This window comes from Halanaerobium saccharolyticum, from assembly GCF_004362045.1.
In the GTDB taxonomy this organism is placed as follows: Bacteria; Bacillota; Halanaerobiia; order Halanaerobiales; family Halanaerobiaceae; genus Halanaerobium; species Halanaerobium saccharolyticum_C.
This window is the reverse complement of sequence record NZ_SNWX01000020.1, coordinates 1-54,368: the sequence shown is the minus strand read 5'-3', so window position 1 is coordinate 54,368 and position 54,368 is coordinate 1. Positions and strand designations below refer to the sequence as shown.

Annotated in this window: 46 protein-coding genes and 1 riboswitch; of the genes, 15 read left to right on the top strand and 31 right to left on the bottom strand. The window is 35.7% G+C overall.

Annotated elements, in window-relative coordinates; all coding sequences use genetic code 11:
- Positions 1-697: 697 nt before the first annotated feature.
- The 15 genes from DFR79_RS11415 to DFR79_RS11350 all read right to left on the bottom strand — a co-directional run bounded on the left by DFR79_RS11415 (position 698) and on the right by DFR79_RS11350 (position 21,386).
- Positions 698-1,681 (bottom strand): aldo/keto reductase, encoded by a 984-nt coding sequence (locus tag DFR79_RS11415; RefSeq protein ID WP_133515611.1) that lies wholly within the window; start codon positions 1,679-1,681, stop codon positions 698-700.
- A gap of 220 nt (positions 1,682-1,901) precedes the next feature.
- Entirely contained in the window at positions 1,902-2,027 is a 126-nt protein-coding gene (locus DFR79_RS16435) for a hypothetical protein (RefSeq protein WP_279512887.1), read from the bottom strand.
- A gap of 194 nt (positions 2,028-2,221) precedes the next feature.
- Positions 2,222-4,000 carry an ABC transporter ATP-binding protein gene (locus tag DFR79_RS11410; protein ID WP_133515610.1) on the bottom strand — a complete coding sequence of 593 codons (1,779 nt, stop codon included), beginning with the start codon at positions 3,998-4,000 and terminating at the stop codon, positions 2,222-2,224.
- Positions 4,001-5,758 (bottom strand): ABC transporter ATP-binding protein, encoded by a 1,758-nt coding sequence (locus DFR79_RS11405; protein ID WP_133515609.1) that lies wholly within the window; start codon positions 5,756-5,758, stop codon positions 4,001-4,003.
- A 52-nt stretch (positions 5,759-5,810) separates the two neighbouring features.
- A complete protein-coding gene (locus DFR79_RS11400) occupies positions 5,811-6,770 on the bottom strand; it encodes an acetylxylan esterase (protein ID WP_133515608.1) in 960 nt (319 codons plus the stop codon).
- A gap of 259 nt (positions 6,771-7,029) precedes the next feature.
- Complete coding sequence (locus DFR79_RS11395) at positions 7,030-8,235, bottom strand: glycoside hydrolase family 130 protein (protein WP_133515607.1); 1,206 nt, start codon at positions 8,233-8,235, stop codon at positions 7,030-7,032.
- 23 nt (positions 8,236-8,258) lie between these two features.
- On the bottom strand, positions 8,259-9,458 hold the full coding sequence (locus DFR79_RS11390; RefSeq protein WP_133515606.1) for an AGE family epimerase/isomerase: 1,200 nt from the start codon (positions 9,456-9,458) through the stop codon (positions 8,259-8,261).
- 154 nt (positions 9,459-9,612) lie between these two features.
- A complete protein-coding gene (locus DFR79_RS11385) occupies positions 9,613-12,096 on the bottom strand; it encodes a beta-mannosidase (RefSeq protein ID WP_133515605.1) in 2,484 nt (827 codons plus the stop codon).
- 65 nt (positions 12,097-12,161) lie between these two features.
- Entirely contained in the window at positions 12,162-14,252 is a 2,091-nt protein-coding gene (locus DFR79_RS11380; RefSeq protein ID WP_133515604.1) for a methyl-accepting chemotaxis protein, read from the bottom strand.
- Positions 14,253-14,425: 173 nt separating this feature from the next.
- The gene (locus tag DFR79_RS11375; protein ID WP_133515603.1) at positions 14,426-15,778 is read right to left on the bottom strand and encodes a GH1 family beta-glucosidase; all 1,353 of its coding nucleotides are present in this window, start codon (positions 15,776-15,778) and stop codon (positions 14,426-14,428) included.
- 84 nt (positions 15,779-15,862) lie between these two features.
- Positions 15,863-16,786, bottom strand: a complete 924-nt coding sequence (locus DFR79_RS11370; protein WP_133515602.1) for an ABC transporter ATP-binding protein — start codon at positions 16,784-16,786, stop codon at positions 15,863-15,865.
- Positions 16,773-17,765, bottom strand: coding sequence for an ABC transporter ATP-binding protein (locus DFR79_RS11365; protein ID WP_133515601.1), 993 nt, complete (start codon positions 17,763-17,765; stop codon positions 16,773-16,775). Before DFR79_RS11365 ends, DFR79_RS11370 begins: the two co-directional genes overlap by 14 nt.
- A 3-nt stretch (positions 17,766-17,768) precedes the next feature.
- Positions 17,769-18,632 (bottom strand): ABC transporter permease, encoded by an 864-nt coding sequence (locus tag DFR79_RS11360; RefSeq protein WP_133515600.1) that lies wholly within the window; start codon positions 18,630-18,632, stop codon positions 17,769-17,771.
- A gap of 3 nt (positions 18,633-18,635) precedes the next feature.
- A complete protein-coding gene (locus DFR79_RS11355) occupies positions 18,636-19,625 on the bottom strand; it encodes an ABC transporter permease (protein ID WP_133515599.1) in 990 nt (329 codons plus the stop codon).
- An 81-nt stretch (positions 19,626-19,706) separates the two neighbouring features.
- Positions 19,707-21,386 carry an ABC transporter substrate-binding protein gene (locus tag DFR79_RS11350; protein WP_133515598.1) on the bottom strand — a complete coding sequence of 560 codons (1,680 nt, stop codon included), beginning with the start codon at positions 21,384-21,386 and terminating at the stop codon, positions 19,707-19,709.
- A 490-nt stretch (positions 21,387-21,876) separates the two neighbouring features.
- Here DFR79_RS11350 and DFR79_RS11345 point away from each other — a divergent pair, with 490 nt between their 5' ends.
- The 14 genes from DFR79_RS11345 (at position 21,877) to DFR79_RS11280 (ending at position 33,967) form a co-directional block, all read left to right on the top strand.
- Positions 21,877-22,887, top strand: coding sequence for a LacI family DNA-binding transcriptional regulator (locus DFR79_RS11345; RefSeq protein WP_133515597.1), 1,011 nt, complete (start codon positions 21,877-21,879; stop codon positions 22,885-22,887).
- A 284-nt stretch (positions 22,888-23,171) separates the two neighbouring features.
- The gene (locus DFR79_RS11340) at positions 23,172-23,666 is read left to right on the top strand and encodes a Na+/H+ antiporter subunit E (RefSeq protein ID WP_133515596.1); all 495 of its coding nucleotides are present in this window, start codon (positions 23,172-23,174) and stop codon (positions 23,664-23,666) included.
- Positions 23,666-23,914, top strand: a complete 249-nt coding sequence (locus tag DFR79_RS11335) for a monovalent cation/H+ antiporter complex subunit F (protein WP_133515595.1) — start codon at positions 23,666-23,668, stop codon at positions 23,912-23,914. Before DFR79_RS11340 ends, DFR79_RS11335 begins: the two co-directional genes overlap by 1 nt.
- 2 nt (positions 23,915-23,916) lie before the next feature.
- Complete coding sequence (mnhG, locus tag DFR79_RS11330; protein WP_208107539.1) at positions 23,917-24,285, top strand: monovalent cation/H(+) antiporter subunit G; 369 nt, start codon at positions 23,917-23,919, stop codon at positions 24,283-24,285.
- Positions 24,269-24,511, top strand: a complete 243-nt coding sequence (locus tag DFR79_RS11325; RefSeq protein WP_133515594.1) for a hydrogenase subunit MbhD domain-containing protein — start codon at positions 24,269-24,271, stop codon at positions 24,509-24,511. The genes mnhG and DFR79_RS11325 overlap by 17 nt, the downstream gene beginning before the upstream one ends.
- The gene (gene mbhE, locus DFR79_RS11320) at positions 24,508-25,269 is read left to right on the top strand and encodes a hydrogen gas-evolving membrane-bound hydrogenase subunit E (protein WP_133515593.1); all 762 of its coding nucleotides are present in this window, start codon (positions 24,508-24,510) and stop codon (positions 25,267-25,269) included. Before DFR79_RS11325 ends, mbhE begins: the two co-directional genes overlap by 4 nt.
- A gap of 162 nt (positions 25,270-25,431) precedes the next feature.
- Positions 25,432-25,707, top strand: a complete 276-nt coding sequence (locus DFR79_RS11315) for a sodium:proton antiporter (protein ID WP_243727785.1) — start codon at positions 25,432-25,434, stop codon at positions 25,705-25,707.
- Positions 25,701-27,152: a proton-conducting transporter membrane subunit gene (locus DFR79_RS11310; protein ID WP_133515592.1), complete on the top strand. Its 1,452-nt coding sequence runs from the start codon at positions 25,701-25,703 to the stop codon at positions 27,150-27,152. The genes DFR79_RS11315 and DFR79_RS11310 overlap by 7 nt, the downstream gene beginning before the upstream one ends.
- Entirely contained in the window at positions 27,153-29,018 is a 1,866-nt protein-coding gene (locus tag DFR79_RS11305) for a proton-conducting transporter membrane subunit (protein WP_133515591.1), read from the top strand. It abuts the gene before it with no gap.
- On the top strand, positions 29,015-29,911 hold the full coding sequence (locus DFR79_RS11300; protein ID WP_133515590.1) for a respiratory chain complex I subunit 1 family protein: 897 nt from the start codon (positions 29,015-29,017) through the stop codon (positions 29,909-29,911). Before DFR79_RS11305 ends, DFR79_RS11300 begins: the two co-directional genes overlap by 4 nt.
- Before the next feature lie 17 nt (positions 29,912-29,928).
- Positions 29,929-30,462 (top strand): NuoB/complex I 20 kDa subunit family protein, encoded by a 534-nt coding sequence (locus DFR79_RS11295; RefSeq protein ID WP_133515589.1) that lies wholly within the window; start codon positions 29,929-29,931, stop codon positions 30,460-30,462.
- On the top strand, positions 30,459-30,956 hold the full coding sequence (locus DFR79_RS11290) for an NADH-quinone oxidoreductase subunit C (RefSeq protein ID WP_166638039.1): 498 nt from the start codon (positions 30,459-30,461) through the stop codon (positions 30,954-30,956). Before DFR79_RS11295 ends, DFR79_RS11290 begins: the two co-directional genes overlap by 4 nt.
- A complete protein-coding gene (locus DFR79_RS11285) occupies positions 30,934-32,043 on the top strand; it encodes an NADH-quinone oxidoreductase subunit D (RefSeq protein WP_133515587.1) in 1,110 nt (369 codons plus the stop codon). The genes DFR79_RS11290 and DFR79_RS11285 overlap by 23 nt, the downstream gene beginning before the upstream one ends.
- 118 nt (positions 32,044-32,161) lie before the next feature.
- Positions 32,162-33,967 carry an FAD-dependent oxidoreductase gene (locus DFR79_RS11280; RefSeq protein ID WP_133515586.1) on the top strand — a complete coding sequence of 602 codons (1,806 nt, stop codon included), beginning with the start codon at positions 32,162-32,164 and terminating at the stop codon, positions 33,965-33,967.
- Between the two features lie 122 nt (positions 33,968-34,089).
- Here the strand turns inward: DFR79_RS11280 and metA are convergent, their stop codons facing one another.
- From metA to DFR79_RS11200, 16 genes are all read right to left on the bottom strand, one after another.
- Positions 34,090-35,007, bottom strand: coding sequence for a homoserine O-acetyltransferase MetA (gene metA / locus DFR79_RS11275; RefSeq protein WP_133515585.1), 918 nt, complete (start codon positions 35,005-35,007; stop codon positions 34,090-34,092).
- A gap of 20 nt (positions 35,008-35,027) precedes the next feature.
- Positions 35,028-36,305 carry an O-acetylhomoserine aminocarboxypropyltransferase/cysteine synthase family protein gene (locus DFR79_RS11270; RefSeq protein WP_133515584.1) on the bottom strand — a complete coding sequence of 426 codons (1,278 nt, stop codon included), beginning with the start codon at positions 36,303-36,305 and terminating at the stop codon, positions 35,028-35,030.
- A 164-nt stretch (positions 36,306-36,469) separates the two neighbouring features.
- A riboswitch (SAM riboswitch) is annotated at positions 36,470-36,574 on the bottom strand.
- A gap of 57 nt (positions 36,575-36,631) precedes the next feature.
- Positions 36,632-38,212 carry a beta-N-acetylhexosaminidase gene (gene nagZ, locus DFR79_RS11265; protein WP_166638038.1) on the bottom strand — a complete coding sequence of 527 codons (1,581 nt, stop codon included), beginning with the start codon at positions 38,210-38,212 and terminating at the stop codon, positions 36,632-36,634.
- A 148-nt stretch (positions 38,213-38,360) separates the two neighbouring features.
- Positions 38,361-39,215, bottom strand: a complete 855-nt coding sequence (locus tag DFR79_RS11260; protein ID WP_133515582.1) for a MurR/RpiR family transcriptional regulator — start codon at positions 39,213-39,215, stop codon at positions 38,361-38,363.
- A 2-nt stretch (positions 39,216-39,217) separates the two neighbouring features.
- Positions 39,218-40,261, bottom strand: coding sequence for a MupG family TIM beta-alpha barrel fold protein (locus tag DFR79_RS11255; protein ID WP_133515581.1), 1,044 nt, complete (start codon positions 40,259-40,261; stop codon positions 39,218-39,220).
- Positions 40,262-40,335: 74 nt separating this feature from the next.
- On the bottom strand, positions 40,336-41,760 hold the full coding sequence (locus DFR79_RS11250; protein WP_133515580.1) for a PTS transporter subunit EIIC: 1,425 nt from the start codon (positions 41,758-41,760) through the stop codon (positions 40,336-40,338).
- 61 nt (positions 41,761-41,821) lie between these two features.
- Entirely contained in the window at positions 41,822-42,727 is a 906-nt protein-coding gene (murQ, locus tag DFR79_RS11245; RefSeq protein WP_133515579.1) for an N-acetylmuramic acid 6-phosphate etherase, read from the bottom strand.
- A 257-nt stretch (positions 42,728-42,984) separates the two neighbouring features.
- Positions 42,985-43,209: a ferredoxin gene (locus tag DFR79_RS11240; RefSeq protein ID WP_133515578.1), complete on the bottom strand. Its 225-nt coding sequence runs from the start codon at positions 43,207-43,209 to the stop codon at positions 42,985-42,987.
- Positions 43,210-43,284: 75 nt separating this feature from the next.
- Positions 43,285-45,339 carry a beta-galactosidase gene (locus DFR79_RS11235; protein ID WP_133515577.1) on the bottom strand — a complete coding sequence of 685 codons (2,055 nt, stop codon included), beginning with the start codon at positions 45,337-45,339 and terminating at the stop codon, positions 43,285-43,287.
- 92 nt (positions 45,340-45,431) lie between these two features.
- The gene (locus DFR79_RS11230; protein WP_133515576.1) at positions 45,432-46,244 is read right to left on the bottom strand and encodes a carbohydrate ABC transporter permease; all 813 of its coding nucleotides are present in this window, start codon (positions 46,242-46,244) and stop codon (positions 45,432-45,434) included.
- On the bottom strand, positions 46,241-47,155 hold the full coding sequence (locus tag DFR79_RS11225) for a carbohydrate ABC transporter permease (RefSeq protein ID WP_133515575.1): 915 nt from the start codon (positions 47,153-47,155) through the stop codon (positions 46,241-46,243). Before DFR79_RS11225 ends, DFR79_RS11230 begins: the two co-directional genes overlap by 4 nt.
- Positions 47,156-47,216: 61 nt before the next feature.
- Positions 47,217-48,488 (bottom strand): ABC transporter substrate-binding protein, encoded by a 1,272-nt coding sequence (locus DFR79_RS11220; protein ID WP_133515574.1) that lies wholly within the window; start codon positions 48,486-48,488, stop codon positions 47,217-47,219.
- A 216-nt stretch (positions 48,489-48,704) separates the two neighbouring features.
- Positions 48,705-49,706: a LacI family DNA-binding transcriptional regulator gene (locus tag DFR79_RS11215; RefSeq protein WP_133515573.1), complete on the bottom strand. Its 1,002-nt coding sequence runs from the start codon at positions 49,704-49,706 to the stop codon at positions 48,705-48,707.
- Between the two features lie 174 nt (positions 49,707-49,880).
- Positions 49,881-51,041 (bottom strand): galactokinase, encoded by a 1,161-nt coding sequence (locus DFR79_RS11210; protein WP_133515572.1) that lies wholly within the window; start codon positions 51,039-51,041, stop codon positions 49,881-49,883.
- A 105-nt stretch (positions 51,042-51,146) separates the two neighbouring features.
- A complete protein-coding gene (galE, locus tag DFR79_RS11205) occupies positions 51,147-52,133 on the bottom strand; it encodes a UDP-glucose 4-epimerase GalE (protein WP_133515571.1) in 987 nt (328 codons plus the stop codon).
- Between the two features lie 29 nt (positions 52,134-52,162).
- A complete protein-coding gene (locus DFR79_RS11200) occupies positions 52,163-53,311 on the bottom strand; it encodes an ROK family transcriptional regulator (protein ID WP_133515570.1) in 1,149 nt (382 codons plus the stop codon).
- A gap of 188 nt (positions 53,312-53,499) precedes the next feature.
- Between DFR79_RS11200 and DFR79_RS11195 the strand changes: the two genes are divergently transcribed.
- Complete coding sequence (locus DFR79_RS11195) at positions 53,500-54,216, top strand: putative metalloprotease CJM1_0395 family protein (protein ID WP_133515569.1); 717 nt, start codon at positions 53,500-53,502, stop codon at positions 54,214-54,216.
- Positions 54,217-54,368 lie beyond the last annotated feature (152 nt).

The following is a 54,368-nucleotide window of genomic DNA, read 5'->3' as shown; positions in this document are numbered from 1 at the left end:
TTTTTATCCTAAAAACATTTTATCAAAAAGGGAGTCTTCTTTCTAATTTTCTAGATAATTTCAAAATGAATCTCCAAAACTTATTTTACACTATGGCCATAACTACGAAAAACCACCCGGGGAGGGTGGTTTTATTATCATTATATTTAAGGGTTATATAATTATTTGCTTATTAGTTTTAGTTATTTTTTAGCTTTAATTGTTATTTTAGCCTGCTCGGCTTTTATAAATAGCTTAGTAGTTACCTAAGTTTTTAAATGCATTTAGCTTTGCTTGATTCTCATTTGATTCAAGTTTAGCCTCTTTTATGAATTTAAACATACTGTTAAACATCTGCAATCATCCTTTCTTATAAAGTTATTGTAGTTATAATATGATTGACTTATATTTCTATTATTGTCTTTTAAATAAAACGATTTCTAGTACTGATTCAAATTTGTAAAAGAATCATGCTCAATCTGTTTTTGTTTTACAGATTGGATATTACTTTCGATTCTTCTGCCCTCAGCATTAGCACTCTTAATGAATGTAAATAATGAATTTAACATTATTAAATCACCCTTTCTTATAGTCTTATTGTTGTTAATTAGTTATTAGTGATTTTCTTATATAACTTATCTTAACTTCATTATACATCTTTTAATCTTCTTGTCAAGGATTTTATTAAAGTCTAAATTTACAGACTTTTACTTACTTTTTACCAGAGGTGATGGACACTATCTCTGATATATTCATCATAGATTTCGTCAACTCTTGCCATTACTTCATCGGAGAGGTCATCTGCTTCAGATGCTGCTGCATTATCTTTTACCTGCCACGGTTTTTTACCACCAGGAATTACACAGCTGACTGCATCATTCATCAGGATCCATTTAAGAGCAAACTGAGCCATTGTTAAGCCCTCAGGTTTAATTTTTTCCAGCTCATCTACAGCTTTCAGGCCAAGTTCAAAATCTACACCGGAGAAAGTTTCTCCTTTATCAAAAGCTTCTCCATCCCGATTATAATTACGGTGGTCATCTTCAGCAAAAGTGGAGTCTTTAGAAAACTTACCTGTTAATAATCCACTTGCCAGAGGCACTCTACAGATAATACCTACCCCTTTTTCTTTTGCTTTATCTAAAAATTCGTCTCCTGGCTTATGGCGGAACATATTATAAATAATCTGAACAGTTGCCAGATTTTCATATTCTAAAGCTTTCATCGCTTCTTCTACCTTTTCTACACTAACACCGTAGTTCTCAATTTTACCTGCCTTAACCATTTCTTCTAAGGCCTCAAATACTTCCTCCTGCTCATAAACTTCAGTTGGAGGACAGTGCAGCTGCAGCAGATCAATTGTTTCTACATCTAAATTTTTAAGACTGCGGTCCACAAACTTATTTAAATTTTCCTTATTATAACCCTCAGCTACATGAGGATCAAGCCTTCTACCTGCTTTAGTGGCTATATGTATCTTTTTATCGGTCTCATTTCTCAACTTAGCCATTAAACGCTCACTGCGACCATCTCCATAAACATCAGCAGTGTCAAAAAAATTGATCCCCTGCTTTACAGCCTCTCTTAAAGCTGCCATTGACTGCTCATCTTCTACATCTCCCCAGGAACCGCCAATTGCCCAACCGCCAAAAGAAACTTCTGATACTTCGAAACCTGTTTTACCTAATTTCCTATATTTCATTTCTTCTACCTCCTTGAATTTTGAAATATTATAAATAAAAATGGTTTTAAGTTATTTTAAGTTGTAAATTATCTAAATTTATTATATCACTTTAACAGTCATATTAAAAGATAATGAGCTAAAATAAAAAAAGAACACCCTTGATAATAAAGGAAGTGTTCTTTTTAAGTCTCATAATGTTTATTGTTTTTAATTGTAGTATTCATTATAGTCTTATTTCCTAAAACTGCATGTAACTGCTGTTTTCATTATTACGATATTGATCTTTGACTTCTCTAAGGTTGTTTTCTATTCTCTGTCCCTCAGAATTTACCTCATTAAAAAATCTTTTTACTTTTTCAAACATTATTAATCACCCTTTCTTATAGTCTTTTTTACTTATAAGTGATTTTCTTATAATTGTTATACTGTTATTATACAGAAATAATATTCATTGTCAAGAATAATTACTGTTTTTTATTAAATTGTATTTTGTTTTACACAGGCATTCCTGGATCCTGCTGATAATTTATAATAAATGCTCTTTTGCTTTATCATTTTTTAAATTACTCTATTATACTGGGCCATATATAAATCGTGATAGTGTCCCTCTCTGGCCATTAATTCCTCATGGCTTCCAGTTTCAATAATTTCGCCTTCCTCCAGGACCATAATCCGGTCTGCATTTCTAATAGTGGAAAGTCTGTGAGCTATCACAAAAGAAGTCCTTCCTTCTAAAACTGCCTGAGTTGCTTTCTGAATTAAAATCTCAGTCTGAGTATCAATACTGGAGGTGGCCTCATCTAAAATCAAAATTTTAGGATCAGAAAGAATTGTTCTCGCAAATGAGATCAGCTGCCTCTGTCCAACTGATAATCTGGAACCACGCTCATTAACCTCAGTATCATAACCATTTTCCATTTCTCTAATAAATCCATCTGCATATACCATCTCCGCCGCTTTTTCTATATCTTTCCTGCTGGCTTCCAAATTACCATAACGGATATTGTCAGCAATAGAGCCAGAGAAAATAAAGGTATCCTGCATCATAACCCCAATTTGTTTTCTCAGAGACTCAATTTTAACATCCTGAATATCAGATCCATCAATTAAAATATCACCCTGGTCGATATCATAAAAACGGGTCATTAAATTAATGATAGTACTTTTCCCGGCTCCTGTTGCACCAACAAAAGCAATAGTCTCACCAGGTTGAACTTCAAAATTCATATCTTTAAGAATAACTTCTCCACCTTCCTCATAACTGAAGGTTACATCTTCAAATTCTACCCTGCCCTTAATTTCGGGCATTTCTACAGCATCTGGCTGATCTACAATCTCCGGATCTGTATCCAAGACATCAAAAATTCTTTCGGCAGCTGAATTTGCTACTAAAACCTGGTTATAAAAATTACTGATATTAATAATTGGCTGCCATAGACGCCAGATATACTGCAGTAATGCAATAAGAGTACCGATAGTCACCAGACCGGCATTTAAATCTCTGATACCAACTAAGTACATGATAATTACACTGGTAGTGTTAATTAATAGTACAATTGGGAAAATACCGTGAGAGAGCATTACTGTTTTCATCCAGTTGCTGACATAATCATCCTGGAGATCTTTAAAAATACTGCTGTTCTTTTCTTCCCTTACAAAAGCCTGAGTAATCTGCATTCCGGTTAAACTTTCGTGAATATAGGCATTCATATTGGATCTCTTTTTTTGAACTCGGCGCCAGCCAATTCTAATCTTCTTTTTTAGTAGAAAGATTGAAAAGATGAGAACCGGCATGACTGTAATAGAAATCAAGGTTAAACGCAGATCAAGATTGAGCATAATTATCAAAATTGCCAGAAAGCGAAAGGTATCAGTAATAATGTTGATCAAACCGTTTTCTAATAAATTCTGGAGTGAGTTGACATTATTCATTACTCTAACAATGATTTTCCCGGCAGGAATTGAATCAAAATAACTGAAAGATAATTTTTGAATATGCTGAAAAAGATCCTGTCTGATATTTCTTACAACCTTGTGTCCAACCTTACTCATAATTAGCACCCGAAAACGAACTGCAATTCCATTGACAGCAAGTAGAGCCAGATATATAAGAGAAATCATAGTCAGGCCCCTAAAATCTCCGGCTGAAATATAATTATCTATTGCTATTTTGGTTAAATATGGTCCTAAAAGATCAGCAAAGGCGGCCATGGCCATTAAAAATAGCGAAAATGCTACCCTGTATTTATAGGGCTTTAGATAAGCAAGAACTCTTTTGATATTGTTTGGATCTAGATTTTCCATTTTTTCATCTTCAAAATATCTATTATAGGCCATTTAATTCACCCACCTTTCTTCGATCTCTTCTTCATCAATAACTTCTCTGTACTGTTCCTTAAACATTGTATAATAATGTCCCTTATTTTTTATCAGCTGCTCGTGGGTTCCCCGCTCGATAATTTTCCCATGGTCCAAAATTAAAATCTGATCTGCATTTCTGACTGAAGAAATACGATGAGCTATTAAAAAGAGTGTGCTTCTCTGATCCATTCCTTCTAAAGCCTGCTGAATCTGATGTTCAGTCTCCATATCTACCGCAGATGTTGCATCATCAAGGATTAAAATTGGACTTTCTTCTACAATAGCCCGGGCCAGCGAAACTCTCTGTTTCTGTCCCCCGGAAAGTCCCATTCCCCGCTCACCTACAACCTCCTGGAAACCATCTTCCATTTCTTCAATAAAATGACGGGCACTGCTTATTTCGGCCGCTCTTTTAATTTTTTCTAAATCAAGTCCTGGTCTTCCATAGGCAATATTATTGGTTATTGTCTCCGAAAAAAGAAATACATCCTGCATTACTATCGAAATCTGTGATCTTAAATTCTGCAGATCATAATTCCTATTATCAACGCCATCAATTAAAACCTGTCCTTCTGTAACTTCATAATAGCGCGGAATTAGATTAATCAAGGAAGATTTACCGCTGCCAGTTGCTCCCATAATAGCAACTACTTCTCCAGGCCTGGCATGAAAAGAAATATTTTTTAAGATTTCTTCTCCCCCATAATTTAAAGATACATTTTTAAATTCAACTTCTCCCTTAATCCTATCAGTCTTAAGAGCATTTTCTCTGTTTTTGATTTCCGGCTCAGTTTCTAAAATATTAAAAATTCTTTCTGCAGAAGCACTGGTCCGGGAAAACATATTTACAATATGTCCAATCATCCGCATCGGCATAATTAGCATCCAGAGATAAGAGTTAAACTGCATCCAGATTCCAAGTGTTATTTCTCCCTGAATTACCAGACGCCCGCCATAAAAGAGCAGCAGAACTGTACTTGTACCTCCCAGAAATTCCATTATCGGAAAATACTTTGACCAAATTTTTGCCGCACTATAGTTTTTAGTAAAATAATTATTATTTTCCTCGTCAAATTTTTCCATCTCATAAGACTGCTGGTGGAAGGCTTTAACTATTCTAATCCCAGATATATTTTCCTGGACAGTTGAGTTCAGATCAGAATACTGCCTTCTTACCTGACGAAAAACTGGTTTAATCCTGACTCCAAGTCTGTAGGCGAAAAAACCAATTAAGGGACTTAAAGCCAGTGAGACTAATGAGAGCTTGAGGCTCTCGGGAATCAAAACGGCCATTACAAATACTACATAAAAAATTGCTCTTGTAAACTGAATCATTCCATCAGCAAAAAGCATTCTTACCGCTTCCATATCACCTGTCATTCTGGACATTAATTCTCCAGTTCGATTATTATTAAAAAAGTTAAAAGAAAGCTTCTGCAGGTGATCATAGAGATCCTGTTTTAAATCTCGCAGCATATTTTGAGATAAACTTTCGGTAAAAAATCGCTGAACCATAATTGAAGCTGCTCTGAGCAGATTCGCCACAATATAAGCAGCCAAAAAACCAGCCAGCAGTTCCATTTGCTGGCCATTAATTACATCATCGATGATTCTTCGATTTAAATAACCGGGAATCATCGAAAATAATACATTTAAGATAATAAAAAAGAGAGCTCCGAAAAAAAATAATTTATATTTTCTTAAATAAAGCCATAATTTCTTTAATTCTGCCATTTATATCTCTCCTAAAGAAAAAAGTTGGAACAATAATTATAAATCACTAAAATTATAAATCATTAAAAAATCTATAATGTCTATCTCTAATCCCCGGTAAATCTTCATGCCCATAATCAGGATAAATTACCATCTCTTTTTTGCTTTTTATTTTATTATAAACAGCAAATTGGGTTGAAGGGGGGCAGATTGGATCTGAAATAGCTGTAGTCATTAAAACTTCTGCCTTTATTTTATCTGCTAGATTTTGAATATCAATATAAGATAATTTATTAAAAATTTCTGCTTCCTTTAGATGGAGGGGGTCATATTTTCTGAAGAATTCCCTGATTTCTGCATAGGCACTATTCTCAATGTCAAGCTGAGTTACCCGTTTATAATCACTTAAAAACGGATAAACCGGAGCTGCTTTTTTTATCCGTGGTTCCAGGGCCGCACAGGCGATTGTTAGAGCACCACCCTGAGAATAACCATAAACGCCAACCCTCTTCTGATCAATACTATCCAGCTCCATTACAATTCCGGCTAATTGGGCCGTATCTAAAAATACATTGCGGTAGTAAAGTTTATCCGAATCATCTGCCAGACCTCTAATAATATGTCCATTTTTAGTATTACCCTTAACTCCGCCAACATCTTCAGAAAAACCCGCATTCTGACCGCGGCAGTTCATTCCAAAATAAGAATAACCACGGGCCGCAAACTGTAATTTATCTGCCCAATCTTCAATTCTACTGCCATAACCATGAAACTCAATTACTGCGGGATGTTTTTTCTCAATCATTTTAGGTTTTATGTATTTAACATGGATTCTGGCATCTCTAACACCGGTGAAATATAGATCATAGCATTCTGCAAAATCAGTCTGAAAAGCAGAATGTTTAATTTCAATATCAGGATCAACTGTCTTCATTTCAGCCAGGGCTTTTTCCCAGTACTGATCAAAATCATCAGCTTTGCGGCTGGAACCCTTATATTCTTTCATTTCTTCTACTGACATTTCAAATAGCATTTTTTATCTCTCCTTTTTAATTTATATTAAAATAATTTATAAATAACTAAATATTTACCTAAATTTTTTTATTATTTAAACAGTTAAATTAATTCTCACCATTAAAGTTATCACTTTAAAATTAAACTTGCAAGTATATTTTAAAATTAATTATTTTTTACAATATTTAAATATATCATCTTTAATAAAGTACAAAAATGGACACACCTGATTAAGTGTGTCCACTGCAATTTATTCTTGATATTTTAACCTGAAAACACTATTTATTTTTAATAATCTCCAGATTCTTTTCAATTAACTCTTTTCTTGTCTGGACTGAAGCAGCAGAACGAAGCTTATCGGTAGGCGTATTTTTAACATAGTCTACCAATCGACTAACTGATGATTCTGCCACATGAATCCTGGTATCAGAGGAAGCATAATAGATTAATACTCTACCATTATCTTCTTTAATTACACCATTAACAAAAACTACATTGGAGACATCTCCCACTCGCTCTTCTCCATGAGGGGCTATTAAATAACCACCTGGATTGTAGATAACTTTAGTTGGATCATCTAAATCTGTCATAAAAGCATAAATCACATAACGCAGACCGGCAGCGGTATTACGAACACCATGAGCAAGATGCAGCCAGCCAGCTTCAGTTTTTATAGGGGCATCTCCCTGACCATTTTTAACTTCCTTGATTGTATGATAAAACTTTTTGTCAATTATCTCTTCAGCTGCAATTTTGGGATTTTCAATATCTTCTGCTAAACCCCAGCCGATCCCACCTCCAGAACCGGTAGTAATAAAGCTATCCTGAGGTCTGGTATAAAATGCATACTTACCATCTACAAACTCTGGATGTAAAACTACATTTCTCTGCTGAGCAGAAGGGGTTTCTAGATCAGGCAGACGCTCCCAACTTTTAAGATCTTTTGTCCTTACTATACCCGCCTGAGCTTCTGCAGAAGTTGTATCTCCAGGCTCAGCTTCTGGATCTTTTCTTTCAGTACAAAAAATACCATAGATCCAGCCATCTTCATGCTGAACAAGCCGCATATCATAAACATTAATATCCGGTCTTTCTGTTTCGGGTATTTCTAGAGGATAATCCCAGAATTCAAAATTGTCAATTCCATTATCACTCTCTACGATAGAGAAAAAAGATTTGCGGTCCTTACCTTCTGTTCTGACAACTAAATAATATTTACCATTTAATTTAATGGCTCCAGGATTAAAAGTAGCATTAATCCCCTGTCTTTCCATTAAATAAGGATTGCTTTCATAATCTAAATCATAACGCCAGAAAATTGGAGTGTGCTCTGCTGTTAAAACAGGATATTTATAACGATAAAAAATTCCATTTCCAGGTTTGACTCTTACATTTTCTCTTTCAACTAAATTCTGTCTCTCTTTTTTTAAAAGGCGAAGACGTGTCTGAAATTCATCTTTATCTGGTTTTTTTATTAAATCCATTTTTATCACCTCAAATAAATTTTTTAAGCAAGTATCTGCTCTATTCTGTTTATGATTTCATAACAGGCACGACTGCTGTGATAGGGGGACTTCCAGTCATTAATTTTAGCTTTTGAAGAAGATTTCCCCTGATCATTTACCAGCCAGTACCAGCCGCCATTGTCCTGATCAACTATATTTTTTGTGATATAATCCCAGCCTTTAGCAGCAGCCTGAATAAAATCTTCTTCTCCACTTAACTGATAAGCATTAATAAAACCAACCACTGCTTCTGCCTGAGGCCACCAGTGGTGATCTCTATCCAGCTCACCGGCTTCAGACTCATAATAAATACTTCCATCTTCTGCTGTACCTTTTTCGAGCACCCGGGCCGCCATTTTTAGAACATAATCTTCTACAAAATCAAGGACTACTTGTTCTCCCAGGACTTCTGCAGCCTCATAAAGAAGCCAGCTCCCTTCAATATCATGACCGTAGGAAATAATATCAGATTTTGATGTCCAGTCCTGATCAAAAAAGAGCTTAAACCTATACTGCTCCTGATCAACTATATTATTTATTAAAACTTCGATTAATTCTTTTAGCTTTGCTTCTAAACCTGGATCAGGCCAGACCAGATATAAATTAGTATAAGCCTCTAAAATATGAAGGTGGGTATTCATAGATTTGGCAGCATTCATATCTTTTTCACTTAAACTCATGTCATCAGCCGCTGACCAGTCTCTATTGTAAGCTTCAAAATAACCTCTGTAGTCTGGATCATAACTTTCACTTTCCAGAATTGCAAATAAATCAACTGCTTTTTTTAATGCAGCTTCATTATCAGTTGCTCGATAATATTCGCTAAAGGCATAGATGCAGAAAGCCTGTCCATAAATCTGCTTTTTGTTCTCTTTAACTTCTCCTCTATAATCAAGTAACCAGTAAAAACCACCGTATTTTTTATCTTCAAAATTAGCTAGAAGATAATCATAAGCTCGATCTGCCATCTTTAAATAATCTGGATTTTTATCCTCGCGGTAGGCATTAGCAAAACTCCAGAGAATACGGCTGTTTAAAATTAAAGCCTTATCAGCTTCAGTTTGAGGTTTATTAGAAACTGAGACTTCTCCATAAAATCCTCCATAATGTTTATCTATAGAATTATTCAGCCAGAACTCCAGCAAGTTTTCTTTTTCCTGATAAACTGAATCAGCAAATTCCTGCAGTAAATTTTTTTTCATCTTATCCTCCCCTAGATTTTAAAAAGGTTGAATTACTAAGTTTTATTAATCCTCAATAATTCAACCCTTATTTTTACTGAATTTATTTCATTAATTAAGAGAATTATTTAATATGAATTAATATTTCTCTCCAGTAATTATTATATTCCATTTTTTAATAAGTATCAATTAATGATCTAATAATTAATTTATTTTCAAATTCATCAACTCTAAGATCTTTATCAATTTCTGCTATAACTTTTATTTCTCTTCCAGGATAAAGATGAAAGAAGTTTTTACTTAATTTCATATCCAGATTTTGCAGTTCCAGCCAGGTCCAGAGTGCTGTTTTATCTGTACTTAAACTGATCCAGTATTTTCCAGCCTCCAGACGCTTAATTTCGGTTTTAATTTCTGGCTGCTCAAGCTGCATGTGTTTTGGTTTGGCGAAAGAAACAAAGTTATCAGCAATAGTTTCTCCCTCAATTTCCAGCTCCAGCCAGAGCATTAAATCTCTGATTCCATATTCTTCAACATATTCTTCTAAATTAATGGTTTTTACATGCTGGTTACTCTGCCGCTTAATTTCTGTTTCAAAATTATCTTCCTTTATTATATTACCTGCAACATCTCGCAGCTTCCATTTTACTTTTCCTTTTTTATTTTCAAGCCGATCACTGGTGACATGTAGTTCTACAGTTGAATCTTCATTATTTTCTATCCCACTAATAATTATTGGTGCATAAAACTTTTTAGCCATATAGTGCAGAGCTTTCCAGCGGCCGTGATAATCTAGGGAAGACCAGCTGGCAACAGGCCAGTTATCATTTAACTGCCAGTAAAGAGTTCCCATTCCGCGAGGCATATTTCTTCTCCAGTTTTCTACAGCATATTTAATGCCAAGTCCCTGCAGAATCTGGCTGGCCCAGATTACATTATCAAATCCTTCTGGCAGCTTAAACCAGTCAAGCATATACTGCATAATTGTAGTATTTCCGATACCGCTGCGCTGATGATGTTCCATCACATAAGAGGTTATATTACGATCCTCTGGCTCGGTATATCCATAAACTGTTTTTGGTTCAGGAAATGACTGAAATCCAAATTCACTATTAAAGCGGTGTTCACAGGTGCGGTACCATTCAAAAGGTTTTTTACCATGCCAGACATCCCAGAGATGAGCATCTCCCCAATCAGGGTTATTAAAATCATTACGATCACCCCTGGGACTGTGTGGACTACCGGGCCAGTAATCAGTCTGTGGATCAAGATCCGCTACTACCTCAGGTAAGAGTTCGTCAAATAATTTTTGATAGTCATCCCAGGGCATTGTTATTTTTTCACTATTCCACTCCTGTGCTGCAATCCCCTGTTCAATTTCGTTATTACCACACCAGAGAGCAAGAGAAGCATGGTGTCTAATTCTTTTAACATTTTCTTCAGCTTCAATTTTAACATTTTCCATAAAATCATCATCAAAGCTGGGATAAGTTCCACAGGCAAAAATAAAATCCTGCCAGACAGTCAGCCCCAGTTCATCACAGATTTCATAAAAATCATCCTGCTCATAAAGTCCACCACCCCAGACCCGCAGCATATTCATGTTTGCATCTGCTGCTGATTCTAAAAGCCGGCGATAATCATTTCTTTTTACTCTGGAGACAAAAGCATCTGCGGGTATCCAGTTGGCACCTTTAGCAAAAAATTCTTTTCCATTGGCTGCAAATTTAAAAGATTGGCCCCACTGATCATCTTCTGTAATTAATTCCAGCTCTCTTAAGCCAATTTTTTTCTGAACTGAATCTAATTTATGTCCTCCACTGTCAAAAATGGTAATTTCAAGATCATAAAGCGGCTGTTCACCCAGTCCATTAGGCCACCAGAGCTCAGGATTTTCTACTTCAAATTCTATTTTTGCCTTTTCACCTTCAATTTCAAAATTGTTTTGATAAATTGATTCTCCAGACTGAGTAAAATCAATCTGCACCTTTAATTTTTTTGCAGCAATTTTTTCAGTTATCAGATCAATATCTACTTCAACACTGCCAGTTTCTAGATGATTCTGTTCAACCCTAACTTCATCAATTCTGGCGGTATCTAAAGCAATTAAATCAATGTCTTTCCAGATTCCCATAGTAACCAGCATCGGGCCCCAGTCCCAGCCAAAGTTACTCGGCTGTTTGCGCAGCCAGCCACCACCATGTAAACGGTGATCACCTACACTCCAGGCAGGGATATGAAACTCCTCATCTTTTTTTCTTAAATATGGTAAAGGAGAATTAAAATGGACTTTAATTTCATTTTCTCCCTCTCTTAAATAATCCTGTACTTCAAATTCCCACCTGCGATACATGTTATTAGTGGAAGCAACTTGTTCACCATTAATATATATCTCTGCCAGAGTATCTAAACCCTGAGCACTTAAAATAATCTTCTTAGAATTAATAAATTCTGAACCCAGACTAAATTTACGGCTGTAATCCCAGTCACTTTCTCCAATCCACATAACTTTTTCCTCATTATTTCTATAAAACGGATCATCAATTTCTCCAGTTCTAATTAAATCTGTGTGTACACATCCGGGTACTTCGGCATTAATAAATTGTTCTTGCTCAGTTTGATTTAACTGCCACTTACCATTTAAAGATAATTTCTCCATTTTTTTCACCTCAATTAGATTTTTTCAGCCACAATCATTTAACTTACTTTTATTAAATCATAAAATTATTCCACTTTAAAATCATTAATATTTGCAATTAACTCCTCTGACATCGATTTTAATTCAACTGCTGTGGTCAGTATTTCATCTGTGGAAGCAGTTTGTTCTTCTGTAGAAGCAGAAATCTGTTGAGAACTGGAAGCAAAATCCCTGGTCACCTTTGCAATATCATTAATTGCATTTTCTACATTTTCACTTTCTCCCCGCATGGAGCTAATTCGAGCCACCACATTGTCTATTGAAATACCCAGATTTTTAGATACTTTTCTGATTTCTTTGAAAATATTATCTGTATCTTCAATACTTTCTACACTGGCATCTACCAGCTCTTCATTTTGATCCATGGAGTTTACTGCTTTATCTACTCCCACCTGAATTTTTTCTATTAATTTAGATATTTTTTCGGTAGCTCCAGCTGATTCCTCGGCTAAAGAACGGATTTCATCAGCAACAACAGAAAAACCACGGCCTGCCTCTCCGGCTCTTGCTGCCTCTATAGCAGCATTTAAGGCTAAAAGATTAGTCTGGCTAGAAATATCATTGATTAAAACAACTATATCACCAATTTCTTCGGACATTGTACCCAGATTTTGAATTAATTCTGCAACCTCTTTTGTTTCCTGACTCAAATTATTGATATTATTAAGGGAACTGCTGACACTCTGATTACCCTTTTCAATTCTTCCCAGTACTTCGTCTGCTCCATTAGCAATTTCTTCTGCATTTTTATCAACTTCTTTGATTTCCCGATTTAAACTCTGCACATTATTATTGCTTTCTTCAATTTGAGCCAGCTGTTCTTCTGAACCTGCTGAAAGATTTTCTACAGCTAAACCAACTTCTTCCGCTCCTTTATTAACTTCCCTGCTGTTGCGATCCATTTTTTCGGCGGAAGTATTTAAATTTTGGGCCTGATTATTGATATCGATAACCAGATTGTTAAGTTCCTCCAGCATTTCGTTAAAAATACCGGCCATGATACCAATTTCATCTTTCCGATTTAAATCTTTTTCCTTCATCTTAACCTGGTTTCGAAGATCACCATTTTTCATTTTTCTAAATGATTCCATAAAAGAAGAAAGAGGTTTAAGCTGCCAGCTGATAAATAAGAAGGTTATCAGCAGGGCCAGAGCTAAAAAGATTCCTGAAACAGTCCAGATTGTTTTCCCCAGTCTGTTTACAGGTGCCAGCATCTGTTCTGTTGGAATTTCTACTGCCAGAGCCAGATTTTCTGTTATCTGATTTTTTAAAAGATAATTCCCACCAACTACTTCTGAACTAACTGCATTTTTCGCTGTAGTTTCATTTACAAACCAGCTATTATCTATTGGAGTTGCAAAAAGCTCTTTATTCTGAGCCCTAATTATCTGCCCTTCGGAATTGATTAACTTATAGTTCTCAGCATTTTCGATATCCAAACTCTGCAGCTCTGAATAGACAATCTCTGGCTTTAAAGCCAGAACTATGTAAGCTGTTATTGTTTCACCATCATCAGCATAGATAGGAGAATTATACAAAAGATAGTTCTGACTGTTTTCCTGATGGATAGTGCCAAAAGAAATATTTTTATATAAATCTTTATTTAGTTGCTGTTTTAAATAATGTTCATTATCCTCTAAAGCCGTAGCTGAATAAACCCGCGAATCTGCAATCACTGTTCCATCAGACATCGCCAGATAAACATATTCAATACTTCCTATATTATCACTAATAGAACCGAGAGCTCCAGCAGCCGAATACTGCATTCCCATAAAAGAATCTATATTTGCAATAAATTCTTTTCTGGCCCCCGGATCAGCATCTTTTCCCGGATACAGACCTTCCATTAAAGTAAAATAACCATTAAAACTGCTGTCAGAATCAATAGAATCGATCTGTCTGTCCAGAGTTTTGAGCATTGCCTCTACATTACTCTGATAGGAAGAAGCTACTAAATTAATATTTTCATTAATTTGATTTCTGACAATCTCAGCTGCTGAATTAAAAGTTAGATAACTAATAGCTCCCAGCACCATTAATAAAATAATTACTATCACAGCGGAAATTTTCCATTTTAAGGAATGAAAAAAAGATAATTTTTTTGTTTGAGCAGACATAATTTTTTTCCTCCTGCTTTTAATTTTTAAAATCAATAAAGCTTAAAGCAGCCAGTAACTTATAAAACTGGTATAGGGGAACCAGCTTCTCTGTTTTAAGCAGCTTTAAGCTTCAATTGAAAATTATTATAATATAAAATTAAATATCATACTTATTTTTAATTAATCAATATTTATTTTTCTATTCCATTTTTTTCAATTACATCTTTTAATAATCGGGCACTATCTTTTAAAATCCTCTTCTGATTATTCTCATAGTCAATATAGATAATTCCAAACCGTTTATCATATCCAAAAGCCCATTCAAAATTATCCATCAAAGACCAGACATAATAACCGGCAAGATTTACTCCCTCTTCAATTGCCTGGTGTGCAGCCTGAAAGTGTTTTTCTAAATAATCAACCCTTTTTTGATCATGAACTCTGCCATCTTCTGCAATCTGGTCATCATAAGCAGCTCCATTTTCAGTTATAAAAATTGGCTTTTTAGTATATTCCTGATCCAGTCTTTTTAAGAGATCTGTTAAACCCTGAGGATAAACCTCCCAGTCCATTGCAGTATAATCTGAAACTTCTGGTTTTATTGTTTTAAAATTCAGGAATTCACTTTCATCATATTCTACCAGAGCTCTGGAATAATAATTAATACCCAGAAAATCAATCTCTCTACTAATTATATCGAAATCTCCAGCTTCTATCTTAAATGGGTTATCAAATTCATTCTGATAGAAGGACATTAATTTCTCTGGATATTTCCCATTAAAGACAGGATCTAAAAACCAGCGGTTATTAAAGGCATCACAATAATCTTTTGCAATTTGATCTTCTCTGCTTTCACTATTAGTGTAAACATGGTTCAAATTTAAGGTAATTCCAATTTCCCCTTCAATTCCACTTTCTCTAAAACTCTTAACTGCCATTCCATGAGAGAGCAAAACATTATGCGCAACCTGCAGAGCTTTTTGATGATCTTTAAAACCGGGAGCATGTTCTCCCCATAAATTCCCAACCATTGAAACCACCATGGGTTCATTATGGGTTATCCAGCGGGGAATCAGACCGCCAAGCTCTTTGTACATTATCTGAGCATATTCATTAAAATATTTAGCTGTATCCCTGTCTTCCCAGCCTCCTTTATCCTGCAGTTTCTGCGGTAAATCCCAGTGATAAAGAGTTGCAGCTGGTTCAATCCCTGCTTTTAAAAGCTCATCTACTAATCTTTTATAAAAATCAATCCCTTTTTGGTTGATCTCACCTTTTCCGTCAGGTAAAATCCGGGGCCAGGAAATAGAAAACCGGTATGTGTCCAGACCAATTTCCTGCATTAACTTTACATCTTCTTTGTAGCGATGATAATGATCACAGGCTACATCACCGGTATTATTATTTACTATATTTCCTTTTTGATGGGTAAATCTATCCCAGATTGATTCACCCTTACCATCTTCATTGTATGCTCCCTCAATTTGATAGGATGCTGTAGCGGCCCCCCATTCAAAATCTTTGGGAAATATTATCTTTGCCATTCAAGTGCCTCCTCAAGATTACAACTAATATCTATTAACATCTTTTAAAATTATTATTTATCTAGTTATATTAGTAAATTAAATCTACTTATCACTAAATAATACACTGTGATCTTCTTCAATTTCTACAAAACCTTTCCCTGCATTTTCTTTGTAGAATTTCTGAACATCGTTTACTATCTGTTCCGGTAAAAATTCTTCATCTGGGTCCCAGCGCTCTCCTATTTCAGGTACTGCTTCAAATAACATTTGAGTATAGGGGTGAGTTGCGTTTTCGTAAATCTTTTTGGTGTCTCCTCTTTCAACCAGACGACCTTTGTACATAATAAGTGATTTATCACTAATATAATAACCTAAGTTAAGATCATGGGTAATAAAAATTACTGCCATTCCATGTTTTTTACAGGATTCTACCAGTAAATTTAAAACTCCAATTCTGGTGGATGCATCCAGCATACTAATTAACTCATCCGCTATTAAAATATCAACGTCCATCAGTAAAGCACGAGCAATTAGCAGTCTCTGCAGCTGGCCTCCACTAAGCTGATGCGGAAATTTACCCAGAGTGCGATCGGGATTTAAATTTACATCATAAAGTGCATCTCTAATTGCCTGGTCTTTATCTTCAAAACCCAGGTCAAAAGAATCAAAAATCAAATCAAATACTCTATCCACTCTGTATAAAGGATTAAAGGTTGCAAATGGATCCTGAAAAATCCCCTGAACTCTACGATAATACTGCTGTGTTTCCTCCTTATCATTTATTTTAGAAATATTTTTTCCTTTATATATGATTTCACCTTCAGAAACTTCGATTAATTTTAAAATCAATTTGCCAACTGTTGTTTTTCCACTGCCGCTTTCTCCGATTAGAGAAATTATCTTTCCTTTTTCTATATCGAAAGAAATATCTTTAGCTGCTACAGTATATTCTGGATTTAAAATACCACTTTTAAAAACCTTAGATAGGTTTTTAACTGACATAATAACATCTTTATTTTTGGCCACTTAAATCACTTCCTAACTCTTTCCATCTCCAGCAGGAGACATAATGTCCTTCTGCTACCTGCTCTCTTTCCGGATTTTCTTCACATTTATTAATTGCATAAGGACAGCGCTGTCTAAAACGACATCCTTCTTCAATATCTAAAAGGTGAGGAGGAGTTCCCTCGATACCGGATAAACGTTTATCTTTATACTGAATACCAACCTTGGGCAGAGAATCAATTAAAGCTCTGGTGTAAGGATGGCGTGGATTAGCTACAATTTCATCTGTTGGTCCTATTTCAGCAAAATTACCGGCATACATAATCATAATTCGATCTGCTATCTGATAAAGTATAGATAAATCATGGGTAATAAAAATAGCTGATTTTATAATTCCTAAATCTCTCAAATTCGCCAGCATAGTTGCTACAAATCTTTGAGAACTTACATCAAGAGCTGATGTGATCTCATCAGCAATTAAAAATTCCGGATCTAAAATTGTAGAAATTACCATGATAACTCTCTGCTTCATTCCACCTGAAAGCTCAATTGAATATCTGTTTAAAACTGATTCATCCAGATTTACCAGGTCCAGTCTTTCTTTAACTTTGTCAAAAAACTTTTTATTTGTTTTTATTCCATGCTGTCCGGCTAAATCTGCAATATATGTTTTAATCTTTTTGGTTGGGCTAAAAGCATCCAGAGCATACTGAGGTATTAAAGAAATTGTTCTTAAGCGCAGTTTTTTAAACTCTTTTTCGCTCATCTTCATTATTTTATTTCCTACCAGATCTACCTCACCTGAGATATACTTAAGCGGCTTCTTTCGGGAAATAAAGGTACTTGCCAGAGTACTTTTTCCACAACCTGACTCTCCTGCCAGTCCAAGAATTTCGCCATTTTTTAAATTAAATGTAACATTATCTACTGCTTTAACCTGTCCTTTTAAAATATCATAATATGCTCTTAAGTTTTTGACTTCTAATATATTTTCACTCATCACTTACATCTCCCTTAAACGTGGGTTAAAGGCTGCATCTAATCCTGTATTGATAAAATAAAGTGCGGTTATTAAAATTGTTAAAATTAGTCCAGGGATTATTGCCCACCACCACATACCAAGTTGAATTCCATTCCAGTTAACAGCATTTTGCATTACAAGTCCCAGAGAAATTCCTTTTGTAGGTCCCAGTCCTAAAAACTCAAGCTGCACTGTAGCCAGCATAGTTCCATTAAACTGCTGAATAAAAACCATAAAGACATAGGAAAACATATTGGAAGCAATATCTTCTCTTAAAATTCTGCCCACACTAATTGAAGAAATCTTCGATAAAGATACATATTCCTGATTTTTTAGAGAAAGGGTCTGAGATCTTACTGCTCTTGCTGTCCAGGGCCAGGCTGTTGAGGCAACTATAACTGCCATCACAAAGGTTCCCCGTACTTCTAAAAAGGCTGCAATTACAATTAAAAGTGCCAGCTGGGGAATTACAACAAAGATATTTGTCAGCATCATTAAAAGTTCATCAAAAATTGTTCCACCATAATAACCGGCCACAAAACCAATTATACAGCCAATTAAAGTTGCAATTGTACCTGCAATAGCACCTACTAAAAGGGTCGAACGTAAACCATGTACTGTCCGTGTAAATACATCCTTTCCATCAATTGTGGTACCAAAAAAGTGTTCTGATGAAGGAGGTAAATAACCCTGACCTGCATATTCATCATATTCATATCTTGTTAAAAGTGGACCAAAAGCTGCCAGTAAAAATACTAAAATTACGATAGACAAACCAAAAATTACTTTTTTATTTGTGAGGGCATAATACAAATTTTCATGTTTTGCCCAGAAATCTTTTGCCACAATCTACACCTCCTCAGTAAATGAAAGCCTGACTCTTGGATCAATAAACATGTAAACAATATCGACTACAAAGTTTGCTACTAACACCATTGTTACAATTGTCAGGAAGATTCCCTGCATTAAAAAGTAATCCTGATTTTGAACTGCATCTAAAAGCATTCTTCCCAGGCCGGGATAATTAAATACTACCTGAACTGTAATTGCTCCACCAACTATGCGGCCGATTCTCAAGGCCAGGCCGGTAACCTGAGGTAAAACACCATTCCGAAAACCGTATTTACGAATTAACTTTTTCGAAGAACCAAGGGTTTCCATGTACTTTGAATAATTTGAACTTTTTTCGTACATAATCATATTTCTCATACCAATTGCCCAGCCTCCCAGCTGAACTAAAAACATGGTAAAGAAAGGTAAAAACCAGTGGTGTAAAAAATCTTTAATAAAATTCCAGGTAAAAGCAGGGGAAGCTACAGCACTATAGGCTCCACTGATTGGGAACCACCTCAGAACCACTCCAAAGAAGAATGCTACTAAACCAGCCATCCAGAAATAAGGAGAGGAGGCAAGAAAATAAAAGAAAGGCATTGAAGCATTATCTACTTTTTTATCAGTTCCTGAATAAGCACCCAGTTTATTACCAACGATCCAGCTTAATATAATTGCAGGAAACAAAACAGATAAATCATATACAATTGCTCTTTTTATAATATCTATTACTGGAGTTGGGAACTGGATAATTGAAATTCCAAAATCAAGAGTAAAGACTGATTTCCAAAAATTAAGATACTGCTGCCACACTGGCTGATCAAGATTAAATAATAATGTTAATTGTTCTTCTAAAATTTGGCGTCCCCCCTCCATTCCAGAAAAACGTGACAAAAGTGATTGGATTGGATCTCCAGGCATCATTCTGGGGATAATAAAATTGATGGTAACTGCCAGGATAAATGTAATAATATAGATCATTAATTTTTTCCGTAAATATTTGCCCATTTTATACTGCTCCTTTCTAAATAACAGGCCCGATAAGAATATCGGACCTGTATTTATTAATTAAATTCAATTGTCTATTAATTATTTAGCTGGTTCAATACCAATTAAGGTATCAATCATACCTAACTGATAAGCATTACCCCAGGTTACTGGTACACCATAAGGATTATCTTCACTTGGCCAGTTAGTCCAATTATTTGTTGTCTGCTGAGCCCAGAGACCATTATGCCAGAGAGGAACAGTTGGCATATCTTTTAGTAAGATCCGCTGAATCTTAGATGCTATTTCCTGTTTTCTAGTTTCATTTCTAGTCATATTAAACTCATCAATTAATTCAAACAGTTCCGGGTTATCATAAGCACCCCAGTTACCATTACTGATTGTTTCCCCATGAATACTTTCATTTGCTACACCATTCCAGTAGTCAAATGGTGTTGAGGATAATGTGGTCTGGAAGTTAGCGATTAACATGTCAAAATCTTTGTTAAAGCGCTTATTGTCAAATAATGAAGAATCGGGGAAGTTAGGTTTAATATTCACACCAATTTCTTCAGCATTTTGAGCAATAACTCTAACAGCTGACATCCAGTCTGTCCAGCCACTTGGTACTATAATACTTAATTCTAGTGGATCACCATTTGGCATATCTCTCCAGCCATCACCATCTGCATCTACATATCCTGCATTATCTAAAAGTGCTTTAGCTTTAGTAGTATTGTATTCAAAGCCGTATTCCTCTACAACTTCTTCATCAAGATATTTTAACCAACCTTCTCCAAATAAGCCTGTAGGATTAGCAGCTTTTACAAGACCACCATATACTCGCTCAACAATTGAATCTTTATTTATCATAAAAGCCATTGCTCTTCTAAAATTAACATCACCCATTGGTTTTCTAGTGGTGTTCATGTATAAATTGGCAGTATTCCAGGAAAGCATATAAGGCTCTTCTTCATACCAGGTTTTTAAACCAAATTGGTCTTTGATTTTCTGAACTCCAGGAATAAAGTTGTTGCTTAAATCAAGCTCACCCTTCATTAACATACCCATTACTACATTGTTGCTCTGATTAACTAAGTCAACAATATACTTAGGTTTGGGCTGTCCAAAAACATCATTACCCCACCAGTCATCATTTCTTTCCCAGACCATTCTATCCTGACCTGCTTCTCTGGCAGTATAGGGACCAGTTCCAACTGGGTCTTTCATTGTTCTGGTGATTAATTCGTCAGCAGGAACTTCACTCCAGATGTGTTCTGGTATAATGTAGCGCTGATATAATTCTGCATTCCATTCTGCATAATGAGGTTCGCTAAAAGTAAATCTAACTGTATAATCACCTTCGGCTTCTACAGATTTAAGCCATTCCCAGACAGGTGAATACATTATAGAATTTTCTTTTGCAATTTCATAGGTAAAGACTACATCTTCTGAATTAAATTCTTCACCATCAGTCCAATTAATTCCTTCTCTTAATTTAAGAACATACTCGTTGTTGCTTACCCATTCTCCACTTTTTGCAAGCCAGGGCTTATAAGTATTATCGAGAGGATTATAAGAGAACATTGTCTCATAAACTAAACCACCAGTTCCAGGTGTAGGGTTAGGAATTAAAACATTCCAGGTTGATGGAGGTCCCCACATTGCTCCGGAAACTACTAATGTCTCTTCTCTGGGAAGATCCTGAGCTAAAGACATTCCTCCAACTAAAAATAGAAAAGCCAGAGTTAAAATTAAAACTTTCTTACCAACATTAATCATTAATAAACACCCCTTTAAATTATTTTGTGATGCAAAATGTCACTCTCTTTTATCTTAAGGGATTATTAACTTATAAAAAGTAAGAGTGAGCAAAATTTTAGCTGTTTTATGAATCTTCATTAAATTAAATCAATTTAATGCTAGAGAAAACTAGCAATCCAGTGAAAACTGCGCTAAAATTTACTAAAACGATTTCTTGATTTAATTATAGCGCAAATTTGCAGACAATTCAAGCAGTATTTTTGATTTTTTTATTATTTTTTCAAGGTTCAAAATTATTTTTAGCCTTATTTTAAAATATTTTCGTTATTTACGAAATAACTTTCTTTAATTATAGCATTGTTTTTTCATATTATCAAACAATTTTTAAAAATAATTTAATTTTATTTGTTTTTTGTGATATGATATACTAAGAAAAAGTTTTCATTACTTTTGAAAATTTATTTCAATTTTAATATTCGGATTAATTTTGAGGAAAGGATGCTTTAAAATGAATGTAACAATTAAAGATATAGCAGAAAAGGCAGATGTTTCAATCTCTACAGTCTCTAAATCTTTAAACGATAAAGGGGGAGTCTCTCCTGTCACCAGACAAAAAGTATTAAACATTGCAAAAGAAATGGGATATTTTTCTTTTCGCTCTCAGGCAGGTTTAAAAACCCATAATATTGCATTCATTATGAGCCGCAGACATATCCCTATTTTTAATAATCCCTTTTATACAAGAGTTATAGCTGGGGTTGAGATTGAAGTAGAGAATTATGATTATAATCTCCTTTTTTCGACTATTAAATTAGATGCTTTACAGAGCAAAAAAGTCCCATCAATAATAAGTCAGAATAAGGTTGATGGTCTGATTCTTGCCGGAGCTGACATTAATAAAGATATGATCAGAGCGATTGAAGAACTTAAATTTCCTACAGTACTTGTAGATAATTATCTTCGCTCTCCAATTATGGATTCTATTGTTTCTGATAATTTTAATGGGGCAATGCAGGCAGTAGACTATTTAATTAGAATGGGACATAAAAAAATTGGTTATGCTGGTGGTCCTAATAGCCATCCCAGTTTTGAAGAACGTTATCGGGCTTATAAAATGGAGATGCTCGAAAACAATTTGGAGATCCAGGAAAATTTAATTAAAATTAAGAAAGATTTCAGTCAGGATATGGGTAAAGAACTGGCAAAAGATTTTTTAAAAGAAAAACAGCTGCCAACTGCAATTTTTGCAGCTAATGATGCTACCGCCATTGGTTTACTCCAGACTTTTAATAAATATGGAATCAAAGTCCCTGGTGATGTTTCAATTATTGGTTTTGATAATATCGAATTAACTGCTTTTACTACTCCCAAAATAACAACAATTTCCATTGATAAAGAAGGAATGGGCCAGGAAGCAGCTAGTAAATTATTTGACAGGATCCAGAATCCAGAAAAAAAATCTACTAAATCAGTTATTCCAATAGAACTGATTGAAAGAGAATCAGTAAAAAAAATTTAACTTTTATTTTCTTTCTAAAGAGTATAATTAAATAGCCTGCCTTCTAAACTGTTATTACTGGAGCTGAGCTCCTTTTAATAACAGTTTTTTTATAACTTTATTTATTTTCAGAAAAATTCTAATTATTTGTTGACTTTTATATCGTAATATCATAATATATAAATATAAGTTATTTGAATCTTATGAAAGGGGGGATGCTGCAGTTAAATATTATTTTTTTCACTAAATTTATGAAAAAAATCTCATAGTGATTTTATCAACTTTATTTTGAAGGGGGTTCTATTTTGCAGAAATTAAAAAGATATTTCTTTACTACAGCAGTCTATTTTCTCTTCTGGCTGGCTTACACCTCATCTTTAGTTCGGAGTGAAATGATGGCTGGGTTAATAATTTCTTTAATTCTTTCCTATTTTACCTATCAAAGTTTCAGCAGAGAAAAAGGTAATAATAATATTTTAAGCAGGTTTCTAGCTTTTTTTAAGTATTTACCTGTTTTTTTATGGGAAATGATAAAGGCCAATTTTGATGTTGCCAGAAGAGTTATTGATCCTTCACTTCCTATTAATCCAGGTATTATAGAAATTAAAACCAAACTAAAATCAGATCAGGCAAAATTATTTTTAGCCAATTCAATTACCTTAACTCCTGGTACACTTACAGTAGATATAATTGATGACAGCCTTTATATTCACTGGATTGATGTTAAAACTGAGGATCCAGGAGAACAGAAAAAAATAATTTCTGAGAAGTTCGAAAGGCTGCTGGAGGGGGTTTTTTAATGTTAAACTATATTTTTTTAATTATTAGTGCTGCGGTTTTACTGGCAGCAGTTAGAATGTTAAAAGGTCCAGGCTCGGCTGACAGAATTGTGGCTCTGGATACAATTACTACCATTATTAGTTCTCTGCTGGTGGTGCTGGCCTTATTTTTAAGAAATAATATTTACCTTGATATTTCATTTGTCTTTGCTGCTCTTTCTTTTACTGGAGTAGTTGTCATCGCCCGCTACCTTGAAGGGAGGGCTTAATCTTGCTGATAATTAATATTTTAGGTTATATTTTAATTTTAGCCGGCAGTTTATTCCTTTTTTTAGGAGCTCTTGGCTTATTTAGAATGCCTGATGTCTACAATCGCCTGCAGGCAGGTACTAAAGCAACAACACTTGGTGCCCTTTCTACAATTATTGGGGTAGGAATGGTAGAAACTGACTGGTTTTTTAAAACCCTGATTATTGCCGTTTTTATTTTAATGACAAACCCAATCGGCAGTCATTCCATTGCTCGAGCTGCCAGGCTCAGCAAAATTGCAGTAGAAAAAATCACTGCTCAGGATAAATATCAGGAAAAACACTTAAATAATATTCAGAAAGGCAGTGATCAGAATGCCGCTAATCTCTAGTTTTCTAATTTTAATTATGCTGGCTGCTGCAGCTGCCGCTTTAGCTTTTGATGATCTTTTAAGCTCAATAATTGCTGCTGGACTTGTCAGCTTAACCGCTGCTGTTTTATTTTATTTTTTAAAAGCTCCAGATGTGGCAATGACAGAAGCTGCCATCGGTGCCGGTTTAACTACAGCAATTTTTGTGCTGGCCCTATTTAAAACTGAAAGGGGGAAAAGTGAGTGAAATTCAGAAATTTAATTGCTCTTGTTATAACAGCTGCCTTTGCCTTAATTATTCTGCAGGCATTTACTATTACTCCTGCAGCTGGGGAAATCACTTTAAATGAATTTGGAAAGGCTGATATCAATAACAGAACAGCCCAACTCTACCTTAATAAAAGTGTTAATACAGATAATAAAAAAGTAATCTATCAGGAAAGTAAGAATTTAGAAAGCGGCTCAGCTAATATTGTTACCTCTGTAGTGGCAAATTACAGATCATTTGATACACTCGGTGAAATTACCGTTTTATTTCTGGCTGCTGCAGGAATTGGAGTTGTACTTAATTTAGAAAATTCAAAGAAAAAGAAATTTGCTGCAGATGATTCATCTCTAATTTTAAATACAGGAATCAAGCTCCTCTTTCCTCTGCTTTTACTGGCTGGAACATATATCTTTGTCTACGGTCATTTAAGTCCTGGTGGGGGTTTTCAGGGGGGAGCAGTTATTGCAACTGCCTTTTTACTAAAAATGCTCTCTGATAATAAATTTGAAATTAAAGAAATCAGTATTACTTTAGTTGAAAGTACTGCCGGTATTTCATTTGTCGGACTCGGCCTCTACGGCTTAGTAACTCGGGGTTCATTTTTAGAAAACTTTATGGCAACCGGTACAGTTGGTCAGCTTTTCAGTGCTGGAATCATTCCTCTGATTTATATTGCTATTGCTTTTAAAGTAGGAGCTGAACTGACCAACATAGTTAAAAATTTAATTGAAGCTTAATTTTTTTTTAAATCAGCTGCAGTAAAAACAGAAATCAACTGCAGATTAAAATTTATAAAGGATGTGATCACTTTGCTCAACTTCCTGGAGGAGTGGTCCTTTTTTGGGGGATCAATACTTCTCATTTTTATCGGGCTTTATGGAGTCTTAAGCAGAAAAAACATGATAAAAATTCTTATTTCACTCGGCCTGATGGATACCGGAGTAAATTTACTGCTGGTAGCCTTAGGCTATGTTGAAGCAGCTAATGCACCAATCATAAATTCTGTAAATCCAAGTAATGCAGCTGCTTTTGTTGACCCAATTCCACAGGCCTTAGTTTTAACTTCAATTGTAATTGGAACCGCTGTACTGGCCCTGGGACTGGCTTTAGTAATGAAAATTTACGACAAATATTCAACCCTAAATATTTCTGAAATAAGGGGGTTAAAATGGTGAATTTAACTTTAATTATTGCTCTACCCTTATTAATGGCTTTTACAATGCCAATTTTTAAGATGCTCAATTCAAAACTGCCTAAATTTATTGCTTTACTGACAACCGCTTTTAATTTAATTGTGCTCAGCAGCAATTTTACTGAAATTATGGCTGCTCCACTTATACTAGAACTTGGCGGCTGGCAGGCACCTTTTGCTATTAACTTATATGTTGGTCCTCTGGCTTTAGTGGCAGCCTTTTTAATTAACGGCAGTGCCTTTATTCTTTCAATTTATAATTTATCTCAAGACTATCAGTTTGATGATAAATTTTATCTGCTCTTTTTAATGATAACCGCCGGGGCCAGCGGGATGGTAATGACAGGTGATCTCTTTAATCTCTTCGTTTTTATTGAAATCACAAGCATTGCCGCCTACAGCCTGACAACCTTTGCCGGCGGCAGTAGTTATGAAGCAAGTTTTAAATATTTAATTATCGGTGGTGTGGGTTCTGTATTTTTACTGCTCGGAATCGGTTTTACATATTCAGCAGTCGGCAGCCTCAATCTGGCAGAAATTGCAGCCTCAGCTGGTTTAATTAATCCACTTCTGCTGCAGATTACAGCTCTCCTCTTTTTAATCGGGATTGGAATTGAAGCAGAATTATTCCCACTAAATTTCTGGGTGCCTGATATCTATACAGAAGCACCAACAGCAGTCAGCGGCATCATGAGTGGTGCAGTCTCTGCAGCTGGGATCTATGCTCTGGCCAGAATATTTTTCACCCTCTTTCCAGCTCAGCAGTTTTTTAACTATCTGCTGGTGATTGGAGTAATCACTCTAATCATGGGAGAATTAATTGCTTATCAGCAGGAAAATATAAAGAGAATGCTTGCTTACTCCAGTCTGGCTCAGATGGGATTAATTGTCACAGTTATCAGTCTGGGAACTGAAGCAGCAGTCAAGGCCGGGCTTTTTCAGCTGATCAATCATTCTATTTTAAAGGTTCTGCTCTTTATCAGTGCTGGGGTTTTAATTTCAGCAGCCGGGAGCAAAAAGATTAAAGATCTGGCAGGACTGGGAACTAAAAAACCAACAGCAGCCTTTGGCTTTACTATTGCTGCCATGGGGATCCTGGGAGTTCCTTTTTTAAATGGTTTTATCAGTAAATTTATGATTATCAGCAGCAGTTTAAATGCAGATCAGTTTTTGATTACTTTTTTGATTCTGGCAGCTGCTCTAATCGAAATCGCCTATTATCTAAAAGTTGTACAGAAATTATACTTTGAAGACTTAGAAATTGAAGTTAAAAATACAGCTGTAATTACTGTACCGGTTATTTTATTGACTCTGCTGATTATCGGCCTCGGAGTTTATCCACAGCTTATTGCTGAGCCTCTGGAAAAGGCAGCCGCAGAAATTTTAAATAACAGCCGCTACATTATGACAGTTTTAGGAGGGATCTAATTGCTGACCAAATATATATTTGTTCCAGCTGCAGCAGCTTTCGCAGCCTACATTTTAAATAAGAAAAATAAAAAGGCGGGAGCGACAATTACGGCGTTGGTCTCAGCTTACCTGCTGCTCAGTCTGGCTTTAATTTACGGCAGCTGGGAGCTTAATCAGAGTTTTAACTTAAGTTTAATGGGTTATCAGCTTGAATTTTTAATGGCCTTAACTCCGCTTTCCTGGCTCTTTGCAGTCCTGACATCAGCCATTTCACTTTTGATTGCCGTCTTTTCCATCGATTCACAGGCAGATTTTAAATTCAGCTCTGTTTTTAATCTAAATTTTCTGCTTGTTATCGGCAGTATTATGGGAGTTCTCTTTGCTCGTGACTTTTTAACTCTTTTTATTTTCTGGGAGTTAATGACCTGGACTTCTTTTTACTTGATTTCTTCCGGGAAAAAGAAAATGGCAGGCAGGGCAGCTTACCGCTACCTGATCTTAAGTGCAGCTGCAGCCTATTCATTTTTGATGGCAGTAATCTTTATTTTTCAGCAGACCGGAAGCTTTGCCTTTGAGCCGGCAGCCGAATTTTTATTGAATAATTCTGCTCCACAGTCAATATTACTGCTTTTAGCCATCAGCTTACCCTTTTGGGTTAAGGCAGGTATTTTCCCGCTTCATGTCTGGGTTAAGGATGCACACGGTAATGCCCCCAAGGAATTTTCTCCTTTTCTCTCAGGGATGCTGCTTAAAGTTGGATTCTATGGACTTATAGTTGTTTTCCATCAGCTCTCCTTTTTTAAGATTATAGAAAATACAATTGCCTATCGGGGGCTGCCGCTTTTGAGCTATCTATTTGCTCTCTTAGGTGCAGTGACTATTATTACAGGAACAATTTTAGCAATCAGACAGGAAGATATGAAAAAACTAATAGCCTATTCTTCGATCTCACAGATGGGCTATATAATTATCGGGATTGCTATTGCAACTCCCTTAGGTTTCAGCGGCTCAATGCTGCATCTGATGAATCACCTGATTTTTAAATCAACTATTTTCCTGGCTCTGGCAGCAGTTATTTACAGAACAGGAACCACTAAGATGTATGAGGTGGGTGGCCTGATCTTTCGGATGCCGCTCACTTTTGCTGCCTACTTAACAGCAATTATTGCTCTGGCAGGTATTCCACCAACAAATGGTTTTATTTCCAAGTGGGTTATCTACCAGGCCCTGATTGAAAAAGGTTATTTATTCCTGGCACTGGCCGCCTTTTTCGGCAGTATAGCTTCATTTATGTATGTTTTTAAGCCCTTAAGCACAGTCTTTTTGGGCCAGCTAAAGCCGCAGCATCAGGAAATTAAAGAAGTTCCCCTGCTGATGAAAATACCAATGCTGATTTTAATTGGAGTTATTGTGCTCTTTGGTGTTTTTCCCGGCATTCAGATGAATATTATAAGCCAGATTTCTGGCGACCTGGGAATAGAAACTGTTAACTACAGCCTCTACAGTATTCAGGGAGCCTTTGGTGCCTGGAACTCGCTCTACATCTTTAATGTCTTTGCAGCTGGCTTTGTAATTGCCCTCTTAGTCTTTGGCCTCGCCAAGAAATCAAAACTGGTTGGCCTGCTTGATACCTACAGCTCCGGTGAATATGTTACTGATGCTGAGAGCTATCACTATGCCTACCAGTATTACAGACCCTTTGACCGCTTATTTGATAATCTGGCAGCCAAAAGTCTGACCGGCTTTTACGAAACACTGACAGCTAATTTGCTTAAAAGTGGTGAAAGTTTTAGAAGAATTTTCGCAGCCGGAAGAGTCCAAAACTATGCTCTCTATTCAGTCTTATTATTTGTTATTCTGGCAGCAGTGGGGTGGATAATATGATAGATCTAATCTATAAAATCGGACATTTTCTTTTAATAACAGTTTTTGCGACGGCTCTGGGGCTGCTCTTTATGGGAATTGCCCGCAAAATCATAGCCCGAATTCAAAAAAGATACGGCCCACCTGTTTATCAGCCCTATCTTGATGTTTTAAAGCTCTTCGGTAAAGATGCGATAACTCACGGCTTTATCTTTGATTTTGGTGCTGTAATGGCTCTCGGGGGAGTAATTGCAACTTTATTTTTTATCCCGCTCGGCAGCTGGCAGCTTTATTCGATGGAAGGTACAGTTTTACTGGTTATTTACCTCTTAGCTGTGGCCTCTCTCGGAATGGCAATGGGTACTGTTGGCTCGGGTAATCCTCAGGCGTCAATTGGTATCTCAAGGGCTTTAACTCAGATGCTTGGTTATGAGCTGCCCTTTCTTGTTATTCTATTTTCACTGATCTTCAGGTATCAGACTTCTTCAATCTGGGGTTTGATGCAGGCCCAGGCCGGAAGCTTTTTAAACTGGAATCTCTTTGCCTATCCAATGATGGCTTTAGTAGCCTTTGTGGTGCTAATTGGAATGATGGGTAAAAAGCCTTTTGATGCGATGATAGCTCCATCGGAGATTGGTTCTGGCCCGGTTGTAGAATCAGGTGGAAAATATTTAGGTATGCTGCTCTTACAGAAATCAATTACAATTATTATCGAGCTGGCCCTTTATGTCAACCTCTTTTTGGGAGGAGCAGATAACATCTTCAGCTTCAGCTTTAAAATGCTGATCGTCTGGATCTTAGCAACAATGTTCGGCAGTCTTTTCCCCAGATTCAGAATTGAAGATGGAGTTAAGTTTTTCTGGAAGTGGCCGCTCGGAATAGCTATTTTACAGGCATTATATATAATAATTTAAGCAGGAGGTTTTTTTAAATGAATAATAACTTTGTTAAAGGGAGCTGGCAGGAGATTCTTGACTGGGCCCAGAACAAATCGATAAATATGCTTCATTACTGTACAGGCTGTGGGGCAATAGAGCTGCCGCCGACCATGACTTCTCGCTATGACATGAGCCGCTTCGGTATCGGACCAGCAGCAACTCCCCGTCAGGCAGATTTACTTTTAGTTACCGGTTATTTAAGCACCAAAACCTTAAGACGCTTGATCTATACCTATGAACAAATGCAGGCCCCAAAATTTGTAGTAGGCTTTGGCTCCTGTACAATCAACGGCGGCATGTACTGGGATTCATATAATACAATCAAACAGCTGGATAAATATCTGCCGGTTGAAATGTATATCGCCGGCTGTATGCCCCGTCCGGAAGCAATCTTAGATGGCTTACTTAAACTCAAAAAAATGATCAATAATGGTGAGGCAGATGGATACCAGCGCTATCAGGATAACCTGGAGTTTTATCATCAGAATCAGGAAGCAGTATTAGGGGAGGTGCAGAGAACACAGTGAGAAATGAAAAAGAACTTTTAGAGTTAATTAATGTTCATCTTGAGCCTCAGGCAGTAGAAATCAAAAGGGAGCAGAATGTATCTGTGGAACTTGCTCCAAAAAATTTAATTCAGGCTCTTTCCTTTTTAAAGTCTCACTCCTATCAGCACCTTTCTACAATCAGCTGTGTGGACTGGCTTGAAGAGGGGGCATTTGAACTTGTCTACCACCTCTTCTCCTATGATGATTATATAAATATCAGTTTAAAAACCAGAATTAAGCGTGAGCCCGGCATTTTCCAGACTGCAAAAGAAATCTGGCCGGTAGCCGAATTTTATGAACGAGATATACATGAATTCTTTGGGGTTGAATTTAAAGGGAATGATAATTTAGAGGAAATGATTTTGGAAAACTGGCAGCACCTCCCTCCAATGCGTAAGGATTTTGACACCAGAGAATTTGTTAATGATCAATATGAATGGAGGGATTACAATGGACAAAAGCACACAGACTGAAATATTTTTTGGACCAAACCATCCCGGAGTTCCCGGCAACTATGGAATTATTTATGAATTTGAAGGTGATACTGTTACTTCAGCTAAGGCAAATGCCGGCCACCTCCACCGCGGTTTTGAAAAATTAATGGAAGAAAGACTCTGGATTAAAAATACAGCTTTAGTTCCCCGGATCTGTGTTGAAGAACCTGATATCAACGAAATGGTCTATGCAATGGGTTTTGAGGCAATTGGAGAAATTGAAGTTCCCAGAAGGGCTGACTACATCCGCTCGATTATTCTGGAGCTGGCCAGAATTCAGGGCCACATCTTTTCAATTGGTGGTAATGCAGCCGGAATTGGTCAGTACACGGTTATGCACTGGGGAACCTTAACCAGAGATTACATTTTAGATATTTTTGAAGAAATCACCGGGGCTCGAGTTTACCACATCTACATCCGTCCCGGTGGAGTTAGACAGGATATTGAAGACGAGACTTTTGATAAAATCTTAGATTTAATGGATGAGCTTGAAAATGAGCGTTTTCCCGATCTGGAAAAAACATTGTTTGAAAATCCAAATGCACAAAAACGCTGGCAGGGTAAAGCAGTAATCACCAAAGAAGAAGCAGTTGAGATGGGAGCCACCGGACCTGTTTTAAGGGCCAATGGTGTTCCCCATGATCTCCGAAAGATGATGCCCTATGCAGCCTATGATGATGTTGAATTTGAGGTGCCGACCTATGAAAATGGTGATGCCTGGGATCGAATCAAAATTGCCAGAGATGATATGCTGCAGAGTATCAAAATTATTCGCCAGCTGATTCAAAATATTCCTGACGGACCTGTTCAGACTGACCTGGGTAATGGCTTGAAATATAAGATACCTAAAGGTGATGCCTATGTTAAAATTGAATCAAAGCGGGGAGAATACGGCTACTATATGGTCTCAGATGGAGGTTTAAAACCATACCGGGTCCATGTGAGAGGTGCTTCTACCCCCCTCGGCTTATACGGAGTCAGAGAATTTCTGCCCGGGACCAGAATTGCAGATGTTCCTGTCTGGGCCAAAAGTCTGGGGATCTGCCCACCTGAATTTGACCGCTAAATTTGATTCAGCAGTCTAAATTCAAACTCTTGTTCAGTTAAGATATTAAACAGTTCTGTCTTAATCTATTATTTAAAATCAGCTTAATTAACTTGAAATCCAAACGAAGACTAATGAGGTGAAAAAATTGGCTAATGATAAAAAAAGCATCTTCTCTCCTGTTACAGCTTTTAAAAATTTAGTAAAGAAACCGGAAACAGTGCGCTATCCGGCAGAGTCAAATGATGCTGCTAAAAGATACAGGGGTTTTCATATTAATGATTTAGAAGAATGTATCGGCTGTTCTACCTGCCAGGAAGTCTGTGTTAATGATGCCATTTCGATGGTGGAAATGCTGGATGTACCAGCTGAGGAAGGACAGCGGAATGAAAGGCCCCAGATTGATTACGGCCGCTGCTGCTGGTGTGGACTCTGTGTTGATGTCTGCACCACCGGTTCTCTGGAAATGAGCCGGGATTACAGCTATATTGACCTGGACCCTGATACATTTATAGTTACTCCAGATCAGCATGATATTAATAAGGTTGATCATCCCCTCGGCTATTTGAGAGATGAAAATTCTGATCTCTTAGACTTAAAAAGAATTGACATCGAAATGCTGGATCCGGAAGCAAGAGTCGATTCCTTTATTGAAATAGTGGAGGGTTTTTCGAAAGAACAGGCGGAAAAGGAAGCTTCCCGCTGTGTGGAATGTGAAATCTGTACAGACACCTGTCCGGCCAATATGAATATTCCTCAGTATATAAGAGGAATTTTCGACGAAGAACTGGAAGAATCAGTACAGCAGATTTACGAGGATAATCCACTGCCTGAGGTCTGCGGCCGGGTCTGCACTCATAAATGTGAGGGAGTCTGTGCTATCTCTCACCGGGGAGAGGCAGTTTCCATCCGCTGGCTGAAGCGTTATGCGGTTGATAATGTTGATTCTGCAGACTACAAGAAAATTTTAGGGACAGAAAAAATTGAACAGAATAATAAAAAGATTGCTGTTGTTGGTGCCGGTCCGGCCGGACTTTCGGCTGCCCACTATTTAAGTGTAATGGGCTATCAGATTACAGTTTATGAAGATAAGGAAAATGCCGGAGGGATGATGCGCTATGGAATCCCTGAATACCGCCTGCCCTATGATGCCCTGGATAAAGACATTAATTATATTAAAAGTCTCGGTGTAGACTTTGTTTTCAACACCAGAGTTGGTGAGGATATCACTTTAGATGAGCTGCACGAGCAGTATGATGCAGTTTTTGCAGCAACTGGTCTCCACAACGGCCGCAGCACCAGAGTACCGGGAACGGACAACAATAATGTCTATCAGGCTGTCAACCTGCTGGCAGATATTGCCCGCGGTAAAGAAGTTCCGGTTACCAAAAACTTAGTAGTTATTGGTGGAGGAAATGTGGCTATGGATATTGCCCGCTCAATGGCCAGACTGCAGATGGAAAAATACGGGGAAGTAAATATTACTGTTACTTCCTTAGAAACTGAAGATATTATGCCTGCTGACCAGGAAGAAATTGAAGAAGCCCGGGAAGAAGGAATTGTCTTTAAACCAGGCCGTGGTCCTAAAGAAATTGAGGTCAATGAAGACGGCTCTTTAGCTCAGCTCTGCACCAACTGCTGTGTGTCAGTCTTTGATGAAGAAATGAATTTCAACCCTACTTTTGATGACAGTGATATTGAAAATTACGAATGTGATATGGTAATCGAAGCTATTGGTCAGGGAGGAGATAATTCCTATATTGATGATCAGTTTGAAATCGAGTATGCCGGCCCCAGAATTAAAATTAATGATTTCAGCCAGACTTCCGTTGACTGGCTCTTTGCCGGAGGAGACATTGCCCGGGGACCTGATGTAATCAATGCTATCAGAACCGGTCATGATGCTGCTGTCGGTATTGATAAATATTTAAATGATGAATTGTAAAAAATAACAGCTAATATCTGCTGCATAAGAACTGTAAAAGAGCTTGAGCCCTTCTATTATGATTCTAGAAGGGCTCTTTTGTATTATAGTTGTCGGTCTAACTATAAAATGATTTATCAGCTTTATTTTAGTTTACTTAAATCAAATGGAGTTTCCTGATAAACATAGTAGTTTAACCAGTTAACAAATAATAGATTGGCATGACTGCGCCAGCGCATAACAATTTCCTTATCAGGATCATTGTCTCTATAATAATTCTTTGGAGGTTCAATCTCCATCCCTTTATTGATATCTCTTAAGTACTCTTCCTCCAGACTTTCTCGATCATACTCCGAATGACCGGTTGCAAAAACCTGACGGCCATTTTTGCTGGCCACCAGATAAATACCGGATTCTGCTGATTCCGAAAGAATTTCCAGCTCCTCAATCTCAGCAATGTCTTCTCTTCTGATTTCTGTATGCCGTGATTGGGGAACATAAAATAAATCATCAAAACCACGCATTAATTTAACATGTTTTTTAGTCTTATAATGAGGGAAAACTCCAAACATCTTTTCAGCTAAAGGATATTTAGGAATTCCATAATGATGATAAAGGCCTGCCTGACTTCCCCAGCAGATATGAAGGGTAGAAAAAACATGGTGCAGACTCCAGTCCATTATCTGCTGCAGTTCTTCCCAGTAATCCACTTCTTCAAAATTTAAGGTTTCGACCGGAGCACCGGTAATGATCATACCATCATAATTATTATCTTTGATTTCTTCAAAAGTATTGTAAAACTTAATCAGATGTTCCTCGGAAGTATTTTTTGAATCATGACTCTCCGGATGCATCAGATCAATATCAACCTGCAGTGGGGAATTACCAATTAAACGTAAAATCTGGGTTTCTGTTTTTATTTTGGTGGGCATTAAATTTAAAATTAATATTTTTAAGGAACGTATATCCTGATGAGTTGCTCGTGATTCTTTCATTACAAATATATTTTCATTTTCAAGGGTTTCTACTGCTGGCAATTCGTCCTGTATTTTAATAGGCATCTCTTCTCACTCCTGGCTTCTTAATTCTGTGCTGCGGCTAGAGCCTGATCTAAATCTGCTTTGATGTCTTCAAAATCCTCAATACCGATGGATAATCTAATTAACTCCGGTGAAATTCCAGTCTGCTTTAAATCTTCATCACTTAACTGCTGATGGGTTGTACTTGCCGGGTGAATAGCCAGTGATTTTGCATCTCCAACATTGGCTAAATGAAGAAATAAGTCAAGCTGGTTAATAAATTTCTCGGCTGCAGCTTTTCCACCTTTAATCCCAAAAGCAATCATTCCACCATTCCCATTTTCTAAATATTTCTCTGCATTTTGATGTGAATCATGGCTTTCTAAACCAGGATAACTTACCCATTCCACTCTCTTGTCAGCCTCTAAAAATTCTGCTGCTGCCTGAGCATTTTCCGAATGTCTCTGCATTCTTAAGCCTAAAGTTTCCAGCCCGGTAATCGTCAAAAACGAATTAAAGGGACTGGGAGCACTACCTAAATCTCTTAAAAGCTGAACTCTGGCTTTAGTGATAAAAGCTGCTTCTCCAAATTCCTCCTGGAATTTAACCCCATGATAACTTGGATCTGGCTCTACAAGTCCGGGAAATCTACCTGTATTCCAGTCAAAATTACCGCTGTCAACAATTACACCACCAATAGAATTACCGTGGCCAGCTATATACTTAGTGGTTGAGTGAATTACAATATCTGCCCCATGTTTAAATGGATTACATAAATAGGGAGTAGCAAAAGTATTATCAACTATTAAAGGAATACCTGACTGATGAGCAATTTCTGCCAGCCTTTCAAAATCTGGTACAGATAAAGCCGGATTACCAATTGTCTCTACATATAAGGCCTTTGTCTGCTCATTAATTGCCTCTTTAAAACTTTCTGGATCTTCTGAATCAACAAAACTGACATCTATCCCCATATTTTTAAAGGTATGTTTAAATAAATTGTGAGTACCACCATAAATTGAACTGCCACTTACTATATGGTCACCATTATTACAAATAGTTAAAAGTGCAATTACTTCTGCTGCCTGACCTGAAGAAACAGCCAGAGCTCCCACTCCCCCTTCAAGAGCGGCAATTCTCTTTTCCAGCACCGAATTGGTTGGATTCATTATTCTGGTATAAATATTACCTGGCTTTTTTAAGGCAAATAAATCTGCTGCATGATCTGTGTCGTCAAATAAATAAGATGTTGTCTGATAAATAGGAACCGCCGCTGATTTCTTATTCTCGTCTGCTTCATAACCTGCATGTAATGCTAAAGTGTCAAATTTTAAACTCATTTAATTTCCTCCTCTAATTTTCTCTTCTCAAATTAAAAACAATAAAACCAGATAATCAACCTACTAATTACTGCTCACTATACTACTCATTTCAGAAACAAAATATCCTGTTCTTAAATCAAAAAATCCCACTTCCTAAAAGTAGGAGTGGGTAATTAATTAACTCCTTATCTTTCAGGAATTTTCCTGCTGGAATTAGCACCGGGCAGTAACTAACTGCTGGTTGCCGGGTTTCAAAGGGCCAGTCCCTCCACCTCTCTAGATAAGTTTTATTGTTTTTTATAACTTTAACATAGATAAGTAATTCTGTCAAGAAAAGATTTTTGTTAATCAACACTAACCGGCAGCTTTCCTTTAGCTTCAATTTTCCCTAAGATAAAATTCGCAGCTGCTTTCTGACTGGCCGGACTGTAATCATAAGTTGTTATAAAAGCCTGAGTTTTATCAATTAGCTGATAATCATAAGGATTACGAAGTGCAAGTACCAGGATATTATTATTCTCAGCCAGTTTTTCTGCCAGCTCTGCCTGATATCTATTTACTGTAGCATTATAGGTGCAGACAATTATTAAATCACTAGCTTCTATTCTTTGCTGATCATCAAAACTTAACACAGCATTATTCTGCAGTCGAATATGATCTAGACTTATTATTTTCTGGTTCAAATAGTTAACAAATAGATTATTTTTTTCACCTTCATTTTCTGCCAGAGAAACTCTTCCCATTTCAAAATCAATAACAGTTACTTTCTTTTCCTTAATGTTTTCTAGAGGGAAAATATCCTCATTTTTAACTAAAGTTAATGATTTTTCTGCAAGTTTTTCTGCAAGTTTTTTGTGGCTTTTAAAATCGATTTGAGCTGGATCAGCTTTATCTACCTGATCAAGATTAATTCTTTTTGCCTTAAGCTTTAGTATTCTTTTTACAGAAGCATCAATTCTTTTTTCGCTAATTCTTCCGGATTTAACAGCCTCAATTACAGCCCCAATTGCATTTTTCTGCTTCTGATAGCTGTGGGAAACCAAAACTGTATCACTACCTGCTTCAATTGTTTTGACTGCTCCTTCTACAGTACCAAATGTCTCAACTATGGCCTTCATTTCCATGCAGTCTGTAATGATTACGCCTTCAAATTTTAATTCATCTCTTAATAGACCAGTTAATACTGATTTTGAAAGAGTAGCCGGGATTCCTTCCTTTTTTTCGATAGCCGGAAAATATACATGAGCAGTCATTATACTGTCCACTCCAGCCTCAATTGCTTTTTTGAAAGGATATAATTCTACCCTATTCAGACGTGAACGCTGATGCCTAATAATTGGCAGATCAAGATGAGAATCTGTATCTGTATCTCCATGTCCCGGGAAATGTTTGGCAGTAGCTATAACTCCACCTGACTGCAGGCCTTTAATATAGGCAGCACCCAACTTTGCCACCAGCTCTGGATCTCCACCAAATGAACGGACTCCAATTACCGGATTATCAGGATTATTGTTAACATCAAGTACTGGAGCCAGGTTTACATTTATACCTAAATTTTTAAGTTCTGCAGCAGTAGATTCTGCTACTTCTGTAGTTAAATCCTGATCATTAGCTGCTCCCAGAGCCATATTGCCTGGAAAATGAGTTGCACCAGCTAATCTGGTCACAGTTCCACCTTCCTGATCTGCGGAAATAAAAAGTGGAATTCCTCCTTCTGAGTTTAAAGCCAGCTGCTGTAAGCTGTTTGATAATTCTGCAGTCTGTTCGAGACTTTCTATATTTCTGCTAAAATAGATTACTCCCCCCACATGATAATTCTCTATCATATCTCTGACTTGATCATTAACTGTTGAAGTTGAAAAACCAATCTGAAATAATTGTCCTACCTTTTCTTCTAAGGACATATTTTCTAACTTATATTCCATTAAATATTCACCTCCTGAGCCCAAAAATTTATAAAAGTTAAATTTTTGCTGAAAATTATTTGCTTTAGTTATAAACGAGAAAGATAATAAAATAAAAATTAATAAAACTAAACTTATATTTTTTTTCATTTATTGTACCTTTCCTTTATTAATTTATTTTAAATTGCTCTACACTTTCACGAGTGTTTTTTAAGTAAGTACTTATTTTGCTAAAATCATTTTTAGCAAAAGCCACAAATAAAATATCTACCGCAGTTAACTGTGCTATTCTAGAAGTGATAGCCCCCAGACGCAGATTTTTCTCACTGCCTGCCACCTGAAGCTTAATATTAGCAATTTTATTCAAAGGATTTTCGCCGTATTTTGTGATAGAAATAGTTACAGCACCTCTTTTTTTTGCTGTTTTTAAAGCTTCATATACTTCTAAACTCTCTCCGCTATATGAAATCGCTATTGCTAAATCAGTACTTTCTATATTAGCTGCTGAAGCTAATTGAGCATGTGTATCTGCATAATTGATAACTGTTTTCTTAATCCGCATTAATTTATACTCTAAATCTTTTGCAACCAGCCCAGAAGCTCCAATTCCAAAAATATAAATATTTTCTGCAGTTTCAATTGCCTTAACTGCTTTTTTCAATTCTCTAACAGATAATAAATTAATTGTATTATTTATAACCTTTACATTGTCATGCGCAAGTTTTTCCATTATATCTTCAATTTCGTCGTCTACCGCTATATCTTCATAGACTTTTACCTTTTCTTCATTTTCAACTTCCTGCAAGTCTTTAATCAAAGCGATTTTAAAGTCCTGAAAGCCCTGATAGCCAATCTTCTTAGAAAATCTAACAACTGAAGCTGGACTGCTGGCTGCAGCCTGAGCAAGCTCTTTAACTGATAATTGACTGACCTCTTCTTTATTATTTAAAATATAATCAGCAATCTTTTTTTCTGTTGCTGTAAAATCTTTAAACATAGCTTTTATTTTTAATATAACTTTCATTATTACTCACCTTTAATTTTAAATTTAAATTTATCTCCTTCTTTTACCTTTTCAATAAGCACTGCCGAATCTCCTGCATCAGCAACTACATTTATTCTTTTATCTGCGGGATATTCTTTTTTTAAGATCTGCAGATCTCCTTCATATCTTTGATAATTACAATTATCAATCGTCAAAGCATATTTAAATCTTTTTATATTATTATTTGGTATTATTTTATTCTTTTTGTTTTTTCTTGCGGTTTCAGACCTAATAATATATTCTCCAGGGTCCTGACGATTTTTATGAACTAAGTTTAACAGTCTTTTTTCTTCTTGACTTATACTATCAAAAATTTCAATAGGTATAATAGTTATATCTTTATTCACTGCAGTAAAATCTTTTAATTCATCTGTTGAGGCCCTGCTGTCTCCTATATAAACTTTATCAATTCCTAATTTTAATAAATCTTGAGCTGCTGTTTGCGGTGTTAAAAATCTATGTTTTTCCAGGGTTGGAAGTCCAGCTTTAATAGGAGGTCTCTTTTTATATTTGGCCGGTACAAAAGCTGCTACTTCTATACCATATTTCTTCAAAACATTATTTTTTTTAAGTAATAATTCTTCAGATAACCCTGTTTCTTCACGTGGATAATAATTATGAGAGGCTTCAAAATTATCTGAATTGCCACCATGGAAAATTATAGATTTTAAATCAGACTCTGTCAAAGTACTGGCATTAAGGTTGATTTTATAATCTTTATTCTGACTAAGTTCAGCAATTTCTTGAGTATTAAAACCGAAATCCAGTCTTAAAGCATCAAAATTAAATTTATTTAAATTAATTTTTTCAAAATATTTTTTTGAAATATCTGCTGTTAAATTTAAATTAAGTCGATTAATAGTTAAAAGCAGCTCTTTAACTTCAGTCAGAAAATTATTATTCACCTCAGGTATATGTAGTGATAAAAATACATTTTCAATTCCCAGTTGCTTAGCTTCTTCTAAATATTTAATGTTTTCTTCTAAACTTAAATCCAGACCTGCGTAAACTGATATTCCTAACATTTTTTTGCTCCTTTTTAAGTTATTATAAATTTAAAGGCTCCCAAAAAATTGAACATGGGAGCCACAATTTATTTTTACTGTAATTGGGCAACTTCTTCGTCTTTAATAAAGAAATGAGTAACAACAAATCCACCAATATAGGCAATAACAAGTCCTATAAAATAACTAAGCATTGATCCAGGCTGCATCAGAGGAATAGCTGTTATACCAGAAGGACCCCAGGCACCTGCCATTACATTCTGCAGCATGACAAAAGCTCCACCAAAACCTGCTCCTAATCCAGCTGTTATAAAGGGCTTGCCTAATGGTAAGGTAACACCATAAATTAAAGGCTCACCTATACCCAGAATCCCTGCTGGCAGGGCACCGGAAATAATTTGTTTCAACTTCATATTATTAGTCTTTTTAGCTTTAAGATAAATAGCAATTGCGGCCCCTACCTGGCCTGCTCCTGCCATCGCTAAAACTGGGAATAAGGAAACTCCACCCATATTTTCCAGCTGAATAGCATATAATGGAATTAATCCATGATGTAAGCCGAGTAATACCATTGGTAAAAACACAGCTGCCAGTACATAACCGGAAATTACGCTAACAATTGGATTTTCTGAAGCTACAAGCAGAGTTAAAGCTCCTACTAACCAGTCAGAAAGCACACCTGACAGTGGCATGATAACAAAGATCATTGCCAGGGCCATAAGCAGCATTGTAACTACCGGAGTAACTATTAAATCTAAAACATCTGGAATTGATTTTCTGACTTTCTTTTCAATTATTGATAGGATATAAACACCAATTATAACACCAATAATTCCACCTTTACCTGTGGTTAAAATTGAATTCAAGGGTACTTGTGCATCATACATTCCAAAGATTTGAGAGATTTCAGTTATCTGACTCATTATTGTTAAAGCACCTAACATACCCCCTAGACCTTCAGTTGCTCCAAACTGTTTGGCAGCATTGACCCCTGTGAAAATTGCTAAATAGCCAAGGAAGGACCCACCAAGCAGGGATAAAAGAAGTTGGATGAAATTCCAAAAATCAGTTGTTGGTAAACTACCTGTATTCTGAAGATTGGTAATTAAACCGGCAAAGCCATTAAAAATACCGGCTGCAATAATAGCAGGAATAAGTGGTATGAAAATTTTACCGATTGTCTTTAAACCTCTTTTTAATTTACTCTGTTTTTGTCCACTCTTAACAGCAGCCTTATTTTTCTCCCAATCATCTCCAACTTCTAACTCAGATGAAATATTATAATCGCTTTTTAGAATATCAAGACATTTTTTTGCTTTTCCTGGGCCAACAACTATCTGCAGAGTCTCATCTTCAACAACTCCCATAACTCCTTCTACAGCCTTCAAATCTTTAATATTAACTATAGAGTCATCCTTAAGATCAACTCTCAATCTTGTCATGCAATTTGAAGCTGCAAGTATATTTTCTTCCCCGCCTAGTTTTTGTACAATTTCCTTAACCAAATCTTGATTATTCATTGTACCCCTCCTGTTTTCTTATTCTAATTTTTGAAACATATTGTAATCAAAATATAAATAATTACCTATTATTTTTAATCGCATCGGCTAAACGGCCTTCATATTTTTCTAATTCCTGTTCAGCCTTTCTTTTCTCCAGACCAGAATTAAGCATCATAATTGCAAGTTTAACATTATAATCTGTTTTTTTTAGGTATTTTTCTGCTTTTTCATAACTCACCTCACTTACTTCCATGATCATATTTTTAGCTCTTTTAGCTAATTTATTGTTTTTAACCTGCAGATCAACCATATAATTCTTATAAACTTTTCCCAGCTTGATCATTGTGGCTGTACTTAGCATATTTAATACCATTTTTTGAGCAGTACCTGCTTTCATCCTGGTAGATCCTGTTACAACTTCAGGACCAACAACCGGTGCTATAGAAACATCAGCAACTTCAGCAATTTTAGAATCAGGATTACAGCTTAACGCTGCTGTTTTGGCTCCCTTTGATTTGGCGTATTCCAGTCCCCCTATTACATAAGGAGTACTTCCACTTGCAGCTATACCGACTAAAAAGTCATTCTTAGTAAAATTAATATCCTGAAGATGTGCTGCGGCTTCTTCCTTACTATCTTCTGCATTCTCTATCGAATTTCTAATTGCTTTTTCTCCACCAGCAATTAAGCCCTGTACTAAATCACTACTCACACCATAAGTTGGAGGACATTCAGAAGCATCTAAAATCCCCAATCTACCACTTGTTCCTGCACCCATATAAATTAATCTTCCACCATTTTTTAATGCAGTAGTAATTAAATCAACAGCTTCAGCTATCTTATGCTTTTCTTTTTCTACAGCTAATGCTACTTTTTTGTCTTCATTGTTAATGATTTCTATCATTTTTTCTGTACTTACTCTATCAATGTTTCTGGACTTTTCATTAACAGATTCTGTAACCAGTTTGTCTAAATCATTATTCATATTTTAGCCTCCATTCAAAATATTCTTTCATTTCTTAATAAGAGTTTAACATTTTTGAAACATTATTTCAAGTATTTATTCAAATTATGAAATATACTTTCATAAATATATAATCCCCTTTCTACTAAACAGAATTTAAAAATTAAATCTGTCTAACATAAAGGGGAATACTATAATAAAAAAAGGAGGCTAAATAGCCCCCTTCTCATAATTTCCTATTTAAGTAAAGAGATACTAAAATTAATCACTGGCCAAATTTAACCGTCATTTCCAATTGCATCTACAGGACAGGCCTCCAGAGCACTCTCGCAGGCTTCTCGTTCTGCTTCATCTTCCGGCTGCTTATAAACATAAGCATATTCAGCTTCCATCTCAAAATTATCTGGAGCTTCACCAACACATACTCCACAGGCAATACACTGGGTATCTACATAATATTCCCCTTCAACATTTTCATCAACTCTGTTTGCTAAATCTGCCATTATGATACCTCCTTTTAAAATTTTTTAACAATTCTAACTATATTATATTAAAGGAAGTCTTTTAAGTCAAAGTATTTATTTTTTTAATATTTTAACTTCATATTTTTCTAAAATAATGCTATCTTTAATAACATTTCCACTAACAAACTCCATTAATTCCTCTGTTAAATCTACTTTTTTCTCATCTTGACTGAAATTCATCAGAAAAATATAATCATAATTTTTATCAGATCTTTTTTGTGCTGTTACTCCCTCTGGCAGCTGAGAAACAATAGTTTTGCTCAAATTAAGCTTAGAAACCAAACTATAATAAAAATCTTTTAAAAACTGCTCTTCATTGCGAGAGGCAATATAATACGCTTTTCCTTTTCCATAATCGTTAACTGTTAAAGCAGGACGGCCGGCATAAAAATCACTTTTATATTCAGCCAGCACTTCTGCTCCCTCAAGCTGAATTAAATCACAGAATGTTTTAGCTTCATATTCTTGACCTGTTTTTAATTCTGAATTATCTTTAATCACTATCTGATTGCTGTCCTGATCATAAAGTGCATCCAGTTCTTCTGACCAGATAGCAAATAAATCTCTTAAAGGTCCCGGAAATCCACCTAAAAAACAGAGATCATTCTCATTAACTATTCCTGTCCAGTAAGTAGAAACTACAGTTCCTCCATTTTTTACAAATTTTTTCAATCTGGCTGCAGTATCTTCTTTAAGAAGATAGAGCATAGGTGCAATGACCAATTTATACTTAGAAAAATCCTTTTCCTGATTAATTATATCGACCGAAATTCCCTGCTGCCAGAAATTTTTGTAATGGCTCAGACAGGTCTTTAAATAATCCTTCTTTTCCTGTCGGGGTCCTGAAGCTTCATTGATTGCCCAGCGATTTTCCTGATCAAAGACTACTGCAACCTCTGCTTTAACAGATGTTCCAGTAATTGAAGTAATTTTTTGCAGTTCAGCACCAAGTTCAGATACATCTTTAAAGACTCTTGTATTCTCATTACCGACATGATCCACTACAGAGCCGTGAAATTTTTCTACTCCCCCACGACTTTTTCGCCACTGAAAATACTGCACCGAATCAGAACCATGGGCTATCGCCTGCAGAGAAGAAAGTTTGTGCATCCCTGGTCGCTTTAGTTTTGCAACCGACTGCCAGTTAGTTTTACTGGGAGTACTTTCCATTAATAAAAATGGTTTCCCATCTTTAAGTGATCTGAACATATCGTGCATAAAAGCGCTATCAACTGCTCGATTAATATCTGTTTCGTAATCACTGTGCCAGCTGGGATAACTATCCCAGGAAATAACATCCACCTCCTGAGCAAATTTCCAGTAATTTAGACCTATGTATTTATACATAAAATTAGTAGTAATCGGAATTTCAGGTGATATTTCTCTTAATGGTTCAATTTCATTTTTATAAAATTCTATTGTCTGATCAGAAGAAAAACGCTTCCAGTCCAGTGCCAGTCCGTGAACCGACTGCATACCCTGAGGTGCAGGTGATTCAATATTTTGCCAGTCAGTGTAAGTATGACTCCAGAAAGAACTCCACCAGGATCGATTTAAATTTTCCAGACTGCCATATTTATTCTGCAGCCATTTTCTAAAGTCCTGCTGGCAGAGTTCACAGTGACAGTCTCCTCCATATTCATTGGAAACATGCCACATTATTACTGCCGGGTGATTACCGTACCTTTCCGCCAATTTTCTATTAATAATTTTAATTTTTTCTCTATAAACTGGAGAAGTATAGCAGTGATTGTGTCTTTCTCCAAATAAGTTTTTACTGCGGTCAGCATTAACCCTCAAAACTTCGGGATATTTTGCTGCCAGCCAGTCCGGTCTGGCTCCACTTGGAGTTGCCAGGATAACATTTATCCCATTTTGGTATAAATTATTAATTATCTGATCAAGCCATTCAAATTGAAATTGACCCTCCTCCGGCTCAAGGGTGGACCAGGAAAAAATCCCCAGGCTCATAACATTACAGTTTGCTTTTTTCATTAATTCAATATCTTTTTCTAAAATATCCGGCCGGTGCAGCCACTGATCTGGATTATAATCTGCACCATGCAGCAGATTATTAACTTTACCATTGAATAAATCATATTTTTGCATTCTATTCTTCCTTTCTTCCTTAAAAATATTAATAATTATTAGCTTAAAGTTTTAATAATTTGCGTAAATATATAATATATACTAGTGTATCATTATTTTGCTGAACCTGTAACTCCTTCGGCAAAGTTTTTCTGCAGGGCTAAAAATAAAATTAGAGTTGGTAAAATACTGATTCCTACAGCCAGCATTAAAACTCCATAATCAATTGTATAGCCTGCTGTTAAATTTGAAATTAAAAGTGGCATCGTTTTAGCACTTTCTTTCTGCATAATAATTAAGGGCCAGAGATAATTATTCCAGGCATTCATAAAAGTTATTACAGCTGCAGCTGCATACGTAGAACGCATTATAGGAATAAACATTCTAAAGAAAATCCCGATTTCAGTCAGACCATCCAGCCTTGAAGCCTCAATAACTTCATGGGGAAAGTTGCGGCTGCTCTGTCTGAAAAGAAAAATCAAAAAGGCTGTCGAAACAGTAGGCAGCGCAAAACCTGCAGTTGTATTTAAAAGACCTAAGTTTCCAAAAAGCATATACAGTGGAACCATGATTACCGCAAAAGGAACCATCAGTGAAAGCAGTAAAACTTTCATTAGCATATCTTTGCCTCGATCATGATAGATTTCAAAACCATAGCCAGCTAAAGATGAGACCAGTAAACTGGCCAGAGTAGTTACTGCTGCATATTTAAATGAGTTCCACATTGCCTGATAAAAATTAGTGTTTGCTGTTAAAACTTTAAAGTTTTCTATTAAATTAAAACCCGGAATTAAAGTACCACCAAGTACATCAACACTTGTATTTGTAGCCGCCACAAACATCCAGAATAAAGGAAATAATGAGCAAAAGGAAATGAAAATTAAAAAACCATACTTGCTGGCTCTAAATAATTTTTGTTTATTCATCTTTCATCACCAACCTTAAGCTGCATAAAGGATAAAATTGCTACAATAATAAAAACTATAAAGGCAACAGCTGCTGCATAGCCAAAACGGGGAACATATTCAAATGATAATCGATAAATATACTGGGAGACCGAAAGAGTCGCATTTGCTGGCCCACCGTTGGTTAAGTTCTTAGTTTCATCAAAAATCTGTAAGGTACCATTAGTAGACATAATTGTTGTCAGCAGAATAATTGGTTTCAACATCGGAATTGTAATTTTAGTCAGCCGATCAAAAGCACTGGCACCATCTATTTTTGCTGCCTCGTAAATTGAAGGATCAATATTCTGTAAGCCTGCCAGATAAAATATCATATTATAACCGGTCCAGCGCCAGGTTAAACCAATCACAATTAATATTCTTGCTGTCCAGGGACCACCAAGCCAGTTTATCGGTTCTCCCAGAAGATTCATATTCATCAAAATAGTGTTCACAAAGCCATCCAGTGCAAACATAGAACGAAAAATAATGGCATATGAGACAAGTGAGGTTGCACAGGGAACAAAAATTGCTGTTCTGAAAAAGGATCTAAATCTTAAAGTTTTATCATTTAAAATTCCGGCTAAAATCAAAGCCAGAGTTAGCATTATTGGAACCTGTAAAATTAAATAAACAAATACATTAAACAGTGATTTTTTAAAAAGTGGATCTACTAATAGACGCTTGTAATTAGCAGCTCCAGCAAATCTTAAATTATTACCAACTCCTCCCTGTAAAGAAAGAAGGAAGGCTCTAACAATTGGATAAAAATAAAATGAAAAAATCAGTAAAGCACCTGGAATAACAAAAAACCAGCCGATCATTTTATGTTTTTTATTTATTGAAAATCCACGCTTATAAGCTTTAAATTTTTCAATAGTTGAGTTAATCATACTGACCTCCTTTAAATATATTGGGGGAAGAATTCTTCCCCCAATATATTCTAATTCAATTTTACCACATCTGAAATTCTAAAGTGGATTGTGCTTCATCTAAGGCACTCTGAATATCCTGTCCGGACATTATCTGGGTAATTGCAGTACTAATAGTATCTCTTGCTTCATAATTATAAATTCCATAATCAACTTCCGGTACCTTAGCAGCATAATCAATTATTTCTGTATAGATCTTCTGGCCGCCAAAGAATGGATGTGGCATATTATATACTTCACTGTCACCTGCAGGTAAATAAGTAGCTATAGCTCCTGAGGAAGGAAGTATTGTCTCATATAATTCTTTGCTGCCGGCAAAAGTCTGATTCAAGAAATCTGCAGCAATTTCTGGGTGTTCAGAATTAGCCATTACCATCCAGCTGGATCCACCCTGATTACTGTAATTAGTTGCTCCTTCAACATTTGCAAGTCTGGGAAGATTAGTAATTCTCCAGTTTCCTGCCTGTTCTTTTACAGGAACAATAGAGCCAATAATCCAGGCTCCGTTCATAGTTCCAGCAACTGTACCACTCTGAAAGGAACTAATATACTGATTCCAGTCATTGATTTGAACTAAAATTTCTTTTTCTAACAGTTCTTGATAAACTCTAATGATTTCTTTTAGAGGCTCATTATCAGCAATATTTGGCTCTCCATTCTGATCAAAGAACCAGTTGCCGGTACTCTGCATCATAATCATCAGTAAGTCAGATTGTCCAGCTATTGCAGATAGTAGAGGTTTTCCGGTTTTTTCTTTAACATCCGAACCTTTTTCGATAAACTCTTCCCAGGTGATATTTGTAAAATCTTCAATGGTATAACCTGCTTCTTCTAAAACATCAACTCTCATTGCATTAATTGCTGCTCCATTATCAAAAGGTACTGCATAATTTTTGCCATCTACTTTAGTTAATTCAACTTTAAAGTTAGCAAATTTATCAAATTCTATCCCACTATCTGATAAATCATAAAAAGCATTTGGAAAACTATTTACATTTTTGGCCAGAGCATTATCCTGCATTAAAATAATATCAGGTAAACTGTCTGTCTGATTTGCACTTAAAGAAGTACTCAGCTGAGTTTGAAGATCCTCCCAGGCTACCTCTTTAATTTCAATATTTACATCTGGATTAATATCCTTATAAATAGCTGCTGCTTCTTCCATCGCATAAATATTAAAGTTGGGATCCCAGCACCAGACTGTAATTGTTGTCTCTTCCTGGGCAAAAGTCATTGTAGTAAATCCAGCCATCATTACAATCATTAAAAATAATACAGTTAATTTTTTCTTCATTTTACTCCTCCTAATAATTTTGATTGATCATAAAGTTTTAAGTAAATTTAAATCTTTTTTAAAGACCCCCCCTTTTGCTTTTATTGAACAGATTTTGGAAAAAGATTTATCTTTAAATCGATTTAAAGTATGAATATTAAATATATTTAAATCGATTTAAATTTAAATTAAAAATTTATTTGCTGACTTTGACATGTTTCTCTTTAAATAAATGAATTAAAGTAGTTTTTGAGTAGTTTCTCTTTCAATTAAAGAAACATCAAACTTAATCTGCTTTGTTTCTGACTTCTTTTCATCTTTAATTTTTTTAAGTAATAACTGGATGGCTTTTCTGGCCATTTTTATATTAGGAATATCAACAGTAGTTAAGGCTGGATTATAAAAATGAGATAAACGAATATTATCAATCCCACAAATTGACATCTCCCCGGGAACACTGATTCCTGAGCTTACCAGAGACTGAATTAACCCGACAGCAACTTCATCATTATGGGATAAAATAGCTGTTGGTCTATCCTTTTGTGAGGCAATTTTTTTTCCTAGTTTATATCCGTCTTCAAATGAAAGTATATTTTTAAATAAATATTTATTATCATAATTTAAATTATATTTTTTTAAAGCTTCTAAATAACCGGTCATTCTAAATTCTTTTTCCTTACCGGCAAAAGCAATTTTTGTGTGACCAAGATTATATAGATGTTCTGCTGCAATAAAAGCTGCTTTTTCTAGATCAGAGTTAACAGAATCAATTTCATTCCCGGCATCTAAAAGACGGTCAATAAAAACTACTGGAATAAAATTATCAGCAAGTTCTTTAATTAAATCTAGATTGGAGTCTGAATTACTGACTGAAGAAGCAAAAATAGCACCATCTACCTGCATACCTCTAAAAAGAGTAATATAATCCAGTTCATCTTCCTTGCTTTCCACTCCACAGTAAATAATATTATAACCATTTTTCTTGGCAACAGTTTTTACTTCTTTGGCAATCTCAGAGAAAAATGGGTTGTCTATCTCTGGAATGACAAGCCCGATTATCTTTGTCTCTTTAGTTTTTAAAGCTTTTGCTCTAGCATCAGGTATATAGTTCATTTCTTTAGCTATCTTTTTTACCCGTTCTTTAGTCTTATCATTTACCAGTTCATTATCATTTAAAGCTAAAGAAGCTGTTGCCGGGGAAACATTTGCTTTTTCTGCCACATCTTTTAATCTAATCATATATAGACCTCTTTCATAAATAAAAGAATAGTTTTAAATCGATTTAAATTGTCTTTATAAAAATATTAACATAATTTATTTAATTAATCAAGTCTTTTTAAAGTTTTAATTATTTATTTTTTTCTGAAAACAATTTAAGGGATAATGTTGCTTAAACATCATCCCCTTTTCACTTTATAATTTACGGGCACCTTCCCCAGGATTACTGACATAAACCTCAGCATCAATACCTGTTTTTTCTTTATAATTTTTCTTAATCAGATCTATAAATTGATCTATCTGGTCTTTTTTGACTAAATTAACCGTACAGCCTCCAAAACCGGCTCCAGTCATTCTGGCTCCTTCTATTTCTGCTTCAGCTGCCAGATTAACTAAAATATCCAATTCTTTACAGCTGACTTCATAATCTTCACTTAAACTTTTATGAGAAGCATACATCAGGTCACCAAATTTCTGCAGGTCATCAGCTTCCAGAGCTTTTTTACTTTCTAAAACTCTAGCATTTTCGCTGACTACATGGTGAGCTCTTTTGTAAATATTTTCTGCCAGTTCAGCTTTATATTTTTCTACTGTTTCAAGATCAACATCTCTTAAGGCGTTAATTTCACCAGCTTCTTTTTCTGCAAAAAATTCTACAGCCTGATCACATTCACTTCGGCGCTCATTATATTTAGAATCCACAAGACCTCTATCCACCCTAGAATTACAGATTACAATTTGATAATTTTCATCTTTAAATGGTACCAGCTGATAATCATTTGTTCTGCAGTCAATTAACAGAGCCTGATCTTTTTGACCCAGCCGGGAAATATACTGATCCATAATTCCACACTGGACTCCGACAAAATTGTTTTCTGCTCTCTGGGCAAGCAGAGCCATTTCTATTCCATCAATTTTAATTTTATGCAGGTCAGTAACTGCCAGGGCGGTAACAACCTCCAGAGCAGCTGAAGAACTTAATCCAGAACCCTGTGGAATATTACCGGTAAACATTAAATTGAAACCCTGCAGGCTTTTTCCCAATTTCTGAATTTCATCAATAACTCCCATTATATAATTTGCCCAGATGTTTTCTTCATCATATTCTAAACTGTCCAGATCATATTCTACCATCTGATCATAATCGAGAGAATAGAATTTCACTTTCCTATCCGGTCTTAATTGAGCAAGCATTGTAATTTCTTTTTCAATTGCCATTGGCATAACAAAACCATCATTATAATCTGTATGTTCACCAATTAGATTAACCCGGCCTGGTGCTTTATAAGCTCCACTTTCTAAATCAAAATCTCTAAAAATTTTTCCAAACTTATCCCATAACTCCTGTATATTCATAATTACACCTCTTTTATAATTTTAATTTAATGAATAAACTCACTCTTGATTTTAGATCAAATAAGCTTTATTTTTCTTAATTTCTGCAGATTAGAAATCAGCTGCTTAATAAATTACCTCAAACCCACCTGATTTATGCCACTTCCAGGCTGTAGATATTATTTTTTCTAATTCCGGATATTGAGGCTGCCAGTTCAATTCTTCTTGAATTTTATCCGAACTAGCAATTAATACTGCCGGATCTCCTGCTCTTCTTTCGGAAATCTCAACCTCAAAATCACGACCGGTAACTTCTTTAACAGTATCAATAACTTCTTTAACAGAATAGCCTTCTCCATTACCCAGATTATAAATTGAACTATCTTTACCATCAGCCAGTGCTTCTACTGCCAGCACATGAGCTGCTGCCAGATCAGTAACATGTATATAATCTCTAATACAGCTGCCGTCATGGGTTGGATAATCATTGCCAAAAATATAAATCTTATCTCTGATACCTAAAGCAGTCTGCAGAACAATTGGAATTAGATGTGTTTCTGGATCATGGGCCTCTCCAATTTCTCCCTCTGGATCTGCCCCTGCTGCATTAAAATAGCGTAAAGAAACATATTTTAAGTCGTAAATATCATCATAGCGTTTCAATGCTTTTTCAAAAAACAGCTTACTTTCTCCATAGGTGCTTGTCGGCTCAGTTTGATTATCTTCTTTAATGGGAATCTGATCCGGTTCTCCATAAACAGCCGCCGTAGAGGAAAAAACAATGTTTTTAACCCCATTTTTGACCATCGCCTCTAAAAGGTTAATTCCATTGGCAAAATTATTTCGATAATATTTACCGGGGTTCTCCATTGATTCTCCCACCAGGCTGTCTGCAGCCAGATGGATTACACCTTCAATCATATTTTCTTCCATCACCTGATTTAAAAGTTCTTTATCTGCCAGATCTCCCTTAACAAATTTACCACCTGTTACAGCTTTTTTGTGCCCTTTTTGTAAATTATCTAGGGTAACAACCTGATGTCCTTCATTAAGCAGTGCTTTAAGAACGTGACTGCCAATATAACCTGCTCCTCCTGTTACTAAAATATTCATCATTCGCCCTCCTTTAAATTTAATGAAACTTAGATTTTAAGCTCAAAAAAATTATTTAAAACTTTTTCCGCTGCCCCTGCAGCACCGGCAAACTCCTGGTAATAGGCTGTTCTGATCTTCAAATCTTTAACCGCCTGAGCCAGTGATTCTTCCTTAACTATTTGATAAAGAGGTTTAATTAGCGTTTCTTCATATTCAGCAAATAAACCACCAATAATTACTGCTTCTGGATTTAAAATATTTACCAGATCAGAAATAGCACGACCAAAATATTTCAAAGCATCATTAATCACAATTAGTGCTTCAGTTTCTCCTTTTTGGTAATTTTTTATTATCTGATCAAAATTTATCTCAATTTTTAATTCTTTAAGTTTTTGATAGCGGGAAATAATACTTTCCTTAGAAGAAAGTGCCTCCAGACACCCTTTTTTACCACAGTGGCATATTGGCCCATCATCAATAATTTTCATATGGCCAAATTCCCCTGCTGCATAATTATTTCCATAATGAAGTTCAGCTTTAAAAACTAAAGCAGCACCAATACCAGAACCAGTATTAATAAAGATAAAATCCTCTCTATCCTGCCAGATTTCTCCGGCAGCCATCATCCGGACATCATTATCAATAAAGACTGGATAGTCATATTTTTCAGCCAGAATACTTTTGATATCAACTTCCCCCCAGTCAAAATGAGGAGTAAAAATTGATTTACCCGCTTTCGGATCAACCAGACCATGAATTCCAAGGCCAATACCAATTATTTTATTACTGTCTTTAAGCTGAACTTTATATTTTTTAATCAAAGAAAAAGTATGATTTTTATATTCAGCCAGTGTATACTCTTCAGTACTAATTTGATCTTCTGCAATTATTTCTGCTTCAAAATCTAATAAAACAGCTTTTACTGCTTCAATCCCCCATTCAATACCAATTATATAGGCACCCTCAGAGTTTAATTTAAGCAGCATTGGTCTCCTGCCACCTCTGGATTTACCCATCTTGGACTCCCTGACCAGTTTCAGTTTGATCAGTTCCCTGACTATATTGGTAACCGTAGCTCGAGAAACTTCGAGTTTATCTGCTATCTGGGCCCGGGAAATCCCATCTTCATTTTTAATTAAAGTAAGTATATTTTTTTGATTCTGTTTTTTCATATTTTTAAAACTGCCTTTTTCCATCTTCTCACTTCCATTTCTTTGTTAATTTATTAAATTAACTAAGTCTATTATAGCACTATTTTTTTATTTAGTAAAGTAACTGATAAATATTTTTAACAAAAATAAATTTTGAAATTTTTTCTAATATTATTTGCTTGAAAATTATAAATATAGTATAATAAAAAAAAGATAATAAAGAGGTGAGCAAAATGTTGGCACTGTCATCATTAAACAGCCAACCGATTCCAGGTTGGGCAATTAAATCAAATATTAATAACAGCAATTCTCAGTCAAAAGATATTGACTTAGGATTAAATACCTCCGAAGATAAAAGTAATCAAAATAATAGTTTTAATAATGCTGTAGATAACTCCTCCAGCTCTGCTGAAGGACAAAACAAAAATTATGAAAACAAGAATGAAACAGCAGAAAATGAATTTAGTAAAGCCGAACAGCGCGAAATAGAGAAATTAAAACGCCGGGATCGAGAAGTTAGAGCTCATGAGATGGCTCATCAATCTGCAGGTGGACAGTATGCGGGCTCAGCCTCATATAGTTATACTACTGGTCCGGATAATAGACGTTATGCAGTTGGAGGTTCAGTTGATATTGAAACCTCACCGTCAAAAACACCTGAGGAAACTGTTAAAAAAGCAGATCAGATAAAACGAGCTGCAACAGCTCCAGCACAACCATCCGGGGCTGATTTACAGATTGCTGCCAAAGCTGCCAGAATGAAAATGGAAGCTCAGGCAGAATTAAATAAAAAGGAAATCAGTGGTGAAGACGAAGAAACTGAAAGCTCCCGGGAAATTAATAAAAAAGAAGATTCTATTTTTGATAATAAGTATTTAATCAATCAAAGAGAAAGTTCTTATCAAAACTCCAGTAGAAAAATATCTTCTAATCAGGGTTTTGCAGCTTAATAAAATTTAATATAAATTAATATAAATTAAAACACTGCTAAAAATAATCAGCAGTGTTGTAACGCCCCCTAAGAGTATTGGACAGAGACCAATTAAACATCTTATAATAATTACAGGGGGTAAAAGCAAATGGCTAAATCTTATGATCCTGA

Bases quoted from the DNA above. Each gene is read 5' to 3' on its own strand.
- DFR79_RS11390 (WP_133515606.1), bottom strand. From the start codon at position 9,458: ATGAAAAAAAATTTACTGCAGGAATTTGCTGATTCAGTTTATCAGGAA.
- DFR79_RS11400 (WP_133515608.1), bottom strand. From the start codon at position 6,770: ATGCTATTTGAAATGTCAGTAGAAGAAATGAAAGAATATAAGGGTTCC.
- DFR79_RS11325 (WP_133515594.1), top strand. From the start codon at position 24,269: ATGCCGCTAATCTCTAGTTTTCTAATTTTAATTATGCTGGCTGCTGCA.
- DFR79_RS11380 (WP_133515604.1), bottom strand. From the start codon at position 14,252: ATGTCTGCTCAAACAAAAAAATTATCTTTTTTTCATTCCTTAAAATGG.
- DFR79_RS11240 (WP_133515578.1), bottom strand. From the start codon at position 43,209: ATGGCAGATTTAGCAAACAGAGTTGATGAAAATGTTGAAGGGGAATAT.
- DFR79_RS11300 (WP_133515590.1), top strand. From the start codon at position 29,015: ATGATAGATCTAATCTATAAAATCGGACATTTTCTTTTAATAACAGTT.
- nagZ (WP_166638038.1), bottom strand. From the start codon at position 38,212: ATGGAATATAAGTTAGAAAATATGTCCTTAGAAGAAAAGGTAGGACAA.
- DFR79_RS11395 (WP_133515607.1), bottom strand. From the start codon at position 8,235: ATGGATTTAATAAAAAAACCAGATAAAGATGAATTTCAGACACGTCTT.
- DFR79_RS11335 (WP_133515595.1), top strand. From the start codon at position 23,666: ATGTTAAACTATATTTTTTTAATTATTAGTGCTGCGGTTTTACTGGCA.
- DFR79_RS11375 (WP_133515603.1), bottom strand. From the start codon at position 15,778: ATGGCAAAGATAATATTTCCCAAAGATTTTGAATGGGGGGCCGCTACA.
- DFR79_RS16435 (WP_279512887.1), bottom strand. From the start codon at position 2,027: ATGTTTGAAAAAGTAAAAAGATTTTTTAATGAGGTAAATTCTGAGGGA.
- DFR79_RS11235 (WP_133515577.1), bottom strand. From the start codon at position 45,339: ATGCAAAAATATGATTTATTCAATGGTAAAGTTAATAATCTGCTGCAT.
- DFR79_RS11345 (WP_133515597.1), top strand. From the start codon at position 21,877: ATGAATGTAACAATTAAAGATATAGCAGAAAAGGCAGATGTTTCAATC.
- DFR79_RS11215 (WP_133515573.1), bottom strand. From the start codon at position 49,706: ATGATTAGATTAAAAGATGTGGCAGAAAAAGCAAATGTTTCCCCGGCA.
- DFR79_RS11220 (WP_133515574.1), bottom strand. From the start codon at position 48,488: ATGAAGAAAAAATTAACTGTATTATTTTTAATGATTGTAATGATGGCT.
- DFR79_RS11355 (WP_133515599.1), bottom strand. From the start codon at position 19,625: ATGGGCAAATATTTACGGAAAAAATTAATGATCTATATTATTACATTT.
- DFR79_RS11415 (WP_133515611.1), bottom strand. From the start codon at position 1,681: ATGAAATATAGGAAATTAGGTAAAACAGGTTTCGAAGTATCAGAAGTT.
- DFR79_RS11295 (WP_133515589.1), top strand. From the start codon at position 29,929: ATGAATAATAACTTTGTTAAAGGGAGCTGGCAGGAGATTCTTGACTGG.
- DFR79_RS11385 (WP_133515605.1), bottom strand. From the start codon at position 12,096: ATGGAGAAATTATCTTTAAATGGTAAGTGGCAGTTAAATCAAACTGAG.
- DFR79_RS11270 (WP_133515584.1), bottom strand. From the start codon at position 36,305: ATGAGTTTAAAATTTGACACTTTAGCATTACATGCAGGTTATGAAGCA.
- DFR79_RS11405 (WP_133515609.1), bottom strand. From the start codon at position 5,758: ATGGCAGAATTAAAGAAATTATGGCTTTATTTAAGAAAATATAAATTA.
- DFR79_RS11350 (WP_133515598.1), bottom strand. From the start codon at position 21,386: ATGATTAATGTTGGTAAGAAAGTTTTAATTTTAACTCTGGCTTTTCTA.
- DFR79_RS11410 (WP_133515610.1), bottom strand. From the start codon at position 4,000: ATGGCCTATAATAGATATTTTGAAGATGAAAAAATGGAAAATCTAGAT.
- DFR79_RS11230 (WP_133515576.1), bottom strand. From the start codon at position 46,244: ATGAATAAACAAAAATTATTTAGAGCCAGCAAGTATGGTTTTTTAATT.
- DFR79_RS11285 (WP_133515587.1), top strand. From the start codon at position 30,934: ATGGACAAAAGCACACAGACTGAAATATTTTTTGGACCAAACCATCCC.
- DFR79_RS11210 (WP_133515572.1), bottom strand. From the start codon at position 51,041: ATGAATATACAGGAGTTATGGGATAAGTTTGGAAAAATTTTTAGAGAT.
- DFR79_RS11260 (WP_133515582.1), bottom strand. From the start codon at position 39,215: ATGAAAGTTATATTAAAAATAAAAGCTATGTTTAAAGATTTTACAGCA.
- metA (WP_133515585.1), bottom strand. From the start codon at position 35,007: ATGCCTATTAAAATACAGGACGAATTGCCAGCAGTAGAAACCCTTGAA.
- DFR79_RS11365 (WP_133515601.1), bottom strand. From the start codon at position 17,765: ATGAGTGAAAATATATTAGAAGTCAAAAACTTAAGAGCATATTATGAT.
- DFR79_RS11200 (WP_133515570.1), bottom strand. From the start codon at position 53,311: ATGGAAAAAGGCAGTTTTAAAAATATGAAAAAACAGAATCAAAAAAAT.
- DFR79_RS11315 (WP_243727785.1), top strand. From the start codon at position 25,432: ATGATAAAAATTCTTATTTCACTCGGCCTGATGGATACCGGAGTAAAT.
- DFR79_RS11225 (WP_133515575.1), bottom strand. From the start codon at position 47,155: ATGATTAACTCAACTATTGAAAAATTTAAAGCTTATAAGCGTGGATTT.
- DFR79_RS11255 (WP_133515581.1), bottom strand. From the start codon at position 40,261: ATGTTAGGAATATCAGTTTACGCAGGTCTGGATTTAAGTTTAGAAGAA.
- murQ (WP_133515579.1), bottom strand. From the start codon at position 42,727: ATGAATAATGATTTAGACAAACTGGTTACAGAATCTGTTAATGAAAAG.
- DFR79_RS11250 (WP_133515580.1), bottom strand. From the start codon at position 41,760: ATGAATAATCAAGATTTGGTTAAGGAAATTGTACAAAAACTAGGCGGG.
- DFR79_RS11195 (WP_133515569.1), top strand. From the start codon at position 53,500: ATGTTGGCACTGTCATCATTAAACAGCCAACCGATTCCAGGTTGGGCA.
- DFR79_RS11310 (WP_133515592.1), top strand. From the start codon at position 25,701: ATGGTGAATTTAACTTTAATTATTGCTCTACCCTTATTAATGGCTTTT.
- galE (WP_133515571.1), bottom strand. From the start codon at position 52,133: ATGAATATTTTAGTAACAGGAGGAGCAGGTTATATTGGCAGTCACGTT.